This is a genomic window from Streptosporangium sp. NPDC005286 (assembly GCF_040607515.1).
Lineage (GTDB): Bacteria > Actinomycetota > Actinomycetes > Streptosporangiales > Streptosporangiaceae > Streptosporangium.
In genome coordinates this window covers 1-55,950 of sequence record NZ_JBEXGU010000043.1, presented here as the reverse complement: position 1 = coordinate 55,950, position 55,950 = coordinate 1, and the positions used below count along the sequence as shown (strand labels likewise).

Here is a 55,950-nt window from a genome sequence, read left to right as displayed (position 1 = left end):
CGTTATCCAGCGGCTTCTTCACCGTGAACAGATGCCGACCCCGCTCCGTACACAGCCGGGCGAACGGCATCCCGATCTTGCTGTGCTCGTAGGTCCAACCCTCTCTGGCGTACGCCTGGCCATCCTGGTGCGTCGGGGATGACAGGAACATCCCACGCCGAGCCAGCGCCTCTTCCAGAACCGTCAGGTCGGCTACGCGATACTTGACCTCTATCTCCTGCGCCCCCATGCCAACCCCCGGATGTCTGTTTCGACTCGGGGAGCGTACCGACGCCACCTCTGGCGTGTCATGGAGAGGAAGAACCTCGACTCAGCCCTGCTCGGCGATGACCTTCCGGTGGTAGGCCAGGTGCTCCGGGTTGATGTCATGGTTCGGGGCGAGCCGCAGGGGGCCAAGTGAGGCGCCGGAGGTCATGTTCATCACCGCGAGGTCGGCCTGGATGGCGATCGCGCCCCGGTCGAACAGGACATGGTCGTTGGGGCAGAGACAGAGCAGGTTGTCGGGCTCGTCAGGGCCGTTGTGCGGCTTTCCGATCGGGCGGATGTGGGCTCCCTCGGCGTAGAAGCCCTGCTGGAGAGCGAGACGGTTACCGCAGATCTGGCAGTGGTAGTCGTGCGCGCGCTTGATCTGCTCGGCGAGCAGGGAGTCGCGGATGACGCGCTCCATAATGGACTCGCTACGGCCAGGCGTGAAGGACCCACTGCGAATAACTGTCGGGTTCAACCCGACCCTGGCGAGAAGTGCGTTGTGGTCCACATCTCGGAAATACACGCTGAGAAGCCGCACGGCGATCTGGGCTCGGATCTCCTCCTGGCCGGTGACGATCTCATGCACCCACGGCAGCAGGCCGCTGTTCGGCCGGTGCTCTTTCATCCACTGCTGCGCGGGCCGGCCACTGGCGGGCGGCACCTTGGCATGGCCGGGCAGGTCCCACAGGCCGTGGTGGTAAAGCCACAGCACGGGGAACTCCGGGTTGGGCCGGTCCTCCTCAAGGCCGAACTCCTCGATGAGCTGCCCGAGTTCGCCGTAGGTGATCTCCCACGGTGTGAGGCGCGGCTCGCCCTGGGCCGCACGGCCGATCGCCCACAGCAGGGTCAACGGCTGGTGCCGTTTCTGCGCGCCGGTCGTGGGAGACACCGCAGGCTTGAGCGAACCGACTTTCCGCAGCAGGTCTTCGATGGAGTGCTTTCTGATGACCTCACCCGGTGCGGTCACATCAAAGCCGAGACGGATGAGCACTCCGGCTGCGTGATCTTTCCCTCCGGAGAGCCTGTCGTTAGTCATCGGCTTACCCTCCACTCCCCTATGGGCGACACCGGCGATCGCCTTGGAGTCGTACCTCTTACCATCGTGAAGAAGGAAGTAGTCGCGAGCGCGGCCGTAGTCGTACAGCTTGAGAAAGGCGTCACGGCCCAACTGGTCGAATTCGGCGATGGCGGCGAGCACCATCTCACGTCGAAGGTCGGAAAGCGCCACCCCACGAGCCTATACGCGGGTGTCGCTTGAATTCCTGTCGATTTCCGGCGGAATCGGACTTCATGGCAAGCGGTGAGATCTCTGGGGCACCGACCGAAACCCTTACTTGGGCTGCCCCTTCCTTGACTGCTGTTGTCGCTCGTCGGATGCTGAGGCTTGCCCTGATGCCGTGGCTTGGAGGGAATGTCTCGTGCGGAGCGATGTCACGCGGGCTCACTACGACCGCCTGGCGGACAGGTACGACGAGAACTGGGCCTACAGTCCGGAGTTCATCCGGTGGATGACCGACGACATCCTCGACCGCCTGCGCCTCGGCCCCGGTGATCTGGCGATGGATCTCGGGTGCGGGACCGGCCTCTACTCCCGCGGTCTGGCCAGGCACGCGAGCACGGTGGTCTGCGCCGACCCCTCCCCCGCGATGCTGGAGCAGCTCCCCGCCGACGAGCGGCTGATCCCGCTGCACTCGGGAGCCGAAGACCTCGCCGAAGGGCGGATCGCGCCGCCGCACGATGGCTACGACGCCATCCTGCTCAAGGAGGTGCTCCACCACGTCACCGATCCGCCACGGGTCCTGGCCGGTCTGGCTCGCTTGCTGCGGCCCGGTGGGCGGATGCTCGTGGTCATGCTGCCGACGAGCATCGACTACCCGCTGTTCAGCGCGGCACTGAGGCTCTTTGAGGAGAGGCAGCCCGATCCCACCGGCATCGTCACCGCGATGGGCCGCAGTGGCCTGGCCGCCGAGCTGAGCTACGACGAGTTCCCGCTCGCGTTCACCGTTGAGCACTACACCCAGATGGTCCGCAATCGGTATATGTCGCTGCTGTCCAGCTTTGATGACGCCGAGTTGGAAGCGGGAATCTCCGAGATCCGCCGCGAGCACTCCGGCCCCGAGGTACGGTTCCCGGACCGGTTCGCCTTCGTACTCGGGGTGAAAGCGTGAGCATCGAGCTCGACACTCGCCTGTTCCAGCTCAGGAACGAGCTGGACGACCACTCCCGGGTCGCCCGCCATCTCGGCCTGGATTTCGAGCGGCCGATCAAGTCGCTCGGCGACGGCTATCCGGAGAACGCGATCGCCCTGGTCGGGAAGATCACCGAGCGGATCCTCAAGCAGCTCTGGCGGCACCACAACGTCCCCGGTGACCCCGGAGGGAAGACGCTAAGCGAGCTGATCAAGGGCGCGCAGCCTCACATCCGCAGCAGCGGCGTCCTTGACTCCCTGCGCGACATCCAGCGGCTGCGCAACCGATCCGCCCACGATGGCTACGAGATCGCCGAGGAGGACGGGCTCACCGCGGTGCGCCGTCTGCTGGACGTGCTGGCCTGGTTCAGCAGCACCGGCAGCGGCATCCTGAGCGGAGACGTGCCCAAGCTCGCCCCCGAGGTGGCGGTCAAGGCCGAGTTTCTGGCAGGGCTGTATCTGACGCTCGGTTTCCAGCCGGTCAAGCGTTTCGAGCTGTCCCGCAACACCGTCTACCAGCTTTTCTTCCGCGAACGGGGCCTGCGCAGCGAGTACGTCGAGCTGCTGCTGAGCAGGAACGTCGACGACGTGGCCCAGGTCCTGGCGGCCACCGACGGCGAGCTGTTGCAGACCCGGCTGCCGAAGCTCACCCGGTTCCTGATCCTGGAGGAGAACGGGATCGCTCAGGCGCCGAGCCCGCTGGGCGGCGACTACCGGGTTCTCACCTACGACCGCTTCATGGACGCGTTCGTCGATCTGGACCGGCACCTGGCCGATGTCGTCGGCACCTACCCTCAGCTGCTGGACGCCGGGCGGCTGACGGTCTCCGGTGACCTGCTTACCACCGACGAGCGTACGGGCGAGCAGCGGGTCTCTCAGGTCGGCGCGGCCGATCAGCTGCTGGACGAGGTGGCGGCCTCGGGAGGGAACTTGCTCATCGTCGGCCGGTCGGGCAGCGGCAAGACGACGTTGCTCAAGCAGTTGGTCGCCCGGTCGGCTACGGCGAGCCTGCGCCGGTACCGCTTCTACTTCGACATGAGCCTCAAACGGCCGGGTGAGGAGTTTCGCGCGTTCGTCACGCGCGTGCTGACCCCGTACATGGCCGTGGAGAGCACGTACGTCTTTGAGGTGTTCCACTATTTCGCTCGCTCCGGCTCGGTGCTCTGCGCGCTGGACGGCATCGATGAGGCGGTACCGTCAGCGACCCAGGCGGGCTTCCTGGAGCTGTTCACCGAGATCGCCCAGGTTCTGTCGGCCGAATCAGCGGTCGTCACCACCTCCCGTGTCTCCTTCCTGGAGGACTCCCCGCAGGTGCGGCGGCTGCTGGACGGCACCGCTCTGGTGTCGGAGAAGCTGGTCCAGCAGCTCCACGCCCAGGGGGTGAACCCGCTGCTCGTGCCGCGTTTCTCGGCACTGCGCCTGCATGACGTCACCGCCTCCGCCTCGCCCCTGGAGGTGCGCCTGGCCGATGACCTGGATCTCGATCGGGCCCAGGGCCTCCCCCACCTGGCCGAGCTGACCTGGCAGCACATCACCCGGGTCACGGACCCTGCGGACCTGCCATCGATCGTGGCTTACTTCGGGTCGGCCTTTCTGCGTGGCCGTACGGTCTTCACCTTCGTCGACCTGGTCAACGACCTGGGCATCGAGCTGTTCGACGGCGGCCGGCTCACCTACGACGCCTTTCGGCTCCGAGCGTTGTTCAGGCTCGCGGGACCGTCCGCGGTGACTTTCGTCCACGGCGCCTACCAGGAGTTGCTGGCCGCCGAGTTTCTCCGAAAGCCCGCCAACCGGGAATCCGCCCTCGACGTGAACCCGCGCCTGACCGAGCAGGTTCGCGAGTTTCTTCACCGGCGCTCCACCCTCGCCTTCACCGACGATCGCATCCTCCCGGCAGGCGCCTATCTGGTCGGGCCGAGCCACCACCTGATGCTGCGGCGCATCGAGCGTCCGATCCGCTTCGATCGGTTTCCTGTCACCGTCGGCCGCTACAACCGCTTCCTGGAAGCGGTCCGCCTGCATGGCTCCCAGCAGTGGGATCACCCTGACAAGCCGCCGGAGTTCTCCCACGAACCGTGGCAGGAACGGCTCAAGGTCCAGACGTACTTCACCGACCCGGCGTACGAGAAGCACCCGGCGGTCTGCGTCAACTACTGGAGCGCCTATGCCTTCGCCCGCTTCGAGGACAAGCGTCTGCCCACCTCCCTGGAGTGGGAGACCGCCGCTCGGGGAGCCGACGGCCGGTTGTTCCCCTGGGGTGATGACATCGACCTGGACGTGGTCAGCAGTGCGGACTCCTGGAGCGGCCGTCCGCTGATCACCTACGAGGCGTGGCGGGAGGAGCTCGATCGCGGCCGGCTGAGCCAGGCCATGCCCGGCCCGGTCGACGCGCACCCCGGCAACGTCTCCCCCTTCGGGATCCGGGAGATGGCCGGAAACGTCTGGGAGATCACCGGCACCGTACTGGAGAACCTGAACGAGGTGGTCATCTGCGGCGGCTCCTACGACAATCCCTACCGTGCGCTGCAGACCTCCTCCAAGGGGTTGTCCCGGCGGCGGGGATGCAGCAACGCCGTCGGTTTCCGATGCGTCGAGGAGCTGTGATGAGCAGCGACCAGCGGTTCGGTTACATCGTCGACCGCATGCCGCACGGCAGTGGGGACGGCGGGCGTCAGGGCACCTACATCGTCCGCGACGCCGACACCGAGGCCCACCACTCCTTCATGTACGCCGACATCGTGACCGAGGGATTCCGTACCATCCGGACCGGCGAACGGGTGCGGTTCCTGGTGGACCCGGAGGACGCCGAACGCGCGCGCTACGTCATCCGACTGGACCTGCCGGACGTCGAGGACTATTACCGGTGACCCGATTGGCGCGGCAGGTCATTGTCGTCGTCTACGAGGCCCGTTTCCCCACCGCGCCCACCTGGGAACCGGGGCCGCTGGTCCTGCGGCACGGCCAGGTCCACTCCACCGCCGAGGTGCGCGGCGAGTACTACAGCGCGAAGACCGCCCGCGTGCTGTACGGCGATGCGACGCATCCGAGACGCTGGCACACCCCCTCTCATCGCATCGTCGGCGACGCCGAGATCACCGGTGTCGAAGCGCTCCGGGTGACCGGTGAGCCGGATGCCTACGGGCTGGTAGCGATCCACCTGCGGCCTCGGCGAGGAACGCCCGTCGCATTGCTGCGTACGCTGGCCGGCCGTAAGAATGCCCCGCCCGCTGATTTCGACCCGCAGGAACTCGTCGGCGACCAGGCCGTCATCGAACCGGGCAGCCGTCCCTTCACCGTCTCCTTCGTCACCCCGGCCAGGCAGGGCCTGCCACGCCTGTACCGGCAGCCTCGTTACTGGCGATGGACGCCTGCCCTCCAGTGGCTGTGGGCTCTGGCCTCCCGGACCAGCCTGGCCGACTATCCCCCCGATCCCAAGAATCTCGAACCGGCGAACGACGAGATCATCCGGCTCTCCAGCGACTGGCACGCCGTCGTCTTACGCGACGGGATGGGCGTCATCGGTCTGCGCACCGATCAGGGACGGGACGACCCGTTCTTCGGCTACGCGGAGCTGTACCTGCGCTCGATCTATCTGGACGCGGTCCTGCTGGGCATGCTGCAGAAGCAGGAGCTCACCCGTCTGGAGGAGTGCATAGTCGGCGCGCTGGACTCCTCGCTGGCCGCGACGATGGCCGAGCTCGAACGCGAGGTCAGCTCCTTCCGGCATCGGCTGTGGGCACAGCACCTGACCCCGCACGGAATCCCGAACCGCCTCCTGAGCGCCTACCAGCGCCAGCACGCACTCCGCGAACGCTTCGAGCAGCTTCTCACCGAGATAGGCGACTTCAACCGGCTCACCCGCGACGACGAGAACCGGCACGTCAATAGTGCCGTGGTCGTGTTCACCCTCATCACCGTGCCAGCCGGAATCGCTCTCGCCCTCCTCCAAGTCCTGGAGACCGATGAGCCCTGGCTGCTCACCGCCGTGGCTGTCACCTGCGTCGCCCTCACCGCACTCCTGCTACGCACCCGCTCCGCCCGAACGGCCCTCCGGGCACTGCGCCGCCGCTTCACCCCTTGAAAATCTGATGTTCCGATCAACTCCACAGAGGCTGCGGCGGACACCTGGCTCCGACGCGGCGACGGCACTAGGAGCACGATGAACTCATATGGCCAGTTCAACGGTTACCGTCATTCCACCTCGTCCAGATGGGCCGGCAAGTTCAAGGACGTCGGAGTTCACCGCGTTCGATGCCGCCGGTGAAGGCGTCGTACTCGGCGTCGGTGAACAGGTGTGGAGCCTTCTCTGGGTTCTTGGAGTCGCGCAGGGCCACGATGCCCTGGTCCAGGAAGGCGATCTGGACGCAGTTGGTGCCGCCGCTGCTGAGGCTGCTGGTGTGCCAGCGGGCGTCATGGAGCTGGGTTTCGATCCAGTCGGGGTCGAGGGTGCTCTTGTTCATGAGGGGTCCTTGGCGATCGTGGTGAGAAGCGGTAGCGATGCCTTCGGTGACAGATCAGGCTGTGAGGCCACATCGGGTCTGTCCAGTCAGGAGAGCCGCAAGTCGATCCAGGGGATGGTGTCTCCGGGCAGCAGGTATCGCTCGATCTCGACGAAGCCGTGCTTCAGCGCGAACCGCAGTCCGTCCTCGTTGGAGGACAGGACGACGGTCTCGATCACCTTGGCCCCCAGTTCCCGGGCCTGGTTGAGCCCGCGCACATACAGTTCCTCGCCGAACCCCCGCCTGCGGTGAGCGGCGAGCACGCGGGCGATGACTGTGGCCGTCAGCGTTTCATCCGTCGGCGGGCGCACCGTACTGCAGCCCACGAGATCGTCATCGAGGTACGCGATCTCCAGGTGGTTGCGCTGGGCGCGTTCCCGTACCTCGTCCAGGGAGAGGGAGTGGGTAGGAATGATCACGTTGTGGGCGTACTGCCAGTCTTTGAGCGTGGCGTCGCCGTCCGGCTGCTGGATGCGAAGATCAGACATTGCAGCAGGAGACCCCAGGATGCCTCGGACGTCAACTCTGTTGGGTGTGGCGATATCTTCAGGGAAGTCCGTGATCAAGCCGTGAGGTCGTAGTCCTGCTGTTCGGGGGTGGAGTAGAAGCGCTGGTGAATTCCTGTTAATTTCCGGCGGAATCGGGCTTCATGACGAGCTGTGCGATCTCCGAAGCACCGGCCGAAACTTCTGTAGGTCAACCAGGCGGCAGCGCTCCGCGCCGCCGCCCAGGACGCGGACGGGTGGTCCCGGCCCTTTGTGTTTCCGGCGTGGCTGCCGGTCAGGCCAGGGTGTCCTTAACTTTGATCATGCCGGCGTCGATCACGAACTTCTGGTTGGTGTGGTTCAGACATTGCCACAAGTGCACCTGGGTGCCGTTGGTGCGGTCGTTGGTGGCGTCCAGACACGCGGCCGACCCCGTCAGCGGCCGAAGATGTTGTACGCCGACCGCGGCTATGACCATGACAAGTACCGCCGCATGGTCTGGGCCAAAGGAGTGAAACCCCTCATCGCGCGCCGGGGCACCCCGCACGGCTCCGGCCTGGGCACGCATCGATGGGTGATCGAGCAGACGATCGCACTGCTGCACTGGTTCCGCCGCCTGCGCATCCGCTGGGAGATCCGCGACGACATGCATGAGGCCTTCATGACATTGGCTGCATCCAGCATCTGCTGGCGACGCCTCGTCCGCTGATCATTGCGTTTGGAGTTCTTTGAGCTCGTGAAGCATTGAACGGAGGGGCTGCGCCAGCAGATCAGAACACGGGAAGGGCGCGGTGGTCATCGGCGAGGATGAATGGAGGCGATCGTCACCTATTGTCAGCGAAGGCTGGCATGATCTTCCTTCATGACCATGAATCCACAGATGGAGATTGTCACGCACGACCCGACGGACGGGATATACGCCAGCACCAGCGACTATGTGCACGCGGTGGAAGTCCGCAACGTGCAGCGGCTGTTGTTCGTCTCCGGAACGATGGGACTGGACTCTACGGGCGCAGCCGGGGCTACGCTCGACGAACAGCTCGACCTCATCTGGGCCAACCTGCGTGTGATCTTGGCGGCGGCCAGCATGACGGTGGACAACATTGTCCGGCTTACCAGCTACCTGCGTGATGCTTCCTATGCCGAAGCGAACGCGGCGGCCCGGGTGAAGGCGTTGGTCGGCCGTACCGTTCCCACTACGGCGATCGTCGCACAGACGATTGTCAGCGACTGGCTGGTGGAGATCGAAGTGGTGGCCGCTGGCTGATGCACGCTGGGAGACTCGGGCTGTTCAGGAGGCTGCAGAGGTGCTAACTAGGCCACCTCGCCTCTCGCGCCGCCGTCACCGCGAGAGATCAACGACACAGAGATCATTCTGTTAGGACCTGTAATTGTCAGTGCCTCCTGGTTGTGTGAGCGGCACAGATCGCAGGGTTGGGCACGAGAGGGGCGACGAGCATGAAGGACGAGGAAGGTTTCTGGGGCCTGGTGGAGGCGGCCTGGGCGCCACTGAAGGTGGACGTCAATCAGGCGCGTCGGGAGCTGGCACAGCGGACGCCTGCCCCCGACGAGGACCCTTACGGCAAACCGCCGTTTGCCGTGGTCGAAGCCGCCCTGAAGGAGTTCCTGAGCAACCTCGGCTCCATCAGCGAGGGGTTGTCTGCGGACGAGTTGACGGACCTCGACCGGGTGGTCGAGGCCAAGCTCCATGACATCGACCGCGCGGACATCCACGCGGTCACCGACGGTTCCGATGACGGTTTCCTCTATGCGCGCGGCTTCATCGTCGCGCTGGGCCGCGACTTCTACGCCGCGGTGGCCAAGGATCCGAAGAAGGCGGTGCTGGATGCCGAGTGCGAGGAGATGTGTTACTTCTTCGCCCACCTGCACCGCGAGCGCCATGGAGCTTTCCCGGACACCGGATCGAAAATCTCACGCGAGTCGTTTTCGAACCCGGCCGGCTGGCCTGGCTGACCCACTCAGGCGGGGCCGACTCCGGAGATCTGGTGGCGGGCCACCTCGGCGTCGCGAATCATCACCGTCTGGTCGTCGCTCGGCCCGGAGCCTCGGAAGGCGTCGAGACTCTCCTCGGACTCCCAGCGCTCGTAGACGTTGATCCGATCGGCTTCGACGAGGTCGGCGCCGAGCGCGAAGTCGAGGCAGCCGGCCGAGGCACGCGCCTGCTCGACCACGCTGACACAGCCCCGCAGATAGGCGTCACGAGCACCGGGATCAACCCTGATCCAACCCGAAATGATGATCACGCCGCCACCGTACGACTCGCCACCGACATAATCGCCACCGCACAAGATCAAGCCTTGTCCTCGGTCACCGGACCACTGATCCTGCCGAGTAGAGCCCCCTGGCCGGATGCCGGTCAGGAGCCGGGGCCGGACCGGATCGTGCACTGATTTCCGCCTGGGCAGGTCAACGCGGTGTCGTGACGAACCTCCTCGGAACCGCTACCTGGCTCGGTGACCGATGGCCATCGACCCGAGGAACCGCGTAATCGGCTTGACTCTCCAGCGACTGGAGGGTTGATGCTGCTGTGGTGAACGACCGCGACCAACTGCTCACCATCGGACAGCTCGCTGACCGCACGGGCCTGTCGGTACGTACGATCCGCTTCTGGTCCGACATCGATGTCATCCCGCCGACGCGCCGGTCGGTGGGCGGCTTCCGCCTGTACGACATGGCGGCGGTAGCCCGGCTTGACCTGGTGCGAACGCTACGCGAACTGGGGCTGGACCTCGACACCGTCCAGAAGGTCCTTACCAGGCAGTGCACGGTGGCCGATGTCGCGCGGGCACATGTGCGGGCGCTGGACACCCAGATCCGCTCCCTCCACCTGCGCCGGGCAGTGCTGCGGTCGATCGCCCAACAGGAAAGCACGACCGAGGAGATGATGTTCATGCACAAGTTGATCCGCCTGTCCGCTCAGGAACGGCAGCGAATGATCGACGACTTCGTCGACCGTACGTTCGACGGCATCGACCCACAGGCGCCAGGGGCCCACATCGCGGCCTCGATGCGCCAGATCCCGGCAGAGCTGCCGGACGAACCCACCCCGGAACAGGTGGAGGCCTGGCTGGAGCTCGCCGAACTCGTGGGTGACGTCGGCTTCCAGGAACGCGTACGCCAGATGGCGGTGGCCGGCGCCACACCCGGCGACGAATCCGGGCCGCAGCCGTACGACCCCACTCTGGTCCTCGAGCACGCCGGGAGAGCGGTGGCTGCCGGCATCAGCCCCGAGTCGGCCGAGGGCAGGGCGATCCTGGATCGGATCGTGGATCCGGGACTGCCCGCCGGAGACCGTATCCGGGTGGCCGACCAGGTGGAGACGTTCACCGACCGCCGGGTGGAGCGGTACTGGCAGCTCGTGGGCGTGCTCAACGGCAGGCCGCCGTTTCCGCCCGGTGTCCCTGCCTTCGAATGGTTCATCGCCGCGCTGCGCGTAGCCCTGATCTGATCACGGGCCGCCCCAAGAGGGAAGGGCTCCGCCCTACCCCCGATCGGTCGGCACCGGCCTGCTCCTCGGCGCGCTCATCCGCGGTCCTGACTGTTACCGGACCGCACAGCGCGTCGTAATTCCCAGTCGGGGCCGAGGGGGGCATCCAGCATGGCCAGTGCTCCGTGATGAGCCTTCAGAACGGGGATCTCGGGTAACTTCGCGGCAACCTCGTACACGGCCATTCCGCATACATCAGAACTCAGTTGATTACCGTCATCGGGTCGATACGGTTCAGCTCTGCCCGGAAGTGCTCGCCGCAGCGGTGTGCCTGGCTTGGTGACAGGTGGTCAATGTCGTCTGGTCAGCCAGCGCCAGCGGGGGAGCTCGGTGATCACGCAGGCCGCCCCCAGCGCAGTGATCACGATCGCCGCCGGGGTGGCCCAGGCCATCCAGGAGGAGGTCACGGCGGCGACCAGTTGGAGGACGACCAGCGCGATCGTCACCAGGCCGGGTACGGGGACCACTCCGTGGGCCTTGTCGCCGGGAGTGGTGAACACCGTCGGCAGGCCGATGAGCACTACGACCGACAGGATCGCCAAGGGGATGGAGACCGACCACAGGGCCCAGGGCGTTGCGATCCAGGCGACAAGTTCAGAGGAGGCTCGTAGTACGGAGGCGAGCCGGCTGTCGGGTGACTCGCCACCGGGACCGGTTCGTGGATTCGGCACGGATCGCACGATATGGGACTCCAGCATATTTCGTGGTCTTCGTGCCGACGGCCTGTTAACAAGGACCGTTCACCTCGTCGGTGGGTTCACCAGGTGATGCGGTCCGAGGGCGACGGCCGGTGGAAGGGGGGCGGGCGGGTCGGCCGGGTGGGCGTGGAGGGACTGGAGCAACAGGGCTACCAGCCGGCGCGACGCGGCCAGTGTCACCTCGGGGGACTCCGCGCTGATGCCTCCGTTGGCCATGATCAGGAGCTTGAGATCGTCGTACACGAAGTCGGCGCGTAGCTGCCCGCTCTCCTTCGCCCGCCGCGTCAGTTCGGCGAAACCGCGTACGTTGTGGTCGAGTTCCCGCTCGAAGCTGATCGCGCCGGGGAGCGCCGAGAGGAACGCCGCGGTGAATCCCCTGTCGACGGCCTGCATGGTGCACGCCTTCTCGATGACCATGCAGAATCCGTGCCACGGGTCGGGGTCCGCGAGGGCGTCGTCGACGGCCGACACGCACTCCGCTATCTGCTCGGCGAACACCTCGACGATCAGCGATTCCTTCGTGGGAAAGCGACGGTAGAGCGTCGCGACCCCGACGTCGGCGCGCCGGGCGATCTCGCGCATCGTCACGTCGAGTCCGAGTGCGGCGAAGGTCTCGCGGGCGGCCTCGACGATCCGGTTGCGATTGTGCAGCGCATCGGTGCGCAGCCCCTGCGATTCGGCGGTGTCGCTCGGCATCCGAGAGGCATTGGCGATCATGTCTCTCACTTTAGCGCAAGTGGACGGGGTGTTCCGATTTCATGTTAGGGTCCGAGGCAAACGGAACACCGCGTCCACTTTTTGGTTCCATTCCGGAGAGGCACCGACATGTTCGCCCTTCAGTTCTCCCAGTACGGCCCTCCTGACGTGCTCACCGTCGCCGATGCCGAGGAGCCGCACGCCGGTCCCGACGAGATCCGCATCACCGTCCGGGCCGCCGGTGTCACCCCCTCCGACGGGAAACTGCGCTCTGGCGTGTTCCACCGGTTCCTGCCCCTCGACCTGCCGCACATCCCCGGTGTGGACGCCGCGGGCATCGTCGACGAAATCGGGGACGGCGTCACCGGTGTCGCGATCGGCGACGCCGTCTTCGGAGTGGTCGACGTCGCCGACCTCGGCGGCGCGGCGGCCGAGTTCGCCGTGCTCACCGCGTGGGCCGCCAAGCCGGACGCGCTGAGCTGGGAACAGGCCGGCGGCGCGGCGGCCAACGTCGAGACGGCCACCCGCGTCCTGAACGCACTGGGCGTCACGACGGGCACGACACTGCTGATCGAGGGCGCGGCCGGAGGCGTCGGCACGGTAACCGTGCAGCTCGCGATCGCCCGAGGGGCCACCGTGATCGGCACGACCGGCCGGCACAACCACGAGTTCCTCGCCGGCCTCGGTGCGACGCCCACCACCTACGGCCCCGGCCTCATCGAGCGGGTCACCGCCCTGGCACCCGACGGTGTCGACGCGGTGCTCGACGCCGCGGGCTCCGGCTCACTTCCCGACCTCGTCGCCATCGCCGGTGACGCGAACCGGGTCGTGTCCGTCGCCGACCTGAACGCGCACGAACACGGCGTACGGCTCTCCCACAGCGGCCCCGGCAACACCGACGAGCCCGGCTACGCCGGCCTGGCCGTGGCGGCCGCCCTGGCCACCGAGGGCCGGTTCACCGTGCCACTGCACGCGGTCCTCCCGCTCGGCGACGGAGCGAAGGCCCACGAACTGAGCGCCACCGGTCACGCCCGCGGAAAGATCGTCCTGTCCGTACCGTGACCTCTGCGACACGCCCCTGCGCGGCGAACTCCCGTTCGTAGACCAGGTGGTCGAGGGAGCGGGATCTGTGCACATCACACCGGCGGGAACCTCGCCCGCTGAGCCCCACGCCTACTCACCCACCGCGCCACTCCACGGACGCGCGGTCCGGCAGACCAGCACATTCGCCGGCAGCGTCCCTGCCGGGGGGCTCACAACGCCCTGGCCTTCTTTCGGTCCGCAGCGGACAATCCACACGAGAGGATCTTTCTACATCGTGGAGGATGGAGCATGGCCGCGATCAAATGTGGCCTGCCGGCCATCGGCGCACTCGTCATGCTGGCGGCGGGATGCTCGGCGAGCGGTCCGGCACCCAGAGCCGAAGACGCCCGGCCGTCGGCCGGCGCGTGCGTTTCCACCGTCACCCGGGACGCGCTGCCCACCTGGGCGAGGACAGGGTTCAGCGATGACGGCTCGGGCGTGCCCCACGTGTTCAGCGAGCACGGCGACATCATCGCCGTGCTGTTCGGCTACCCACTGACGGCCTCCACCGATCCTGAGGTCACGAACAAGATTCTCTGGGTCTCGCGGCTGCCGCAGCAGCCGATGCGGCCGCTGACCATCAAAGCGATGCTGGACGGGACGACGACGTCGGTGGTCCGCGAGATCGACGGAGGCCCCGGGCCTTCGTCGGTCAACCTGCCCAAGGCGGGATGCTGGCGTCTGACGTTGAACTGGTCCGGACACAGCGACGCCATCACGCTCAGGTTCACCTGACCGGCGAAGGATGGCAACTTTCCGAAATCAATCACCCACCGTACGTGACACGGTTTCGCCTCTACTTGTGATGGCTACCGCAAAGGTTATGGAGCACGGCAAGAGGACGCGTGCCAGGCGTACGGGGCCGGCACGCATCTCCAGCAAGAACCAGGTGGCCCTGCCGGCATCGGTGCCGCGCACGCTCGGCCTTCACCCGGGAGACCTGGTTGACATCGCCGAAGAGGGTGGCCAGATCGTCATCCGGCGACACCGCAGCCGCCTCGACGGGGTGATCGGCACCATCCCCGGCTTCACCGAGGCCGTGGACGTCGAGACGAGTCGCGAGAGCTGGAGCTGACCGGTGCCGCCACGGCGACGTCGGCGGCACCGGAGAGGACCGCCACCCGCCCTGGCCAGAGGTGACCACGGCCGCTACCCGTCAGCCCCAAAACTCGGTATTCCGAAATTTCGAATTTATGGTTAAATCGAGGAATGCAACCCATCCTCAGCATGCTCCTGACCACAGTGCTGGCGGTCCCGATGACCGGCGCCGGCGCCGACCCCGCCGCCCCCGCCGAACTCAAGGACGTTGAGGCCGTACTCGCCTACATCCAGGCCCACCCCGACGACGTCGCGCTGGTGACCCGGGGCATCAGCCACAACGCCGATCGCCTCACCCCTGTGGCGTCGACCACCAAGATCATCCATCTCGCCGCCTACGCCGACGCCGTCCGCAAGGGAAGGGTCAAGCCGGGCGAACGCGTCTCCATGGCCCTGTGGAACGCCTACCACCTGCCCGGCACCGACGGTGGTGCCCACGAAGCGGCGCTCGAACGGCTCAAGCCCGGTGCGAGCGTCACGCTCGACCAGGTCGTCTCCGCCATGATCGAGGAGAGTGACAACGCCGCCGCCGACCTGCTGCGCGACCGCCTCGGCCCCGGCGCGCTGCGCAAGATCGCGCAGACCGGCGTCGGTACCATCAACGGCGAGATACTACGCGCCTTCGGCGGCTGCACGCTGCCCGCCGACGTCTGTCTGAAGAACTACGTCAAGGCCGGTACGCAGGTGCGGCCCACACTCCCCGGCTTCGCCCAGCAGGCTGCCTGGGCCGAAACCGTGACCCGCGTCGAACCTGGCGTGCTGCGCGAAGTGCTCGCCGGACTCAGGAAGGACAAGACGGCGAGCAAGCACCTGGAGTGGCCGATGCGCCAGCCCGGCGCCGACCCCCGCACGCTCCTCATCGGCACCAAGGGGGGCGCGCTGCCCGGCGTCATCAGCGAGGCCATGTACATCGTCCGGCCAGGTGAGAAGCCGCGCGAGACCGTCCTCGCACTGCGGCGACTGCCTGAGGCGACCTGGTTCTCCGGGATGCGCAGCTATGCTCATCAGCAGTTCATCGTGCGGATGGCGACCGATCCCGTCTTCTTCGCGAAAGTCCGCGCAGCATTGAAGTGAGGCAACCCTGACCAGTGTCGACGACCGGCTCCAGGACCTCGAGGCGCGGGTCGCCGCCCTCGAGGCCGCGCTCACCGTTCCCAAGCCACCGGCGGACGGCGACGACACCGGCCTGATCACCTACGGCGGCCAGGCCAGGCTCGGCGGCTACCAGTGGCTGTGGGAAGTGGCCCGCAGCCCCGGCTGGTTGCTTCAGCAGCCGACCGGGCCGTTGGCCGCGGTGCTGGCCGCCGCCGGGCATCCGGCGCGCTTCGAGATCCTGCAGCTGCTGGTCGTCGGGCCCAAGCCGGTCGCCGACCTGCAGGCCGAGCTGGCCCTCGCCTCCCCCGGCCAGCTGTACCACCACCTCAAGACGCTGGCCTCGGCCGGGCTGGTCGAGCAGCCCGAGCGGGGGGTCTACCGGGTACCGTCACATGCGATCTTCCCCGTGCTGGCCCTGGCCGCCGCCGCGATCGACGTGGCCGAGCGCTCCGGCGCTCCGGTGAAACCTCACGATCTTCCTGGCTGAGGTTCAGCGGGTGCGCGAGGACCCGCGTCAAGCCGGTGGAATCGGCGCCGGGAATCGAGGTTCCGCTGGCAGACTCGACCTCATGCAGGTAACGCTGGTCCAGGGGGACATCACCGCGCAGCAGGTCGACGCCGTCGTCAACGCCGCCAACTCCTCGCTGCTGGGAGGCGGCGGGGTCGACGGGGCCATCCACCGGCGTGGCGGCCCCGCGATCCTGGCCGCCTGCCGCGAGCTGCGCGCCTCGCACTACGGCAAGGGGCTGCCGACCGGCCAGGCCGTGGCCACCGTCGCGGGCGACCTGCCGGCCCGCTGGGTCATCCACACCGTCGGCCCCGTCTTCTCCGCCACCGAGGACCGCTCGCACCTGCTGGCCTCCTGCTACCGGGAGTCGCTCCGGGTCGCCGACGAGCTGGGTGCGACCAGCGTCGCGTTCCCCGCGATATCCACCGGGATCTACCGCTGGCCCATCGACGACGCCGCCCGCATCGCGCTCGGCACCGTACGCAGCGCACCGACACAGGTCACGGATCTGCGGTTCGTACTGTTCACCCCGGACGCCTACGCCGTCTTCGAAAGGGCACTCGACGCCGGGTGAGGGGTGGCGAACCACTGACACAAAGGCTGCCGTGCCTGCCTCTCCAACACACCGGTCGCCTGAGCTCGCCGGCGAAGCCTCCCAGCCCTAACGAACCCTCAGGTGCCGTGAGGGCCCCGGGGCCGGGCGTCGAGCACGCGGGCCATGAGCCGTTCGTGGACGCCGGGGTCGTTGGTGTGCGGCTCGGACTCGCCGGTGGCCTCGAAGCCCAGGCGCCGGTACAGCCGGGCCGCCCCGTCGTTGCCGTCCACGACCCACAGCTCGACCCTCCGATGCCCGTGCTCGGCGGCCCACGCGACGACTTCCTCGACGAGCAGGGCACCGACCCCGGCGCCCCGCGCGGCCGGATCGACCCACATGCCGTACACCTCGACCGCCCCACCCCGGTCTTCGGGCACCCAGCCTCCGGCGACCCCGGCCACCCGGCCCTCAACGACCGCGACCGCCTTCACCCCGCGCTCCGGCAGCATCCCGGCACGCCACCGTGCCTCGTCGTACGCCTGTTCCCGCCCGAGTGAGGAGGAGAAGGCCTCCGGTGCGTCCGCCAGTGCCGCGAGCCGGACATCACGGAACGTCTTCCAGTCCTCGGTCGTCAGACGGCGGACCTCGGCCGGGCCCATCTGGAATGCATCTCGGTGCCCGGTCAGGGCCAGCTCGCCGACGACCTGATCGCCGCTCTTCTCGCCGGTCGGGCGAAAGCCGAGCCGGAGGTAGAAGCGCTCGGGCCCGTGCTCTCCCGGAGCCCAGGTAACCGTCGCGCGGGTCTGTCCACGTCTGCGGACCTCCGCGCACACGGACTCCACCGCGAAGCGGCCATATCCCCGCCCCTGCTGATCGGCGGCGATGTTCAGCCGCCAGATTCCACAGCGGGGCGTGTCATCCGGGTCGTCCGGGTTGAAACGGACCATGAAGAAGCCCATGACGAAGCCCACCAGCTGCTCGCCGTCGAAGATCAGTCGAGGCCAGGCGATCTCAGGCTGCGCGTACGCCTCGGCAAGTGACCACGCGACCGGGTCCACGAACTCCTCCTGGTCGGGTCGCACCTGCAGCCGGCACGCGGCCTCGACGTTGTCCGCGGTGACCTTCTCCAGGCGAAGCGACGAAGACATGCTGACAACCTACAGATCGTCTCCGAGAACTCAACGGGATAAATGCCGCCCGCCCGGTTAGACTCCTGGGCGCGGATGGTTCATCCAGGTCCCCGGGATCTGGATGTCGTAAGAGGGAACCCGGTGGGAATCCGGGACTGCCCCGCAGCGGTGAGTGGGAACGACCGCCGTCACCACGCACTGGGCCTTTGGGCCTGGGAAGCGACGGCCAGTAGGACATGCCTGTCCCAGGTGTGGCGCCCGCGAGTCCGAAGACCTGCCTCCGCCCGTGCGCCGTTCGGCGCGCGGTGGTCCGCGGCCTCGTGGGAGGGCCAGGGACGCGCGCCGCGCGCTCCTTCCCTCCTGCCCGGCCGCCCGTGGCTCAGCGAGGGAAGCTGCCATGCAAACGACGATCCTCGGATACCCCCGTATCGGGACACACCGGGAACTGAAGTTCGCCACCGAGGACTACTGGGCCGGGCGCTCCGACGCCACCGCCCTGGCGAAGACGGCCGAGGTCCTGCGCCAGGAGGTCTGGACGGGCCTGCGCGACGCGGGCCTCGACACGATCCCGTCGAACACGTTCTCCCTCTACGACCAGGTACTCGACACCAGCGTCATGGTCGACGCGGTGCCCGGCCGTTACCGGCACCTGACCGGCCTGGACCGGTACTTCGCCATGGCCCGCGGCGTCCAGGACGTCCCGGCGCTGGAGATGACCAAGTGGTTCGACACCAACTATCACTACATCGTGCCCGAGGTGGGGCCGGACACCCGGTTCCGGCTGGCCGACGGGGCACGGTCCAAGCCGCTGGCCGAATACGCGGAGGCCAGGGCCCTGGGGGTGGAGACCCGCCCGGTGCTGGTCGGTCCCCTCACCTATCTGCTGCTCGCCAAGGCCTCGCCCGGCGCGCCCGCCGAATTCCGGCCTCTCGACCTGCTCGACGAGCTCGTCGAGGTCTACGCCGACCTGCTGGAACGGCTCGCCGGGGCGGGCGCGCGGTGGGTACAGCTCGACGAGCCCGCCCTGGCCTCCGACCGGAACGCCGAGGAGATCGCCGCGCTCGCCCGCGTCTACGAACGCCTCGGCGAGCTGCCCAACAGGCCCCGGATCCTGGTGGCGACCTACTTCGGTACGGTCGACGCGGACGCGCTGCGCATGCTGGCCGCAACCCGTGTCGAGGCGGTCGGTCTGGACTTCGTCGCCGGGCCGGGAAATCTCGGCGTGCTCGCCTCCGTCGGCGGACTACCCCGCAAGACCGTCGTCGCCGGGGTGGTGGACGGCCGCAACGTGTGGCGTACCGACGTTCAGCGGGCGAAGGCGACCTGCGCGGTCCTGCTCGGCCTGGCCGACCAGGTCGAGGTGAGCACCTCCTGCTCGCTGCTGCACGTCCCGCTCGACCTGGACGCCGAGACCGCGCTGGCCCCGGCCGTCCGGGGTCGTCTGGCCTTCGCCCGGCAGAAGGTCGCCGAAGTCGTCGCCCTCGGCCGGGCCTCGCGTTCCGACGCCCCCGGCCCGCTCCCCGCCGCCGAGACCGAGGCCGAGGCCGCCACGGTCGACCACCGGGTCCGGGCCCGTCTCGACATGCTCGGCGACGGCGTCCGCCGTGGCGACCGGGCCGCGAGGTTCGCCGCCCAACGGGCCGCGCTACGCCTGCCGGATCTGGCGACCACGACCATCGGCTCGTTCCCGCAGACCCCCGAGATCCGCAAGGCCCGCGCCGCCCACAAGGCCGGGCAGCTCACCCACGCGGCCTACCAGCAGGCCATGAGGGAGGAGGTCGAACGGGTGATCGCCCTGCAGGAGGAACTCGGCCTGGACGTCCTCGTCCACGGCGAGCCCGAACGCAACGACATGGTGCAGTACTTCGCCGAACGGCTCGACGGATACGCCGCCACCGATCACGGCTGGGTCCAGTCCTACGGGTCGCGCTGCGTCCGTCCGCCGATCCTGCACAGCGATGTCTTCCGGCCGGAGCCGATGACGATCGGCTGGGCCACCTACGCGCAGTCCCTCACCGACAAGCCCGTCAAGGGCATGCTCACCGGCCCGGTCACCATGCTCGCCTGGTCGTTCGTCCGCGACGACCAGCCCCTGGCCGACACCGCCCGCCAGGTCGCCCTCGCCCTCCGCGACGAGATCCACGATCTGGAGGCCGCAGGAATCCGCATCATCCAGGTCGACGAGCCCGCCCTGCGCGAGCTCCTGCCGCTCCGCGGGGACGAGCACGCCGCCTATCTGGCCTGGGCCGTCGGCGCGTTCCGGCTGGCCACCTGCGGAGTCGCCGACTCCACCCAGATCCACACCCACATGTGCTACTCCGAGTTCGGGGAGATCATCGGTGCGATCGGCGACCTCGACGCCGACGTCACCAGCGTCGAGGCCGCCCGCTCCGACATGGAACTCGTCGCCGACCTGCGCGATGCCGGCTACCAGAGCGGCATCGGCCCAGGCGTCTACGACATCCACTCGCCCCGCGTCCCGTCCTCCGAGGAGATCGAGCAGAACCTGCGGCGCGCCCTTCAGGCCGTCGACCCGGCCCGCCTGTGGGTCAACCCCGACTGCGGCCTGAAGACCCGCGGCTACCCCGAGACCAGGGCCTCCCTGCGCAACATGGTCACCGCCGCCAGGGCTCTCCGCGTGCCGCAGAACTGATACCGGGTCGCTCGCCCCGTCGCCGGTGCCCGGCGGTGGGGCGAGTCTCCGGGATCGGAAACCGGCCGGCAGCGCGGCCTTCAGCTCCGGCGCCATCGTCCTGGACCACCGCCCGGCCGCCTGACAACCGCTGAAGCCGCCACGAGACAACCTCCTCTGGACGCAAACGATCAAAAGATGGCAGTGTTTGGGCAAAGGGGGCGATGTGCGGGTTGAGGACTTGTCCGATGCTGAGCGCCGGGTGTGGGAGGCGTTTCCAGTTGGGGAGGAGGTCGACTTCACCACCGGGAAGCCGGAGGAGGACGACCCGGCGGCAGGGGCGGCCTGGGACGAGGGGCGGACGGTCCGGGCCAGGGTGATCGCCGCCCTGCTGATGAGCGAGGAGCCGCCCCGGTCGCACCGGATCCCGGCGCTCCGGATCAAGGGTGCCCGGATCACCGAGTGGGTGAACCTGGCCTACTCCACCCTCCGCCACTCCGCCCGGTTCCTGTCCTGCTTCTTCGCGGAGAAACCCAGCCTGCACTGGGCGCGCTGCCCGCAGCTGAGCTTCAACGGCTCCCACCTGCCGGGCCTGTACGCCTCCAACGCGCAGGTCGACGGGCATCTGCTGCTGGAGGGATGCGTGTTCACCGGCCCGGTGGAACTGCGCGGAGCCCAGCTCGCCGGAAGCCTCACGCTGAGCCACGCGCGGAGCCTGGACATCGACTGCGACCGGCTCCAGGCGGGGCGGGGCATCGCCGCGATCGGGCTCGGCACCACGGACCAGGTCAGCTTCTCCAACGTCAAGGTGAGCGGCACCGTGACTCTGGATCATGCCCGTCTGGCGGCCTCCGGCCGGAGCGCGCTGAACATGGACGGGCTGATCGCCGACGGGAGCGTCTTCTGCCGGTGGATGACGGTCACCGGGATGGTCAGCCTGCGCAACGCCCGGGTGACCGGGCCGTTCGGCTTCACCGGGACCACGATCGACCATCCCGGTCAGATGGTCTTCCGGGGTTCCAGGATCACCGCCGAGGGCGGGCTGTACCTGGGCGCCGGGTTCACCGCGACGGGCACCGTACGACTGGCCAACTCGCGGATCGACCGGGAGCTCAGCCTGAGCGGCGCCCACCTGACCTGTCCCGGCGGTGACGCACTCCAGGCCGCGGAGCTGCAGGTCGAGGGGAGCTTCGACGCGGACGGGCTCAGCGCCGAGGGGCGGGTGGATCTCTCCCAGGCGCGCGTCTCGGGGTCGCTGAACCTGACCGGCACGAGCCTGTCCGCGCCCGGCGGGGTCGTGCTCGATGCCGACGGGGTGAGTGTCGGCGGCGGGCTGTCGTGCACCAAGGGGTTCCGGGCCGAAGGCGCGGTCCGTCTCGCCGACGCGCGCATCGGGACGTTCGCCGACTTCAACGGTGCCCGGCTGAGCAACCCCGACGGCCAGGCGCTCGACCTCGCCGGGGCGAGCGTCGGCGCCGGCCTGGAGTGCGGGCGCGGCTTCGTCGCCGAAGGGGAGCTCACCTTGATCGGGGCCCGAATCGGCCGGCATCTGTATCTCAACGACGCGACCCTGTCCGCACCGGGCGGCCGGGCCCTGGCAGCCTGGCAGTTGCAGGCCCGCGAGCTGTATCTGCGCCCCAAGCGGGCGCCCGAGGGCACCGTCGACCTGCGGCACGCCCAGATCGGGGTCATCCGCGACGACCCCGCCACCTGGTCACCGCGCCGCCAGGACGGTCTCACCTACGAGGCCCTGGACCCGACGCTGCCCGCCGCCCGGCGCCTGGCCTGGCTGCGGGACGACCCCGACGGATACGTGCCGCAGCCGTACGAGCAGCTCGCCGCCGTCTACCGGCGACTGGGTCAGGACGTCGACGCCCGTACCGTGCTGCTGGTCAAGCAGCGGCGGCAGCGCGCCGCGCTCCCGCGGTACGCGCGGGTCTGGGGATGGCTGCAGGACGTCACGGTCGGGTACGGCTACCGTCCGGTCCGTGCCGCCCTGTGGTTTCTGGCCCTGCTCGTCACCGGTGCCGTCGTGTTCGCCGTGCACAACCCGCCCCGCGCCGAACCCGGCAAGGGTCCCGCTTTCAACGCGCTGTTCTACGCGCTGGATCTACTGCTCCCGGTGATCGACTTCGGGCAGGAGAAGGCGTACCAGCCCGTCGGCGCCGGCCAGTGGGTCGCCTACGGGCTGGTGATCGCGGGCTGGGTGCTGGTCACCACCATCGCCACCGGCATCACCCGCACCCTGTCCCGCCACTGACCGCTCAGGCCGAGGTCTCTCGCCCGCCACGGTGGCGATACCGCACGAGGACGAAGACGCAGGCCAGCCCGATGACCATCTCCAGTGCGGCCGCGAGCACCAGCCCGCTCGCCGGTATCCCGTCCAGCGCGATGCTCAGCAGGCGGGACAGACCGTAAGCGAGGTAGGTCGCGGCACCGACGACCGTGGCGGTGAAGGCCAGCCGTGCGACGAACGCGCCGAGCATGATCAGCACACCGGCCGCCAGCAGTGCGCCGCCCGCGGCCCGGGTCTCGCTGAGCAGGCCGGCGTCGCTCCCGAGTTCGATGCCGTTGGTGCCGTGGAAGGCCGCGGGCGCGAACAGTGTCGCCGCGCCGATCCCGATCGCCACCACACCGGACACGAGCAGGACGAGTCTCAGCGGTCTCGCGTTCCGCATCTTCACCGCTCCCTCCGGCAGGTACGGCGGGCTCGTCATCTCCACACCCCGGAGGCGGCGGCCGTACGGCAGAAGTCGGTGAAGTCGCGGGGCTCGCGGCCGAGTGCCTCGCGCACGCCGTGGGCCGGCGAGGCGTTGCGTCCGTCGAACACCTCTTTGCACAGGTCCGTGAGCAGGTCGGCATAGCCGAGCCCGACGCTCTGCTCCAGGGCGGCGTGAAACACCTCCGGGGAGACGGCGACGTACTCGACCTGCCGGTCCGCGGCCTTCGCGATCTCGGCCGCGGCCTCGTGGAAGGTCAGCAGGCGCGGCCCGGTGAGCTCGTAGAGCCGGCCGGAGTGACGGTCGTCGGTGAGGGCGGCGACCGCGACGTCGGCGATGTCGTCGACGTCGACGAACGGTTCCGCGACCTCGCCGGCCGGCAGCGCGATCACACCGCCGAGCACCGAATCCCGCAGGTGGCCCTCGCTGAAGTTCTGCGAGAACCAGCTCGTCCGGATGAGCGTGTGGCTCAGGCCGGACTCGCTGACGATCCGCTCGCAGCGCTGCGCGTTGAGCTCGCCCCGGCCGGAGAGCAGCACCAGCCGCTGGACGCCCGCGTCGGCCGCGCACGCGGTCAACTCCTCGATCGCGGCCGGGGCGCCGGGCGCCGCGAGGTCGGGGAAGTAGGAGATGTAGACGGATTCGGCGCCGCGCAGCGCCTGGGGCCAGGTGTCGGGCCGTTCCCAGTCGAAGGGCGGGTCGAGGTGGCGCGAGCCGCCCCTGACCGGGTGGCCGCGCTCGGCGAGCCGTTGCACGATTCGCCGGCCGGTCTTGCCGGTCGAGCCGATGACGAGGGTATGGGGTCGCCGCATGCTCCGGATGCTCCTTTGGTTGCTGGTGAGTCCAGTCTTGTGCGGCACTTCTGGACTAACAATAGAAAAAAGTCCGTCCTTCTTTGCTGTTCGTCCAGCCTTGTGGACGGTTGGTCGAGAGCGGTGACACCATGACGGCTATGCCGAGTGCCCCTCGCCCGTTCCCGGCTCCCGCCGACCCGCTGGGTGAGACCCTGCACCTGCTCCGGCTGACCGGCACCCTCTACTGCCGTGCCGAACTCACCGCGCCGTGGGGCGTCGACGTACCGGCGCTCGACGGGTCGATGACGTTGCTGGTCGTCACCGCGGGCCACTGCCGGCTGGAGGTCGACGGAGCCGAGCCACGCCTGCTCCGGCAGGGCAGCCTCACCCTGATCCCGCACGGCACCCCGCACCGGCTGCGGAGCGGTCCCGACGCCGACACCGAACCGCTCTTCGACATACCGGTCGAGCAGGTCAGCGAGTGTTACGAGATCATGCGCCACGGTGGCGGCGGGGATTGCACGCACGCCACCTACGGTGTCGTGCGCTTCGACCATGTGGCGGCCCAGCGCCTCGTCTCGCAGCTTCCCGAGGTGCTGCACATCGACGCCTGGGACGACGACGCCAACTGGCTCAACAGCACGCTCCAGTTCATCTCCCGCGAGGCTCTCGCCCTGCGACCGGGCGGGGAGACCGTCATCACCCGGCTCGCCGACATCCTCGTCATCCAGGCGATCCGCTCCTGGCTCGACTCGGCGCCCGAGGCGAATCAGGGCTGGCTGGCCGCCCTGCGCGACGAGCAGGTGGGGCGGGCGCTCGCGTTGATCCACCGCGCGCCCGAACGGCAGTGGAGCGTCGCCTCGCTCGCGCAGGAGGTCGGCATGTCGCGCTCGGCCTTCTCGGCGCGCTTCACCGACCTGGTCGGCGAGCCCGCCATGCGCTATCTCGCCCACTGGCGCATGCAGTTGGCCCGCATGCACCTTCGGCAGACATCGGAGCCGCTCTCGGTGGTCGCCCGCCGCTTCGGCTACCGGTCCGAGGCGGCGTTCTGCCGCGCGTTCAAACGGACCTTCGGCGTGCCGCCGGGGAACGCCCGCCAGGCGGCGGACGACGTGAGCCCGGCGGCGCGAGGATGGGACGGCGCCTCAACACGCTGATCCGCCGATCGCCACCCGGACGACGGGCCGGCGCGAGCCGCGTGCGCGGCAACGGCGCCAGGAGTTCTAAGCTGTCCGGTCATGCGCTTCCTCCCGCCCCGCGCCGGTTCCCGGCGGTCTCTCCGACGTTGGGTCCCGCTGGTCGCCGTGTGTCTTGCCGTCCTGCCCGCCGGAGTCGCGCAGGCCTCCGCCCCCAAGCCCTCGTTGCTGAAGTCCGGCAGGCTGGCGGCCACCTCGTGCCCGGAGCCGCCGCTCGTCGACAGAGGCGTTCCGCAGCCGGGCGAGTACCTCACCGCGGTCATGAAATGTCTGAACACCTCGTGGTCCGCCCACTTCGCTCGGGCCGGGCTGCGGTTCCGCACGCCCACGGTCCGCCTCTACTCCGAGCCCGCGCGGCGCGTCTGCGGAATACCCTGGCCCCAGGGCGCGGACGCCTTCTACTGCACGAAATGGGCCACGCTGGTGTTCCCGCTCACCGGTGCCTGGATCGAGGATCGGACCGATCTGTACCCCTTCAAGGTGGCGGCCCACGAGTACGGCCACCACCTGCAGAGCCTCACCGGCGTCAGGGACCACTACGAGAGGCGCGTCCGCGCCGACCACACCCGCCAGGCCGAACTCGGCCGCCGCTACGAACTCCAGGCCGACTGCCTGTCGGGAGTGTTCCTGGGCAGCGTGCGGGACTCCCTGCCGCGTACCGAGCAGGACTGGAAGGCACTGTCCGAGACGCTCCGCGCCAGCGGTGACGAGGGTGAGCGCCACACCCACGGCAGCGGCGCCAACCGGGTCCGCTGGTTCGAACGCGGCTACCGCGCGCTCTCCCCCGCCGCCTGCGACACCTGGACCGCCGCCCCGCCCCGGGTGTCCTGACCCGCGGGGGCCGGCGCGGACCGACGGCCGCTACGGTTTCAGTTCCAGGACCAGGTTGAACGGGGTGGCGGTCGCCTGGCAGGGCCGGGTGAAACCCGCCTGCCGGGCCACCTCGAAGAGTCGTTCCCGCCCGGCCTGCGCGCCCAGGGCCTCGGTGCCGCCCTGGGCGAGCGCGTTGGGTACGCAGATGGTGGCCGAGGCGTTGAAGAAGAGCCGGCCCACCGGGTTGAGGTCGTCCGGCAACCGCCCGTGCGCGAACGGCTCGACCAGCAGCACGGTGCCGTCGGGTGCCAGGGTGGAGTGCACGTGCCGTAGCGCGGCAACGGGGTCGCCCATGTCGTGCAGGCAGTCGAACAGGCAGACCAGGTCGTAGCCGGCCCCCGGATAGTCGTCGGCGTAGGCCGTCTCGAAACTCACCCGGTCCGTGACCCCGGCCTGCAGTGCCAGCTCGCGGGCCCGCACGATCGAGGGCACGTGCGCGTCGAAGCCGGTGAAGCGCGAGTTCGGGTACGCCTCCGCCAGCACGATGGTCGAGGCGCCGTGCCCGCAGCCGACGTCTGCCACCAGGGCCCCGGCGGTCAGTTTCCCCTCGACGCCCGAGAGTGCGGGAATCCAGCTGTCTCGCAGGTGGGCGGCGTATCCGGGGCGGAAGAACCGCTCGGTGCCGTTGAACAGCGCCCGGTCGTGGTCGGGCCAGGCCAGGTTCCTGGCACCCCGGTAGGCCTCCGCGATCCCGGCCTCGTCGCGGTAGACGGAGGAGATCAGTTCGGCGAGCCCGGTCATGAACACCGGGCTGGTCTCGTCGGCGAACACCGTCGCCTGCTCGTCGGTCAGCGTGTAGGCGCCGTCCTGGTAGCGGACGTATCCGGCACACGCCTGGGCCGCGAGCCATTCGGCGACGAGCCGCTCATTGGTGCCGGTGCGCCAGGCCAGGTCACCGGGGCTGAGCGGGCCCGCCCCCACCATCGCCTTCCACAGGCCCAGCCGGTCTCCGAGCACGACCGTCGCCGCTCCGAAGGCACCCCCCAGGTCGAGCACGACCTGGTCCACGAGCCTCTGCAGCCCGGCCTCGTCCATCGGAGCCTTCCCCATCGGTCCGTGTGATCGCCCGCGGGACTCAGGGCGAACTCCGTACGGGCTCTTCGAGTCCGCCCACCACGCGGGAGAGGTCGGCGAATCCCCGCGCGACCACCGTTCCCATCGTAGTTCCGGCCTTTCGCACCTCCCGGAAACGGATGTTCAACGTCGCGCAACGGCTCCTTCGGCCTCGGATCAAAACGTCCGGGATCAAAACGGGATCAAAAGCGTCCGCTGTGGTGGCCGTTGTCCGATGTCTGCGGGAGATCGGCCCGGAAAGGACGGAAGTAATGTGGCTCAGCGGGCAGATTCCCCGCCGGCTGACCGTGCTGGAGGGAAGGGCCGGCCCGGTGCCTGCCCGCGGGGGCGGCCGGACGGCGACCGTACCGGCCCTCGGGGTCGGAATCGTTCCGGCCCAGGCGCTCGATCAGCGGCGACACCAGCCGCAGCGCCGGCGGCGTGAGCGCGAGCAGCACCGCCACCACCACGCCTGCGGCGAGGATCACACCGGCGAGCACGTCGTGCGGGTAGTGGACCCCCACCATCACCCGGAGCAGCGCCGCCACCGCGGCCAGCGGCAGGGTCACCGCGGCCAGGCGGGGACGGAGCAGGGCCAGGCCGACCGCGAGTCCGGCGGCCAGGGTGGCGTGGTTGCTGGGAAACGACCAGTCCCCCACCTCCGGGCACTCCGCGATCGCCGCCGCGGCTCCCGGTACCACCCGGCAGGGGCGTTCCTCGATCACCATCAGCTTCACCGTCTCGCTGATCGCGTAGGCGGCGACGGTGCCCACGCCGATCATAACGGTTCCGGCGACACCGCGTACGTCCCCTCGGCGCAGGGCGATCCACCACACCAGGACGAGGATCAGCCCGAGGAGCACGAGGGTGCCTTCGGTGGCCATCTCCATCGCCGTGCTCGCCCACGAGGGTGCGTTCGCCACCGCCTCGGTCACCGATCGGTACCCGGAGGCCGAGGCGCCTTCCACGACCTTCGCCGGACCGGCCCCGCCCGTGCCCTCCGGCGAAAGCCAGGCAACGACTCCGGCACCCACGCCCAGCGACACGGTCGCGCCCAGCAGCCGGTTGCGGAGATTGTTCCCAGCGTCAGTCTTCATAGCGGTTGATCATAAGAAGGACCGTGGGATAACACCTAAATGAACAGTGATCAAACCTGAGATGAACCTCAGTCCGACCGGTACCATCGCCGTCACCTCACCGGATCGGCGATCACCGCGAGCAGCGGCACCGGCTCCTCGGCCTCGGCCGGGCCTCGGCGACTCACCGAGCGGCGGACCCCCCTGGGCGGCGCCGGCAACAGAGATACTTCCAAGCGGACTCCACGCGGGACGCGGCCTGCCGCTGACACCCGCACAACGCTTCCGCACGGCTCCGTCGTGTTCGAGCCGGCGTGACACGTCCGGTGAGTCCCGTCTGCCAGGCCGGCTCGAATGCCCATCCCGCGCACACGCCGTCCGCCACGCGGCGGAGCGCGGGTCCGCCACACGGCGGACGGCCGGTCACCCGCGTCTCGTACGGGGAGGGTGGCCGACGCGCGGCCGACCTCTTGTAGCCTGCTGTGCATGCCTGGTAGGACAAACGATCTCGCGCGGATCAGGCTGGTCATCGCGGACGACCAGGCCATGATCCGCACCGGGCTGCGGTTCGTCGCAGAGACCGCCGCGGACATCGAGGTCGTCGGGGAGGCAGCAGACGGATTGGAAGCCCTCTCCGTGACCCGGCGACTGCGACCGGACGTGCTGCTGATGGACATCGCGATGCCCAGGCTGGACGGTCTGGGCGCCGCCCGGCGGCTGCTCGCGGACCCGCATCCGCCCAAGATCGTCATACTGACCACCTTCGGCACCGACGAGAACCTGCACGCCTCGCTCCGTGCCGGAGTCAACGGTTTCCTGCTCAAGACCTCGCCCCCCGAGCAGCTCATCGAGGCGGTACGGGTGGTGGCGGCCGGCGACGCGCTCATCGACCCGGCGGCCACCACGCGGGTGATCGCATCGTTCGCCGCACGCCACGAGCCGGTCGCTCCGCCCGAGCTGGCCACCCTCACCCCGCGTGAGCTGGAGGTGCTGCGCCTGCTCGCCCGAGGGCTGTCCAACCTCGAAATCGCGCGGGAGTTCCAGATAGGCGACGCGACCATCAGGACCCACGTCGCCCGGCTGCTGCACAAGCTCGGCCTGCGCGACCGGACCCAGGCCGTCGTGTTCGCCTACGAGGCCGGGGTCGTGCGACCCGGGCAGCAGGGCCTGCCGTGCTGAGGAGACTGCTCGGCGACTGGCGGCCGACCCGGATGGATCTCCTTCTCTCCCTCGCCGTGGGGATCACCGGCCTCGTCGAGTCCTTCGGCCGCCAGGGCTCCCAGCCCGGCCAGATCAGCGATCCGGTGCCGATGGCGGTGGGGGTGGTCGTCACCGGGACGCTGCTGCTGCTCCGGCGCAGGTTCCCCACGACCCTGCTCCTCGCGCTGATCTCGATCGGCCTGGCCGTGCGGGCGGTGGCGGGCAACGACTACTACGCCGCCTGGCACTTCTACTCGACGCTCATCCTGGTCCACACCGTGGCCAGCGCCGCGGAACTGCGGAGCCGCCGCGGGCTCGCGGGGCTGGCGTGCGTGCTGGCGGCGTACGCCGGCCTGCAGATGCAGGTGTTCCAGAGCAACGACATCGCCGAAGTCATGATCACCGCCGTCTTCATGGGCGTGGCGTACGGGAGCGGCATCCTGCTGCGTCGCCAGATCGACCGGACGTTGCGGCTGGCGGAACGCGCCATCCGCCTGGAGATGGAGCGCGAGGAGCGGGCCCGGCTGGCGGTGGCGGAGGAAAGGACCCGGATCGCCAGGGAGCTCCACGACATCGTCTCGCACAACGTGAGCGTGATGACCCTGCACACCGGCGGGGTGCGGATGCGGCTCGGCGAGGACCACAAGCTGGAGCGCGACATGCTGCTCGGGGTCGAGCGGGCCGGCCGCGAGGCGGTCGAGGAGCTCCAGCTCATGCTGGGCGTGCTCCGCGGGACCGGGGACCTGGACCCCGGCGCGTCCCAGCCGGGCCTGGAGCGGCTGGACGAGCTGGTCACGCAGGTCAGGGAGGCCGGGTTGGACGTCCGCCTCCGGATCACCGGCGAACCGCGCCCCCTGCCGCCGGGACTCGCGCTCTCCGCCTACCGGGTGATCCAGGAGGCTCTGACGAACGTGCTGAAGCACTCCCCCGCCGCCGGTGCCGACGTCGTCATCGCCCACAGCCTGACCGGGCTGGATGTGGAGATCACCAACGACGGCACCGGGGGCGGGCGCGGCTCGGACGGACAGCGCTCGGACGGACAGCGCTCGGACGGGCAGCGCCCGGGTGGGCACGGTCTGGTCGGGATGCGCGAGCGGACCGCGATGCACGGTGGCGAACTGTCCACCGGTCCCGTCCCGGGCGGCGGTTACCGGGTGGTCGCCCGATTCCCGCTGGACGCCCCGGCGGCGACCGGCTGAGCCGCCTCCCGCCCGGCCCACTCCGCGTCGCTCATCCGCAGCATCCGCAGCCCGATCACCCCGGAACCGGCCAGGTAGAGCAGGCCGCCAACGACCGTGCCGATCGGGAAGATCAGGGTTCCGAAGATGCCCGCGATGATCGCGAAGGGTGCCCACCACGGCCCGTGGCCGGCGTAGGCCAGGGCCAGGCCGAGCAGGAACAGGCCGAGCAGCCCGAGGAAGCCCGGGATCTGGAACCCGAAGGTGGCGCCGGGATCGGCGAACGCCTGCTCGGCGAGCATCTCGCCCTGGGCGGGCGGCAGGGCGCGTTCGAGCCGGGAGTAGAAGAAATCCCCGAGCATCAGTCCGGAGAAGTTCACCACGCCGAGCAGCGCGAGACCGCCGGCGAGGTGGCCGAAAACGACTCCCCTGTGCCGGATCAGGTGGATCATCCCGATGATTCCCGGGATCATCAGCACCCAGCTCCAGTGCAGGAGCGAGGCGCTGACCGAGACCTGCTCCGGATACCTGCCGTAGACGCCGGTGGTGTCACCGCCCTGCCGCAGGGCCGGGTCGACGATGGCGCCCGCGATGTAGAGGAGTGGCGCGACGATGAGGCACACCCCCGCCGCCCATCTGCGGAAACCGAGTGGATTGGAGAGCGATGGCATGAGATCTTCCCTTGCGTTCCGGCCCGCACCCGGACGGGCGGGGATGAGGCCGGGAACGCTAGGCGACGACGCGGCGCGTGTCGTCCTCCTCATGGCCTATCGTCGCTCCGCCATCCGGCGGACCGCCTACCCCGCCGATCGCGACACGAGCCCGGCCCCCAGCGCGGGGCTCACCGCGCTGGGCGCGATGCGCGGATCCGGACCGTGAAAGCGAATCGGCGGATCGGGCGATAGAGAGGGACCGCCGTTCGCGTTCGAAGGATTGCACATGACGGGAAGACCATCGTGACCGCGATGTCCTGGGCCGCCCATCCGGCGGAGGACGCCCAGGTCGTCCGGCTCTCCCTCGACGAGTCCGAGCGGTTCAGCGCGATCTTCGACACCTACTTCGGCGAGATCCACCGCTACGTCGCCCAGCGGCTCGGCGCCGACGCCGCGGAGGACATCGTCGCGGAGACGTTCCTCACCGCGTTCCGCAAGCGGGCGCAGTACGACCCGTCGCGGGCCGGCGTGCGGGCCTGGCTGTACGGCATCGCCACCAACCTCATCGGCAGGCACCGCCGCGTCGAGGTGCGAACGTTGCGCGCACTCGGGCGCCACGGCCCCGACCCGGACACCCCGGGGCACGAGGAGCACGTCACCGTGCGGGTCAGCGCGGAAAGCCTGCGGCCGAGTCTCGCGGCGGCCCTGGCCGGGCTCCACCAGCGAGATCGCGACGTCCTGCTCCTCGTCGCCCTGGCCGGGCTGAGCCACGAGGAGATCGCCACCGCCCTGGGCATCCCGTACGGGACGGTCGGGTCACGGCTGAACCGGGCCAGGAAGAAGCTGCGCGCCACGCTGGGCGAGACCAACCCGATGCTGGAGTCCGAGGAGGCCGATCGTGGATGAGCTGAAGACGGTCCGCGAGCTGTACGGCGAGCCGCGGCTCGATCCGCTCCTCAAGGCCAGGGTGCGCGGGTTGCTGACCGACGAGCCCAGGAGGCGACGGTGGCGGCTGTCATGGACCGCGGCCGTGGCCGGCCTCGCGGCCGCCGCCGTGGCGGTGGCGATCGTGGTTCCCGGCATGACCGGGGAGGCGGAGGCGCCGAACCGGGTCGCGACGATCTCCGGGCGATCGGTCCTGCTCGCGGCGGCGACCACCGCCGAGTCGGACCCCGCGTCGGCGAACGCCTACTGGCGCGTCAGGAAACTGCACCGGCAGACGTACCCGGAGCAGCTGGGCAGGGGGGCGAACCGTTACTGGGTGGTGGAGTCACGGCTCACCGAGCAGTGGGTCGCCAGGGACGGCCGGGTCTGGTCCGCCTCCCGGGCGCTGGGGGCGCGCCCGGGAAGCGTGGCCGACGAGGAGGCCTGGCGTCGCGACGGCTCCCCCGCCGAGTGGTCGAGCCAGGGGGAGGTACTCTCCACCTCGCCGGAGAAGGGCGAGCTCAGGGCCATCACCGGCAGGGTGCCCTTCAGCATGGCCGGTCATGAGATGACCTTCGAGCAGCTCCAGAGGCTCCCGGTCACCCCCGCCGCGTTGCGGGACTGGGTCACCGAGGCGGTGAGCGACGTTCCGGCCGGCACCATCGACGGTGTCGTCGCGGACGCGCTCAGCGGCCTGCTGTGGAGCAAGCCGTCGCCGCCGGACGTGCGCGCGGCCGCCTACCGTGCGCTGGCCGAGCTGCCGAACATCCGGTATCTGGGCAGCGCCACGGACGAGCGGGGCCGGGCGGGAGCCGGGTTCGCCTTCACCGTTCAGCCTCCCGGGGCGCGGAACGGCGCGGCCGTGCAGCGGACACTGATCATCGATCCGGACAGCTCCCAGGTGCTCTCCTCCACGGTCGCCGGCCGGCCGGGAGTCAGGGGTGAGCAGGTCGAGCTGGTCCTGGAGGCGGGCTGGACCGATGAGCGGCCCGCCGTTCCCGAACTTCCCTAGCCCGCCCGGGTTGCCGGGGGGAACCACGCCTTCACGCTGACGACCCGTTCGCCCTCGTAGTGCCTTCACGAGTGCGCGCGTGGGCCGTCCGAGACATCCTTTGGAGCAATCGCTTGTTTTGGCATGCCCGTACGGCGCTCGACCTGATCAGGAATCGTCCCGGAGCGCCCTCCCTGGCGACGAGCGAAGGACCGGTCATCTGCCCCGCCGACCGGTTTCCCGCGATCAAGGTGTCCGAGGTCATGGCGGGCCGGGTCAGGCTCGTCGGCCTGCCCCCCGTCGACCTGGGCACCGACATCGACTGGCGGATCGACCCGCACCGGAACCGCTCCTGGACGCTGAACCTGCACGCGCTGCGGTGGATGGGAGGGCTGATCGCCGAGTACGAGCGCTCCGGCGAGGCGGAGTACCTCGACCGCGCCACCCGGATCGCCGAGGACTGGGCACGCGCCAATCCCCGTGGCGCGACCGGTATCAGTCCCTGGGCCTGGGCCGAGCACCCGGTCGCGCTACGCGCCCCGGTCCTGGTCTGCCTCAGCGCGCACGTGCGCGACGACTGGCTGTCGAAGAGCCTGGTCGAGCACGCCGAGATCCTGTCCGACCCCGCGCTCTACCGGCGGGGTCACAACCACGGCCTGGACCAGGACATCGCGCTGCTGACGGTCGGCTGCCGTCTCGGCCAGGAGCGGTGGAAGGACCTGGCCGTCCGGCGGATGACCGACTCGGCGGAACTCGCCATCGACGCGCAGGGCGTGCTGCACGAGCAGGCTCCGAGGTACGGGATATACGTCCACCGGCGGCTGGGCACCGCGATCGAGGCGATCAGGGCGTCCGGGGCCGAGGTCCCCGCGGGGCTCGTCGCGCGGCGCGACTCGCTGGAGACCTACATCAGCCATGCCACTCAGCCCGACGGCCGCCTGGTGCCGATCGGCGACAGCCCGGCCGACACGCGCCCGAGCGGTTTCCGGCACGGGAAGGACACCGTGCAGGTGTTCGACGACGGTTACGTCTTCGGCAGGACGGCATGGGACGACCCGGAGTCGGCCTTCTACTCGATCAGGTTCGGTACCGGCCGCCGGCTGCACGGTCACGAGGACCATCTGGGCGTCACCTACCACGCCCACGGCCGGGACATCCTGGTGGAGGCGGGTTTCCACTCCTACGAGCGGACCGGCTACCGGAGGTGGACCATCTCCCCCGAGGCGCACAACGTGCCCGTCGTGGTGGACGCGGACCTCCGCGAGGGGACGGCGACGCGCCTGGTGAGCTCGTCCGTCGCCCCGGCGCGGCAGTGCTACCGGTTCACCGACACCGCGTACGGCGTCAGCCGTACGCGGTCGGTCCTGGTCGGCCACGGCGCCGACCTGATGGCCGTGCTGGACTCGGTCCCGGCGGGGTCGGCGCTGCGCAACCTGTGGCACTTCGCCCCCTCGCTCACGGTGGTCTCCAACCGTGACGGCCAGGTGGTCCTGGCCGACGGGGAGTGGCGGGTGACGCTGCTCCAACTCGCGATGCCCTCGGGCCGGCCGCTCTGCGGGCAGGCCGTGCGGACCGAGACGATCGCCCTCGGCTACCTCAGGCAGGCCGAGGCGACGACGGTCCTGTCCCCGCCCGCCGAGTCGGTGCTCACCCTGATCGTGCCCGGCACCGGCGACCCCGAGGTCGCCCGGTCCGGCGGACGGCTGAGCGTCCGCACTCCCGGCGGCCACGTCTCCCTACGCTGGGACCCCGACCTGGGTTTCGCCGACCGGGTTCCGGTGCGAACCGACGATCGCCCCAGCGACCGCTTCGGCGCCGATCAGGTGAACACGACGGTACGGTGACCGCTGAGAAGGACGCGCCGCCGAACATACCACTGGACGGCCCTGGCCAACGTGCGGGACTCGACGCCCCTGTCCGGCGCCACCAGGTCCTCCGCCGATGCCGATGGGATCGCCCCGGCCAGCGACTGCCGGCCGGGGCGCCGTCGTCACGGGGCCGTGCGTCCCAGTGCCGGGGTGAGCGAGATCGGTCCGGCGGGCAGGTGCCGGCCGCGGGGGACGGGGTCGGCCAGGATGCCGTCGTGGACCACGACCCGGCCGCCGACCAGGACGGTCCGCGGCCTGCCGGTCAGGGTCATGCCCTCATACGGCGTGTAGTCCGTCGCCATGTGCAGGTCGCCGGCGCTCACCCGCCACCGGGCGGCCGGATCCCAGATCGCGATGTCGGCGTCCGAGCCCGGCATCAGCGTGCCCTTGCGCGGATACAGGCCGTTGGTCCTGGCCGGGTTGGCGGCGGTCAGCTCGACGAACCGGGTGGCGGGCAGCCCTGCCCCGGCGACGTACTCGGAGAAGATCACCGGTAGCCGGGTCTCCACCCCGGGCAGGCCGTTGGGCATGGCCCGCACGTCGGTGCGCCGCGACTCCTTCTGCGCCACGTCGTAGCAGCAGTGGTCGCTGCCGATCGTGGTGATCTCCCCGGTGAACAGGTGGCGTCCCAGCGCGTCGACGGCCTGGCGGGAGCGGAGCGGCGGGCAGCAGACGAACCGCTCCGGAGTGGGGCCGTCATAGTTGCCGTCGTCCAGCACCAGGTGGTGGGCGACCGACTCGGTGAACGCCGGCACGCCGCGCCGCCTGGCCGCCGCCACCAGCTCGACCGCCTCGGCGGTGGACTGGTGCACGAAGTAGACCGGCGCCCGCAGCGACTCGGCGATGGCCAGCACCTCGGCCACCGAGGCGGTCTCGGCCAGTTCGGGACGGGTCGCGGCCATGTGCCCGGCGCCGATCCTGCCGCTCGCCGCGCACCGTTCCTGGGTGTCCTCGATGATGTGGTTGGCCTCGCAGTGGATCACCACCATGCCGCCCAGGTCGCGCAGCGTCCTCATGGTCCGCAGGATGGTGTCCTCGCCCGCCATGGTCTCGCCGCGGTAGGTGGTGAACATCTTCACCGTGGGCATGCCGTCCGCGACCAGCGCGCCGAGCTGGTCGGGAACGGTCTCGTCCCACTCCACGACGCAGGCGTGCAGGGCACTGTCACACAGTCCCCGATCAGCCTTGGCCCGCTGGGCGTACGCCGCGTCGGCGGGTGCCTGGCCGGGCCGTGGGATGGCGAAGTCCACGATCGTGGTGGTGCCGCCGAACACCGCGGCCGTCGTGCACCTGGTGTAGTCGTCGAGCGAGGTGAAGTCGCCGGAGGTGAAGCCGACGTGGCAGTGCGGGTCCACCCCGCCCGGCATGACCAGCCGCCCGGTCGCGTCGACCTCGGTCGCGGTGCCCGGCGCGGGCGTGCCCGGCTCGGCCAGGGCGACGACGACACCACCGGCCACGAACACGTCGGCGGGGGCGGACCAGCCCGCCTCGACCACCGTGCCGCCCCGCACCACCAGCTCGGCGTCTCTCATCCGATCGCGCCCTGCGTCCGGCCGGACGCGAGGTAGGCCCGCCAGCCGCCGGCCGTGCTGATGTCGGTGACCCCCGGCAGGGTCAGCGACCCGTCGCGCATCCGCATGGACAGCGATCCGCTGCCGTCGGCGAGCTCGATCACGCTCAGCTCCAGCTCCTCGGGCTCGTTCGGCAGCAGGTGCTCGCGCAGGATCTGGTAGCTCACCTCGTACAGCTCGCCGGGCACGGCGTGCCCGTCGGAGGTCACCGGGTACAGGCCGGGGAACTCGTCGCGCACCGAGTAGAACCGGTAGCGGGGGGCGGTCTCGACGGGTCCGACGAACACCGCGCCGCTCAGCGCGGTGTTCAGGCTGCCGCCCGACATCGCCTGGCCGTTGACGAACATCCGCAGATTCTCCACGGGTCCTCCTTCAGTACTGGGGTTCGGCCGCGCGGCGGGCACGCTCTGCGGCGGGGTCGGGGATCGGGACGGCCGCCAGCAGCGACCGGGTGTAGGGGTGCTCCGGCGCCCCGTACACCTGCTCCCGGGTGCCGATCTCAGCGAGCCGTCCCTGTTCCATGACCGCGATCCGGTCGCAGAGGTAGTAGACGACCGCCAGATCGTGCGCGATGAACAGGATCGACAGGTTCAGCCGCAGCCGCAGGTCCCGGAGCAGGTTGAGCACCTGGGCCTGGACCGAGACGTCCAGGGAGGAGATCGGCTCGTCGCAGATGAGCAGCCGGGGCTCGACCGCCAGGGCCCGGGCGATGGCGATGCGCTGGCGCTGCCCGCCGGAGAACGACCTGGGGTAGCGGTCCAGGTGCTCGGCGGACATGCTCACCGTCTCCAGCAGGGCCGCCGCGCGCTCCCTGCGCCGGCGCCGGTCCGGCTCAAGGCCGTGCACGACGAGCGGCTCCTCAAGCAGCTCGGCCACGGTCATCCGGGGGTTCAGCGACGAGTACGGGTCCTGGAACACCATCTGCATCTCGCGACGGAGGGAGCGCAGCTCCCCGCGGCCGGCCGCCAGCACGTCGCGCCCGCCGAGTTCCACCCGGCCGGAGTCCGGTTCGGTCAGCCGCGCCACACACCGCGCGGTGGTGGACTTGCCGGAGCCCGACTCCCCGACCAGGCCGAGCACCTCGCCCGGCATCATGTCGAAGGAGACGTCGTCCAGCACGCGCCTGCCCTCGAACGTCTTGACCAGGTTCCGCACCCGCAGCAGGGGCTCGCTCATGACGGGCTCACCGTTCCTTCCTCGGCCGTCTCCACCGCGGAGCCGATGGTGGCCAGCGGCCGGGACAGGTCTCCCCCGATCCGGGGCACGGCCGCGAGCAGCGCCCTGGTGTAGGGGTGGCGGGGCCGGGCGTAGATCTCCTCGACCGGGCCGCTCTCCACCGCCAGGCCGTGGCGCATCACCACCACCCGTTCGGCGAACCCGGCCACGATGCCCAGGTCGTGGGTGATCAGCAGGACCGCCATGTCCCGCTCGTCGGCCAGTTCGTGCAGCAGCCGCAGCACCTGCGCCTGGACCCGCACGTCGAGTGCGGTGGTCGGCTCGTCGGCGATGAGCAGCGCGGGTTCCGCGATGATCGCGATGGCGATCACCACCCGCTGCCGCATCCCGCCGGAGAACTGGTGGGGGTAGTCGTCGAAGCGCTGCTCGGCGTCGCGCACGCCCAGCCGGGAGAGCAGCTCGACGCCGCGCCGCCTGGCGACCTTCTTGGACACCCCTCGGATGACCAGCGGCTGCGTGATCTGCCAGCCGATCGTCATCACCGGGTTGAGCGAGGCAAGCGGGTCCTGGAAGACCAGGCCGACCCCCGAACCGCGGACCTCGCGCATCCGGCGCGGCGGCAGCGTCAGCAGGTCGGTGCCGTCCAGCTCGATCCGCCCGGTCAGCGTGGCGCCGGCGTCCAGTCGCAGTACGGCTCGCGCGGTGACCGACTTGCCGGAGCCGGACTCGCCGACCAGCGCGACCTTCTCGCCGCGTGCCAGCTCCAGGTCGACGCCGTGCACGACCTCGACCGGCCCCTCGGGCCCGGGGAAGCTCGCCCGCAGATCCCGTACGGCGAGCAGTGGTGTGTCCGTCATCGGCCGGCCCCCTCGCGGATCGTCGGGTCGTTGCGCACCCGCAGCCAGTCGCCCAGCAGGTTGAAGGAGATCGCGGTCAGCATGATGGCCAGGCCGGGGAAGGCCACCGCCCACCAGCCGTTGGTGAGGTTGTTGGCCGCCGAGGCGATCATCGCCCCCCATTCGGCGGACGGCACCTGCGCGCCGACGCCGACGAAGGACAGGCCGGAGATGACCAGCATCACCGCGGCGACGTCCAGCGTGGTCTGCACGTACAGGGTGTTCAGCGCGTTGGGCAGGATGTGCCGGAAGACCAGACGGGTCCTGGAGACCCCGAGCATCCTGGCCGCGTCGACGTACTCGGCGTCCTTGACGTCGCGGACCAGCGTGCGCACCAGCCGCGCGTAGCCGGGCCACCAGGTGAGGGAGAGGGCGATCACCGCGGACTGCAGGCCGGAGCCGAGCGCGGCGGCCAGGCCGAGGGCCAGGATGATCGACGGGAGCGAGAGGCCGATGTCGGTGATCCGCATCAGCACCTCGTCGACGACCTTCCCGCCGAGGGCCGCGACCGTGCCGACCACGGTCCCGATCAGCGCCGCGGCGGCGATCACGATCATCGTGGCGGGCAGGGTGACCCGCGCGCCGGACAGCACCCGGCTGAGCACGTCACGGCCGCTGGCGTCGGTGCCGAACCAGTGGTCGCCCGAGGGGGACAGCAGGGCCTTGGACAGGTCGACCGCGTAGGGGTCGTGCGGCGCGATCAGCGGCCCGACGGCGGCGAGGAGCACCATCGCCACGGCCACCGTCACCGCGGCGCGCTCGACGATCGGGACGCGGGGCAGGATACGGCGGCGCGCGCCGGCGACCGCCGTGGCGCCGGCGCTCACGCGTTCACCTCCGCGAGAGCGGGTACGGCCGGCTCGCCCGTGCGGCGCTTCGTCCTGCGCAGCCGCGGGTTGAGCCAGAGCTGGATCAGGTCCACGGCGATGTTCGCCACCACGAAGACCACTCCGATCACGAGAACCGTGCCGATCACGGTGTAGAGGTCGCTCTGCAGGACGGCGGCGACCGCGTGGGCGCCGATTCCCGTCCTGCCGAAGATGGATTCCACCAGGACCGTGGAGCCGAGCATCCAGCCGAGCTGCATGCCGAGAATCGTGCTGGCCGGGACCATGGCGTTGCGCAGGCCGTGCCGTACCACCACGCGGAACTCCGAGGCGCCGGTCGCCCGGGCCAGCGTGATGTAGTCGGAGTCCAGCGCGGTGATCATTGAGGAGCGCACCGTGCGGGCCACCACCGCGACGAACGAGGCGGCCAGCGTGAGGGCGGGAAGTATCAGGTGTTGCAGGGCGTCGCCGAAGGCGGGCAGGTTCCCGCCGAGCAGCGCGTCCAGCGAGGTCATTCCGGTGATCCTCGGCACGTCCTGGCCGAAGGCGAGCTGGCCGGTCAGCGGCAGCAACCTGAGTTCCGCGGCGAAGACGAGCTGGAGCATGAGGCCCAGCCAGAAGACCGGGACCGCCGCGCCCAGCAGGGCGATGAGCCGGGCCGCGATGTCGGCCGGCCGGCCTCGCCGGTAGGCGGCGTACACGCCCAGCGGTACCGCCACCACGATGTTGATCGCCATCGCGGCGAGCACGAGTTCCACCGAGGAGGGCAGCATGGCCGCGATGTCATCGAGCACCGGCCGCTGGGTGAACACCGAGATGCCCAGGTCGCCGTGGAGCAGCCGGTCCAGATACCCCGTGAACTGCTGCCACAGAGGCCGGTCAAGGCCGAGCTGGATCCGTACCTGTGCCACCTGTTCGGCGGTCGCGTTACGCCCCGCGGCGGTCCTGGCCGGGTCGCCGGGCAGTACCTGGGTCATCAGAAAGGTGACGACGGCCAGGCCTGCCAGAACGACGACACTGGTCACGAGCCGCCGTAGCAGGAAACGAGCCATGGGGTACCTCCCCTCAGTGGTGATCTCCGATGATGGGCGGGCCCGGCGCGGAGGGCCGCGCCGAGCCCGGCGGGTCAGCCGACCTGCACCTGGTAGACGTCCACGGTCTGGTGGTGCGCGGGGTCATAGGCGTAGCCGGTGAGCCCCTTGCGGTGAACCGTCACGTACTGCGGGTTGGACATGTTGATCGAGGGGTGGTCGGCCGCGATGGTCTGCTGGGCCTCCTTGTAGAGGGCGCAGCGGGCCTCCTCGTCCGTCAGCTTCTGAGCGTCCTCGACCAGCTTGTCGACCTTCGGGTTGTGGTAGCCGCCGCTGTTCTGCCCGTTGTTGATGAACTTCGAGTTGAACTGCAGGTGCAGCACGGAGTCCGGGTCCGGGTAGGGCGGGAAGCCGTAGATCATGCCGAGGTCGGGCGTGGTCTCGTTGCTCTTGAGCATCTCGACGTACTGCGGGTAGGTGACCGCCGACAGTTCGACCTTCACGCCGATCTTGGCGAGGTCGGACTGGAGCAGCGTGGCCGCCTGCTCCATCTCGGCGGTGGCCTTGAGGTAGCTCATCGTCAGCGTGACGTTCTTCAGGCCGGCGGCGTCCAGGATGCTCTTGGCCTTGTCCAGGTCGTAGCCCGCCTGCGCGACCGTGGGGTCGGCGCAGGCCATAGTGCTCGCCAGCACTCCGGCGGCCTTCTTGCCCGCGCCCTTGAGGATGGCCGACTGGTGCTGGTCGTAGTCGTAGGCGTAGGTGATGGCCTCGCGCAGCGCCTTGTCGGCCGCCGGCGAGTCCTTCATCTTGAAGAAGACGTAGAGCTGCACGTTGGTGTCGGCCTTGTCCACCACATAGCCGCCGCTTTCGAGACCGGCCCAGTCGTTGGGGTCGATGTCCATCGCGATGTCCACGTCACCGTTGCTCAGCGCGGTCTTCTGGGTCGCCGCCTGCGGCAGGTAGCGGATCACCACGTCCTTGGCCTGGTTGGTGAAACCGCCCCAGTAACCGTCGTGCCGGGTGAACTTGGCCTCCTGGTTGGGGGTGTACCCGGTCAGCTTGTACGGCCCGGACCCCGCGCCGTTGGCCGCCAGCCACTGACGGCCGTCGTCGGAGCCGGCGTTGGCCTGGACGAGCTTGGAGTTGAGCAGGTAGACCCGCGACAGCGCACCCAGGAACGGCGCGTAGGACTGCTTCAGCCTGATCGCCAGGTGGGTGTCGTCGACGACCTCGGCGGAGTCGTAGGCGGTCAGCAGCGACGCGACGCCCATCTGCAGCTTGCCGATCCGGTCCAGCGTGTACTTCACGTCGGTGGCGGTCAGCTTGGTGCCGTCGTGGAAGGTCACGTCGTCGCGGAGCGTCAGGTCGAGGGTCTTGCCGTCCTTGGAGAACGTCCACTCGGTGGCCACCGCGGGGGCGATCACGCCGCCCTTGCCGTACTTGACCAGGGTGTCGTAGGCGGGGATGGACACCTCGTCAACGGTCGAGTTGTCGGCCTGGACCGGGTCGAAGGTGGCCGGCGGCTCGTTCTCCGCGATGATCAGCGTCTGCCTGCGGACGTCGGAGCCGCCGGAGCCGCCCGGAGTGCTCTGGCCGCAGGCCGCGAGGGCCAGCGCGCCGACGAGCAGGACGGAGGTCAGGCCCAGCGTGCCCTTGCGGCCACGTGCCACCGGGGTGGCGGGGGGTCGGTGCACTGTCGTCTACCCTTCACTCTTGAGTCGGGCGGCCCTGGCCGGCGTGGGCCGCCAGCCGTCGCCGTCCACGATCACGCCGTAGGACTGCTCCGCGGCCTCGGCGCTGACGTAGCCGTTTAGCACGTCGGCCACCACCGCGGCCGGGTCGCGGTCGAGGGGATCGCCGTAGCCGCCGCCTCCGGCGGTCCGGTTCACGAACCGGTCGCCGGCCTTCATCGCGGCCCGGTACATGCCGACCCGCTTGGCCTGGTCGGTGTCCGGCCACAGCACCATCTCGCTGGGCTCGGGCTCCTGGCCGCCGTCCAGCGCCCAGGGCCGGGTCTTGCTCTTCTTCTTCATCGACAGCACCTCGCCGTCGGCGAGGTAGCGGACCTGCCTGAGCACGCCGACGCCGCCGCGGAACCGGCCGGCGCCGCCGGAGTCGGGAATCAGCTCCAGCCGCTCGTGGAACACGGTGGACTTGTGCTCCAGCACCTCGACCGGGGTGTTGCGGACCACGCTCTGGGAGGGGTGCTGCTGGGCGTTCGCGCCGTCGCGGTCCTTGCGCGCGCCCCAGCCGATGCCCTCGTTGTTGCTGATCACGAAGTCCGCGCCGGTGCGCGGGTCGTGGCCGAGCGCCATGAAGCCCGGCTCGTCACCACCGGAGGAGGCCGGGATCGAGTCCATCACCTGGGCCAGCGCCTTGTGGATCAGCTCGAACGCGACGATGGCGCTCCACTGGGTGAAGGTCGCGGCCGGGTAGACGGCGTGGAAGAAGTTGCCGGGATCGGCCTTGACCTCCAGCGCCCGGTAGTGCCCGGCGTTGGAGGGCTCCCTGGGCGTGGTCAGCTCCTTGAAGATGGCCTTGCCCAGGCTCTCGGTGGAGCCGATCGGCAGGTTGACCGGGCCGGCCACCGCGCCGTCGGAGCCGTTGAAGTCGACCTCCATCCGGTCGCCGTCGATGGTGACCTTGACCTCCATCCGGATCAGGTCCTCGGTGATGCCGTCGTCGTCGCAGTAGTCGAAGGCCGTCCAGGTGCCGTTGGGCAGCGCGGCCAGGGCCTTTCTGGCGACCCGCTCGCCGTGCTCGATGACCTGCCTGATGGCCTGGTCGACGGTCTCGCCGCCGAACTTCTCCCAGACCTGCGCCAGCCGGTTCTCGCCGGTGCGCAGGGCGGCGAGCTGGGCGTGGAAGTCGCCGATGGTCAGGTCGGGCAGCCGGGAGTTGAACCGGATGAGCTCGACGATGTCGCGGACCACCTCGCCACGGCTCACGATCCTGGTGCCCGGGAAGATGAGACCTTCCTGGTGCATGTCCGTGGAGTCCAGGACGTAGCCGGGGGACTTGGCACCGAGGTCCATCCAGTGCGCGCGCACCGCGAGGTAGGCCGCGGGGCCCTCGTGCCCGTCACGGAAGACCGGCGCGAAGAGCATCGCGTCGTAGGAGTGCGCGCCGCTCCAGTACGGATAGTTCAGCAGGTAGACGTCGCCCGGCGCGAAGTTCTCCCGGCCGACGTACTCCACGCCCTTGACGATGGCGTGGTCGTTGGCACCGAGGAACGAGGTGATCCCCGCGGCCTCGGCGGTCAGCTCCAGGTCGGCGTTGTAGATCGAGATACCGAAGTCGAGCACCTCGTAGATCACCGGGTTGAAGGCCGCCCGCACCAGGGTGCGGCGCATCTGCTCGCCCACCGAGACCAGGTAGTTGCGGATCACCTCGACGGTCGCGCCGTCCAGACGCTCAGGGCTGTTCACAGGGTTCCTCCGGTACCGGTCACCAGCAGCTGTCCATAGGTGTCGACGGTGAGCCGCTGATCACCGAAGATCACCGTCGTCGAGGTGCCCTCCTCGACGATCGCCGGGCCGCTCACCTCGTGACCGGGCGCCAGGGTGGTCCGGTCGTAGACCGGGAACACGGCGATCTCGCCGACCGCGACGTCGAAGGCGGGCCGCTCGCCGACCGCCTCGGGCCCGCCGGGCCCGGCGGGTGCCAGCTCGCGCAGCGCCGGCTTGGCCAGCCGTCCCACCGCCCGCACCCGCAGGGTGAGGATCTGCCCGGTGTCGGCCATCGCGTGGCCGTAGCGCGCCTCGTGCTGGGCGTTGAACCGGGCCAGCACGCTCGCGGCGGTGTCGCCGGGCTGCAGGTCGATGCCGAGGCTGTGCTCCTGGCCGTGGTAGCGGATGTCCAGCCTGCGGATCAGGGTGCGGTCCTCCGGCTTGATGCCCTGCGCGGACAGCACCTCGTCGCCCTGCGCCTCCAGGTCGGCGAACTCGCTCTCCAGGGCGGCCAGGCTGTCGTCGCTGAGGGAGCGCAGCACGGTGGCGGCGAACTCGTACTCCAGGTCGGACATCAGCATGCCGAAGGCGGAGAACGCGGCGGGCACCTGCGGGACGATCGTGGTGGCGATGCCCATCTCCCTGGCGAGCATCGGGCCGAGCAGCGGTCCGGCGCCGCCGATGGCCAGCAGCGCGAACTCGCGCGGATCCAGCGCCCGCTCCACGGTGATCTCGCGCAGCGCGCCGACCATGCGGGCCAGCAGCACCCGGAAGACGCTCGCGGCGGCCTGGGGCACGCTCACCCCGAGGGGAACGGCCAGCTTGGCCTCGATCGCGGCGCGGGCCGCGTCCGCGTCGATGGACATGTCGCCGCCGAGGAACGCGGCGGGGTCCAGGTAGCCGAGCACCAGCGCGGCGTCGGTGACGGTCGGCTCGGTGCCGCCCGCGCCGTACGCCACCGGCCCCGGCACGGCGCCGGCGCTGTGCGGGCCGACCTTGAGCAGCCCCTCGTCGATCCAGGCGATCGAGCCGCCGCCCGCGCCCACGGTACGGATGTCGAAGATCGGGATGAGCAGCGGGAAGCCGTCGATGCCCGCCTCGTGCACCTCGCCGGGCTCGCCGTCCTCGATGACGCAGCAGTCCACGCTGGTGCCGCCGACGTCGAAGGAGATCAGCTTGGGCAGCCGCTGCTCGCGGGCCAGGAAGGAGGCGCCCACCACTCCCCCGGCGGGGCCGGACAGCACGGTCATCAGCGGGGCGCGGCGGGCCAGTTCCGCGGTCATCGCACCGCCGCCCGAGCGCATGATGTGCAGCGGGTGGGTGAGCCCCGCCTCGGTCAGCCTGGCCTCCAGGGTGCCGATGTAGTCGCTCAGCACCGGCCGGATGTAGGCGTCCAGGGTGACGGTGCTGGTCCGCTCGTACTCGCGGTACTCACGGGTGATGTCGGTGGAGACCGAGATCGACACGTCCGGGTAGAGCTCGCGCAGGATGCGCGCGGCCCGCCGCTCGTGCTCGGGGTTGGCGTAGGAGTGCAGGAAGCAGATGGCCAGTGAGGCCAGTCCCTGCTCCTCGACCAGGATCCGGCCGGCCTCGCGCACGGCGTCCTCGTCCAGGTCCTGCACCACGTCGCCCTGCGCGTCGATCCGGCAGGGTACGCCGATCCGCCGGCGGCGCGGCACCAGCGGCGGCGGCGGGGCGTAGGAGAAGTCGTACATGTGCTGGCCGGGGACGTTGGCGCGGGCGATCTCCAGCAGGTCCCTGAAGCCCTCGTTGGTGATGATGCCGAGGTTCGCGCCGCGGCGCTGCAGGATCGCGTTCAGGCCGAGCGTGGTGCCGTGGACGAACGCCTCCACCCCGTCCAGCCGGGTGGCGAGGCCGCCCACCGCGTCCAGGACGCCCCGCTCGGGGGCACCGGGGGTGGTCGAGGCCTTGTGCAGCCGGATCTGCCCGGTCTCCTCGTCGTAGGCGATCGCGTCGACGAACGTGCCGCCGATGTCCACGGCGAACCGGGTACGTCCGGCCGGAGTGTCGGGGGAGTTCACAGGGCACCTCCAGGGACCTGCTGCGGGGCGGGGACGACCGGCAGATCGTCACGGACGATCCGGCCGGCCTGCATGACGAAGGGGATCCGGCGCAGCGCGGAGACGTCGCTCAGCGGGTCGCGCTCGGTGACGATCAGGTCGGCGAGGTAGCCCTCCTCGACGGCACCGGCCTGGCCGGCCAGCCCGACCAGGCGCGCGGCCTCGGACGTGCCGGCCCGTACCGCCTGGATGGGGCTGAGTCCCGCGTCGGTGAGGAACTCCATCTCGCGGACCGCCACGACGGTGTCCTCGATGGGCTCGCCCGGCGGGTAGTCGGTGCCGGCGAGCATGGTGATGCCCGGCGCGCCGGGGTCGTCCGGGTCGGCGATGCCGGCCGCGACCGCCCGCCGGATGCTGGCCAGGTGGCCGGGGCCGACCTCCACCGCCCGCTCGATCTGCCAGGGCGTGAAGCTGTGCTCGGCCATCCAGTCGGGGCAGCGGGTGACGCACAGGGTCGGGGTGAGGAACACCCGCCGCTCCGCCATCTGCCTGGCCGTGTCGTCGTCCAGGTCGTAGGCGTGCTCGTAGCCGCGGACTCCGGCGGCGAGCGCCTCGCGGATCGCCGAGCCGGCGCCGGCGTGCGCGGTCACGTAACTGCCGTGCTCCTCGGCGGCGCGGACCACGGCCCGCATCTCCTCGGCGGTCATCTGCGCGCCGGTGAACGACTCGCCCTGGTGGGCGATGCCGCCGGTGATGAAGATCTTGAGCAGGTCGGCGCCCGCGTCCAGCTCCTGCCTGGCCGCGCGCAGGAAGCCGTCGTGCCCGTCGGCGTAGGAGCAGTCGGCGCCCTTGCCGTGGCCGCCGGTGGTGGAGATGGCCCGGCCCGCTCCGACGATCCGCGGCGCGGCCACCCAGCCCTGGTCCGCGGCGGTGCGCACCAGCAGGTCGGCGCGGTTCTGCTCGTGCACGCAGCGGATCGTGGTGACCCCCGCGACGAGGGCGTCCTGCGCCCGGGACAGCGCGCGCAGCGCGGTCAGCCCGGGGTTCTCCGACTCGTCGGTGGCGGAGAAGGGGTAGAGCACCGACAGGTGGGTGTGCACCGAGATCAGGCCGGGCATCAGGTACCTGCCGCCCAGCTCGACGGTCCGCGCTCCCGGGGGCGGGGCGTCCGCCGTGATCTTCTCGATCCGGCCGGCCGCGACGAGCACGTTGGCGTTCCTGCGGATCCGTCCTGATCGGACGTCCACGACGTGCCCACCGGTCAACCAGAGGGTCTCGGGCTCCGACGTGGGCCGCAGCCGAGGTGATGTCAGCACCGCTTACTCCTTCTGTCCTGGTGGTTTTCCTGCTCTGGGCCGTTGTCTTCCTGGCTCCACCGCTCCATCAGCCGGCCGGGGCCGAGGTCGGAGACGTCGACCGGCGGCGGCTTCCCCTCGATCAGGCAGCGCAGCGTCTCCCCCCACAGCGGGGCGAAGGTGAAGGCGTAGGTGCCTCCGGCCACGTAGAACCCGGGGGCGCCGGGCACCTCGCCGATCACCGGCATCTCGTCGGGCGTGGCCGCGAGCGGCCCGGCCCACATCCGCAGCAGCCGCAGGTCCCGGATGAACGGCAGCACCCGGACCGCCAGCGCGACGTTGCCCACCAGGCTGTCCAGGCTGGCGTCGCTCCGGCCGGCCAGGTCCATGCTCAGGGCCGGCCAGCCGCCGCCGATCAGCAGGTTGCCCGCGGCGACCTGCTTCACCGACAGTCCCTCGCCGATGTGCTGGACCAGGTGGGACATGGTGGCCGAGGAGCGCACGGTGGCGTGCATCTGGATCGCCACCGGTGTCATCCGCAGCGTGATCCCGGCCATGGCCGCGATCTCCCCCAGCCAGGGCCCCGCGACGTCGACCACCACGGGGGTGTCCACCACCCGCTCGGCGGCGCCGCGCCCGGCGACCACCCGCCAGCCGTCGCCGTTGCGGGTGATCCGCCGGACCGGCGCGAACGCCACGGTCCGGCCGCCGTGCCTGGTCGCCGAGTCCAGGTAGGCGGGGGTGACCTTCAGCGGGTTGGCGTAGCCGTCCAGGTCACACCAGGTGGCGGCGGCCACCGTCGGTCCGAGCAGGGGCAGCGCGGCCCGCGCGGCGTCTCCGTCGAGGATCTCGGTGTGGATCCCGGCTGCGGCCTCCCAGCCGTGCTTGTCGCGCAGCTCCTGGCACTGCTCCTCGGTCTCGGCGATGGTGAAGCCACCGGTGCGGCGGACCTCCACCGAGGTTTCCAGCTCCTCCTCCAGCGTCTCCCACCGGTCGCTCGCGGCGCGCTGCAGCGGCAGGAACCGCGCGCTGTCCAGCGGCACCGCCTGGCCGGGGCGCTTGGTGTGCACGGCCTGCATGTGCAGGTTGCCGGCGGTGGTGCCGGAGCCCTCCCTGCCGGGGGCGCCGCGTTCCAGTACGAGCACCCGATGGCCGCTGCGGGCCAGGTGGCTGGCCACCGAGGCGCCGAGCACCCCGGCTCCCACGATCACCGCGTCCGCGGTCCGCGTGCTCATGCGTCGCCTTTCTGCGATTCCGGTCCGGCCAGCTCCAGCAGCGTGGCGAGGGGGACGGGGCGCACCGGCAGCCGGGAGGGGAAGACCTCCACCCGGGACTCGCCGTCGCCCGCGCCCCGGTGGGGCATGACGGACCGGACCAGTCCGGCGACCGCGAACCCGCACTCCCGGCCCTGGCAGGGGCCCATTCCCGCGCGGGTCCAGGCTTTGGTCGCGTTGAGGTCGCCGTCGGCGCTTCCCGCGGCGGTGGTGCGGATCTCCTCCGCGCGGACCGCCTCGCACCGGCAGACCATGGTGTCGGCGGGCAGCGCGGGCGCCAGCGTGGCGAGCAGTGCCGCCGGGCCGGGATAGAGGGAGTCGGTCAGCGCGGTGAAACGTGCCAGACGGCGCCTGGCCGACACCACCCGCCGGGTCTCGGACACCGGTACGGCCGCGCGGCCCTCACGGGTCAGGATGTCGTGCGCGGCGGCGAGCCCTCTGGCCTTCGCCGCGTGCACCCCGCCGATTCCCGCCGCCTCGCCCACCACGTACACATCGGCCCGGGAGGCGCGTCCCGCCGCGTCGGTCACCGGCACCGCGTCCCCGCTCGCCACGTCGACCCGCACCTGGCAGCCCAGCATGCGGGCCAGGTCGGTCTGGGGCCGGAAGCCGTACCCGACGCAGAGCGCGTCCACCTCGACGGTGCGGACCGGGCGCGCGGGCCTGGCCGCGGCGGCGAGGGTCACCGAGGAGACCCGGTCGCGGCCGTCGGCGCGGAGCACGACGGTCTCCTGCCAGATCGGCACCCGGGCGCGGGCCAGCCGCGCGGCGTAGGTGGCCAGCTCGCGCAGTCGCGCGGGGTGGCCGAGCGTGCCCAGCGCCCGCGGGCTCGGCCGGTACGGCCTGCCCGCCTCGGCGATTCCCGCCACGCTCACGCCGAGTTCGATCAGCGAGCAGGCGACCGGCAGCAGGAACGGCCCTGAACCGGCCAGGACCACCCGGTCTCCGATGGTGGTGTGGTCGCTCGCGGCCAGGTGCTGGGCGAAGCCCGGGGTGGTCACTCCGGGAAGCTGCCAGCCGGGGAAGGGGAACACCCGCTCGAAGGCGCCGGTCGCCAGCACGAGGTAGCGGGCGCGCAACCGCACCGGATGCTCGGCGGCGTCGGAGGCGAGCAGCGTGCACCCGTCGTCCTCCACACCCCAGACCAGATGGCCGGTGCGGCACTCGGCGCCGGCCGCGCGCACCTGGGCGATCAGCCGGCCGCCCTCGGGCCGGTGGTCGCCCCAGTGCCTCGCCACCGCGGGCGCGGGCCGCCGGTAGTACTGCCCGCCCAGTTCCGGCTGCTCGTCGAGGATCGTCACGGCCAGACCGGCGGAGGCAAGCCGGGCCGCGGCGCTGAGCCCCGCGGGACCGCCGCCGACGATCACGACATCCCGTTCGACGACCTCGCCGTACGTGGCCGCACTGCGCTCAGCGGTCATGCGGAACCTCTCCCTCTGTGGCCGTCTCGACCCGCATGCCGGCATAGATCTTGGTGATGCAGGCGCGGACCCCCGGACGACCGTCCACCGTCACCTCGCACTCGAAGCACACGCCCATCCCGCAGAACGGGCCGCGAAGGTCGCCGCCCACCGGATTGCGCCGCAGGCTCCACCGCCGCTCACCGACGAGGACCGCGGCGAGGCTGATGCCGTCGACGGCCTGCACGGAGTCGCCGTCGACGACGATCTCCGTTTGCGGAGCCCGGCTCGGCCCGGCACGCCGGCCGGTGCGGCCCTGCGCCGTCGTCATCGCCCGGCCTGCCCCGAGACGGTGTCCGCGCTGCCCCCGGAAAGGGCTTCGACCAGGCCGGACTCCTTCAGCGCGGCGCCGATCGCGTCGAGCCTCTCCGGGTCCGTGATCGGCAGGAGCGGCGGGCGGACGTGCCCGCCCGGCTGGCCGAGCATCGCCATGGCGGCCTTGAGCTGGGCGATGGGCGTGCCGTACACACCGCTGTAGTCGGGGTTGATCAGCCGGGAGGAGAGCCCCGCGTACCGGTCGACCCAGCCGCGCGCCGCCTCGCGATCGGATACCGCGACCGCCTCGTAGCAGGGGACGGCGAACGGGGCGCCCATGCCACCGCCGTCGATGTTCCCGTCTCCGCCCAGCTCCAGCAGGACGGCGAGGCCCCGCCGGTGCAGGAAGCTGCCGAACACCCGAACCCGGTCGCCGACCTCCTCAACCGTGCCGAGCATCCGCAGCCAGTCACCGGTGCTGTCCTTGATGGCCACCACGTTGTCCAGGTCGGCCAGTCTCGACATCAGCCCGGGGTGGGCGGAGATGTCGACGGCCACCCCGCGCGGCCAGTTGTAGACCATGAACGGCAGCTCCGTCGCGGAGCTGACCTGCCGGTAGAAGGCGAGGATGTCCTCAGGCCCCGGGTGCACGTACGGCGGGGGCGTGGCGAGCACGCCGTCCGCGCCCGCCTCGGCGGCGTGCCGCGCGAACTCGATCGCCTCTGCGGCGGTGTAGGCCGTGACGCCGACGACCACCGGGACCCTGCCGGAGAGCTCGGACACCGCGATCTCGGCGACCCGGCGGCGCTCGGCCGCGCTCTGGCTGAACCACTCACCGGTGCTCCCGTTGACCAGGACTCCGTGCACGCCCTGGGCGGCGTAGAGCCGGAGCAGCGCGCGCCACGCGTCCTCGTCCAGCCCGCCTTCGCTGGTGAAAGGGGTGGGCGCGGCCGGCCAGTAACCGTGCCAGGTGACGTCGTCGCGGTCCATGGAACCCCCGAGGATCAATGTTGTAGTCATTTTTTGGGATCGCTTGCATTAGGTTGCAGTACTCGGGAGATTCAGGTCAAGGCCGAAATATGTTTTTAACCTGGGTAAATTTCCTCGCGCCTCACCAAGTGTTCATGATCTTGTGGCAAAATTTCCCCCCGGATGGGATCGATCCCAGGAAGAAGGATGATGGCGATCACGCTGAAGGACGTCGCCGCCGCGGCCGGGGTATCACGCAGCACGGCTTCCCGCGCACTGAGCGGCTCACCGCTGATCGCCCCGGAGACCCGGGTGGCGGTGAAGGAGGTCGCGGACCGGATGGGCTACCGCCCCAACCGCGCGGCCAGCGCGCTGCGTTCCAAGCAGTCCCATGTCGTGGGACTGGTGCTGAACAACCTCATCAACGCGTCCTTCCACACCATCGCCGAGGTCGTGCAGCGTCGCGCCGCGGCCGAGGGTTACCAGGTGATGCTCTGCATCACCGACGCGGACCCGCGGCGGGAGGAGTCCTTCCTGCGGACCCTCGCCGCGCACGGGGTGGACGGGCTGATCATGATAGGTACGGGCAAGAACACGGCCATGGCCAACGCGCTGCTCGCCGAGGGCATCGGGGTCGTCAACGTCATCCGCGCCGCCGCCGAGAGCGCCGCGCCGTCGGTGCTCGCCTCCGACCGCGAGGGCGCCCACGCGGCCACCTCACACCTGCTCGACCTGGGTCACGAGCGGATCGGCTTCATCGGCGGCCTGCTGAGCGCCAACTCCGGCCTGGAGCGGTTCGCCGGCTACGAGCAGGCACTGAGGGAACGCGGCCGCCAGGTCGACGAGTCACTCGTCGAACGCGGGCCGTTCGACTCCGCCTTCGGCGCCGAGGCGACGGAGCGGCTGCTGCGCCGCAACCCGGAGATGACGGCGCTGTTCGCCGCGAACCACGAGGCCGTGTTCGGCATGCTGCCCACACTCGTCGGTGCCGGCGTCGTCATTCCCGAGCAGCTCTCGCTGATCTGCTACGAGGACATCCCCTGGCTGCGCTGGTGGCAGCCCCCCATCACCGTCGTCGACAACGGGGCCCACGAGCTCGGGGACCTCGCCATGAACCTCCTGCTCCAGCAGATCGAACGGACCGACCGGTCGACGGCTCCGGCACGGACCGGCCGGGCAGGCCGGGCCTACCGGGTGGGCGCCCAGCTCGTCCTGCGCTCCTCCTGCGCGAAACCGGCCGCCCCCCGCTGAGGTGAACCGCCACGGCCCGCGATCCTCGAACCCGCGGAGGCCCGCCCGGGACCGCCGCCGTTCTCCTGCTCTCCCGGCCGATGAACCGGCGGATCGGGATCGGCTGGAAAGGCTCCTGATCCCGGAGGGGGTCTCGTACGGGGCGGGGCCGAACATCGCGGCGTTGGTCGCGGTGGCACTCGACGCCCAGGTACTGCTGCGCCGGGACTCCCCACGCGCCCGATGCCGCGCGGGGAGGTCCTCGCGTTTCCCGGAGAGCTGGAACTGCGCGCGCCAGCCGGACAGGGGGTGTATTTCGTCGCCGGCACCTACGTGGGAGATCCGCCGCTGGACCGGCGCGACCTGCTGTCGGCGGGACCGGAGTTCGTGCGCCGTATCGAGCGCGAGATCAAACCCGGCCTGAGCGATCGGGAGATCGACGAGCTGCTCCGCGAGCATCCAGGGGGCGAAGCCGGGTGCTCTGACCAGGCCGAGCAGCCGGAACGCCGACTGCTCCTCCGCGCTCAGGGCCGCATGGCTCAGGGAGAACGAGGCGCGCACGCTGAGATCACCCGCGATCCCAGCACGATCCACCACTGCGCAAATCGCCCTTGGGCTACAGCTTGGCGGCGATGTCGGCACCGAGATCCGTGTCCACGTTGGTCCAGTACTGCACGAACCGATCGCGGATGTCGTCGTCACGAATCTGGAGTCCTTGACCGACGAGCGTGGCGATCATGCGTTCGCGGCCGGTGTCGGTGAAGACGTCGCGGTACAGGCGTCCAGCCTGGCCGAAGTCGTCGTCGTCCGTGCGCAGGGTGGCAGCGGACCGCAGCAACTCCCCGTCTGACTCCCAACCACCGTTGCCTGCGGCGGCGGCGTCGCCCACTGGCCCGCCAAAGGAGTTCGGAGCGTAGACAGGGGCGGATGCGGGCTTGAAGTGGTGTCGACCGAGGCCGTCCTGGCTGTACGAGCGGACGGGTGCCACGGGCGCATTGACCGGAATCTCGGCATAGTTAGTGCCGACGCGGTATCGCTGGGCGTCCGGGTAGGAGAAGACCCGCGCCATGAGCATCTTGTCGGGGCTGATATCGATGCCCGGCACCGTGTTCGCCGGGGAGAAGGCCGCCTGTTCAATCTGGGCGAAGAAGTTCTGCGGGTTCTCGTTCAGGGTGTATGTGCCGACCTTGATCAACGGGTAGTCCGCGTGCGGCCAGACCTTGGTGACGTCGAAGGGATTGAACCGGTACGTCTTCGCGTCCTCATACGGCATCACCTGCACGTTGACCTCCCAGGAAGGGAGATCACCGCGCTCGATCGCCTCGTAGAGGTCGCGTCGGTAGTAGTCGGCGTCGGCACCGGCGATCGCCTCGGCCTCGGCCTCGGTCATATCGGCGTTTCCCTGCAGCGGCTTGAAGTGGTACTTCACCCAGTGCCGCTCTCCTGCGGCGTTGATCCACTGGAACGTGTGCGATCCGTAGCCGGACATGGTGCGCCACGATCGTGGAAGTCCGCGGTCACCCATGAGGTACGTGACCTGGTGAGCCGACTCGGGCGACAGGGTGAGGAAGTCCCACTGCATGTCGGCGCCGCGTAGACCGGATCCCGGCAGTCGCTTCTGCGAGTGAATGAAGTCGGGGAACTTGATGCCGTCGCGGATGAAGAAGACGGGGGTGTTGTTGCCGACGATGTCGTAGTTTCCCTCGCTTGTGTAGAACTTCAGGCTCCAGCCGCGTACGTCGCGCCAGGTGTCGGGCGATCCCTGCTCGCCCGCGACCGAGGAGAAGCGCTGGAGAAGGCGGGTCCGCGTCCCGGGCTGGAAGAGTGCGGCTCGTGTGTAGCGGCTGACGTCCTCGGTGATGACGAGTTCGCCGAATGCGCCGCCACCCTTGGCGTGCACGATTCGCTCCGGGATCCGCTCGCGGCTGAACTGGGCCAGCTTCTCGACCAGGTAGCGGTCGTGCAACACGGTGGCACCGTCGGCGCCAACCGTGAGTGAGTGAGCGTCGCCGGCGACCGGCGTGCCGGTCTGGGTGGTCGTCACGTTCTCTGTCATCACTTCTCCTCGTGGGTGTTGTTGAACTGGCGGCTGGCATGGCGGAGGCTGCCGTCCCTAGGCTGGCCGTACTCACTGCGGAGGTAGGCAGAACGGTCCGCATCGAGGGCGTGGCGGCGCGGGCCGCTCACCGGCACGCGGAAGACGAGCCCGCATGTTTCGAGGTCGTGGAGGATGGTGTAGATGCTTTGTTTCGACAGCCCCGGAGCCGCTCCCTGGAGGTGCGATCGCAACTGGGTCACGTCAGCGACCCTGACCTCGGCCAGACCCTCAAGCACTGCCACGCGTGCGCGCGTCGCGCGTAGACCGTGGTTCGCGAGACGCCCCCGCCATTCAATGCGCGGGTCGAGCCGCTGGTAGGCATGTGCCGCGGTTGCGGGAAGCTGCACCATCGGGATCCTCTTCTCCTCCTCCCTGACCCGGTCCAGTCTTTGTGCTGGGGCAGAGGGAGTGTGGTGCCGAGGCCGGCCAAAGATCGCACAGTTCTGGACATTGGACCGGGCCGACCGGACCGGCTGAAGGAGGCGACGTCATGCCTAGGACGCGGCACATCGTGTTCCTGGTGTTCGACGGCATGAAGATGCTCGACATCTGTGGTCCCGCCGAGGTCTTCTCCGAGGCGAACCATTTCGGAGCGCACTACCAACTCACGTATGCGTCGACTTCCGGGCGGGCTGTGGCAACGTCGATCGGAACGACATTCGCTGTCGATCAGGCGGTCAGCCAGGTCGAACGGGCCGACACCGTCGTGGTCTCAGGCGGCGACGACCTCCCCACGAAACCGATCCCGCCTGACCTGGTCGCTGCCGCGGCCGCACTACAGGCTCGCTGTACTCGGATGGTGTCCATCTGCACCGGGTCGTTCGTGCTGGCATCCTCGGGGCTGCTCGACGGGCGGCGGGCCACCACGCACTGGAGGTATGCCGGTTTGCTCGCTCGAGCGTTCCCAAAGGTCTCGGTGTCACCGGATGCGCTCTTCGTTCATGACCGCGGCATCTACACCTCTGCCGGTGTCTCCGCCGGCATCGACCTGGCACTGTCTCTCGTCGAGCAGGATCACGGACCCGACCTGGCCCGTGACGTGGCGCGCAGCCTCGTGATGTTCATGCAGCGGCCTGGAGGACAGTCACAGTTCGCAGTTCCACTCCAGATTCGGGCACCACGGACGCCCACACTGCGCGCCGTGGTGGACTTGGTCTCTGCGCAGCCGGCGCTCGCGCACAGCACAAGCTCGCTGGCCGCGCACGCCGGGGTCAGTCCGCGCCATCTCGCGCGCCTCTTCGCCAACGAGCTCGACATCTCGCCGGCCAAGTTCGTCGAACGCACACGGCTCGACCACGCTCAGGCGCTCCTGGACTCCGGACACGGCGTCGCGGAAACGGCGAGACTGGTTGGATTCGGCAGCGCCGAGACCCTGCGCCGGCTATTCGTGACCCGATTCGGAATCTCGCCCAGCCAGTACCGGGCCCGTTTCAAGACGACCACCCAGGCCGGGCCGGGCTCAGGGCCC

At 70.0% G+C, this 55,950-nt stretch carries 56 protein-coding genes, 1 pseudogene and 1 riboswitch (1 of these 58 only partly in view); of the genes and pseudogenes, 27 read left to right on the top strand and 30 right to left on the bottom strand.

The features are described 5' to 3' along the window. Both ABZU75_RS18225 and ABZU75_RS18220 read right to left on the bottom strand, forming a co-directional pair. Positions 1-229, bottom strand: the 5' portion of a protein-coding gene (locus tag ABZU75_RS18225; protein ID WP_355555319.1) for a CYTH domain-containing protein. 320 nt of this gene lie to the left of the window's left edge; 229 of the gene's 549 nt are visible here — the first part of the coding sequence; the start codon lies at positions 227-229; its stop codon lies beyond the left edge, outside the window. An 81-nt stretch (positions 230-310) separates the two neighbouring features. Further along, entirely contained in the window at positions 311-1,477 is a 1,167-nt protein-coding gene (locus tag ABZU75_RS18220) for an HNH endonuclease (RefSeq protein WP_355555317.1), read from the bottom strand. 190 nt (positions 1,478-1,667) lie between these two features. On the opposite strand from ABZU75_RS18220, the gene ABZU75_RS18215 reads away from it, so the two are divergent. Genes ABZU75_RS18215 through ABZU75_RS18200 form a run of 4 tightly spaced genes read left to right on the top strand, consistent with a single transcriptional unit; the run spans position 1,668 to position 6,518 of the window. After that, positions 1,668-2,417 (top strand): class I SAM-dependent methyltransferase, encoded by a 750-nt coding sequence (locus ABZU75_RS18215; protein ID WP_355555315.1) that lies wholly within the window; start codon positions 1,668-1,670, stop codon positions 2,415-2,417. Beyond that, entirely contained in the window at positions 2,414-5,041 is a 2,628-nt protein-coding gene (locus tag ABZU75_RS18210) for an SUMF1/EgtB/PvdO family nonheme iron enzyme (RefSeq protein ID WP_355555313.1), read from the top strand. The genes ABZU75_RS18215 and ABZU75_RS18210 overlap by 4 nt, the downstream gene beginning before the upstream one ends. Continuing rightward, positions 5,041-5,304 (top strand): hypothetical protein, encoded by a 264-nt coding sequence (locus ABZU75_RS18205; RefSeq protein WP_355555311.1) that lies wholly within the window; start codon positions 5,041-5,043, stop codon positions 5,302-5,304. Before ABZU75_RS18210 ends, ABZU75_RS18205 begins: the two co-directional genes overlap by 1 nt. Continuing rightward, positions 5,301-6,518, top strand: coding sequence for a hypothetical protein (locus ABZU75_RS18200; RefSeq protein ID WP_355555309.1), 1,218 nt, complete (start codon positions 5,301-5,303; stop codon positions 6,516-6,518). Before ABZU75_RS18205 ends, ABZU75_RS18200 begins: the two co-directional genes overlap by 4 nt. A 142-nt stretch (positions 6,519-6,660) precedes the next feature. Here ABZU75_RS18200 and ABZU75_RS18195 read toward each other — a convergent pair whose 3' ends face one another. Together ABZU75_RS18195 and ABZU75_RS18190 are read right to left on the bottom strand one after the other, a co-directional pair. Further along, entirely contained in the window at positions 6,661-6,897 is a 237-nt protein-coding gene (locus ABZU75_RS18195; protein WP_355555307.1) for a DUF397 domain-containing protein, read from the bottom strand. Between the two features lie 86 nt (positions 6,898-6,983). Then, positions 6,984-7,424 carry a GNAT family N-acetyltransferase gene (locus ABZU75_RS18190; protein WP_355555305.1) on the bottom strand — a complete coding sequence of 147 codons (441 nt, stop codon included), beginning with the start codon at positions 7,422-7,424 and terminating at the stop codon, positions 6,984-6,986. 418 nt (positions 7,425-7,842) lie between these two features. Here ABZU75_RS18190 and ABZU75_RS18185 point away from each other — a divergent pair. From ABZU75_RS18185 to ABZU75_RS18175, 3 genes and pseudogenes are all read left to right on the top strand, one after another. Next, positions 7,843-8,130: pseudogene (locus ABZU75_RS18185) on the top strand (transposase); the annotation flags it as partial. 153 nt (positions 8,131-8,283) lie between these two features. Continuing rightward, positions 8,284-8,688 (top strand): RidA family protein, encoded by a 405-nt coding sequence (locus ABZU75_RS18180; protein WP_355555303.1) that lies wholly within the window; start codon positions 8,284-8,286, stop codon positions 8,686-8,688. A 191-nt stretch (positions 8,689-8,879) separates the two neighbouring features. Continuing rightward, on the top strand, positions 8,880-9,395 hold the full coding sequence (locus ABZU75_RS18175; protein WP_355555301.1) for a DUF4240 domain-containing protein: 516 nt from the start codon (positions 8,880-8,882) through the stop codon (positions 9,393-9,395). A 5-nt stretch (positions 9,396-9,400) separates the two neighbouring features. On the opposite strand, the gene ABZU75_RS18170 is transcribed toward ABZU75_RS18175, so the two are convergent. Then, positions 9,401-9,685, bottom strand: coding sequence for an antibiotic biosynthesis monooxygenase family protein (locus tag ABZU75_RS18170; RefSeq protein ID WP_355555299.1), 285 nt, complete (start codon positions 9,683-9,685; stop codon positions 9,401-9,403). A 287-nt stretch (positions 9,686-9,972) separates the two neighbouring features. Between ABZU75_RS18170 and ABZU75_RS18165 the strand changes: the two genes are divergently transcribed. Beyond that, complete coding sequence (locus ABZU75_RS18165; RefSeq protein ID WP_355555297.1) at positions 9,973-10,890, top strand: MerR family transcriptional regulator; 918 nt, start codon at positions 9,973-9,975, stop codon at positions 10,888-10,890. Positions 10,891-11,219: 329 nt separating this feature from the next. Here ABZU75_RS18165 and ABZU75_RS18160 read toward each other — a convergent pair whose 3' ends face one another. Continuing rightward, on the bottom strand, positions 11,220-11,600 hold the full coding sequence (locus tag ABZU75_RS18160; protein ID WP_355555295.1) for a hypothetical protein: 381 nt from the start codon (positions 11,598-11,600) through the stop codon (positions 11,220-11,222). A 69-nt stretch (positions 11,601-11,669) separates the two neighbouring features. Beyond that, the gene (locus tag ABZU75_RS18155) at positions 11,670-12,344 is read right to left on the bottom strand and encodes a helix-turn-helix domain-containing protein (protein WP_355555293.1); all 675 of its coding nucleotides are present in this window, start codon (positions 12,342-12,344) and stop codon (positions 11,670-11,672) included. Positions 12,345-12,452: 108 nt separating this feature from the next. Between ABZU75_RS18155 and ABZU75_RS18150 the strand changes: the two genes are divergently transcribed. The 6 genes from ABZU75_RS18150 (at position 12,453) to ABZU75_RS18125 (ending at position 16,681) form a co-directional block, all read left to right on the top strand. Further along, complete coding sequence (locus ABZU75_RS18150; protein WP_355555291.1) at positions 12,453-13,385, top strand: NADP-dependent oxidoreductase; 933 nt, start codon at positions 12,453-12,455, stop codon at positions 13,383-13,385. A gap of 270 nt (positions 13,386-13,655) precedes the next feature. Continuing rightward, the gene (locus ABZU75_RS18145) at positions 13,656-14,141 is read left to right on the top strand and encodes a hypothetical protein (RefSeq protein ID WP_355555289.1); all 486 of its coding nucleotides are present in this window, start codon (positions 13,656-13,658) and stop codon (positions 14,139-14,141) included. 88 nt (positions 14,142-14,229) lie between these two features. Further along, entirely contained in the window at positions 14,230-14,481 is a 252-nt protein-coding gene (locus tag ABZU75_RS18140) for an AbrB/MazE/SpoVT family DNA-binding domain-containing protein (RefSeq protein ID WP_355555287.1), read from the top strand. A 152-nt stretch (positions 14,482-14,633) separates the two neighbouring features. Next, positions 14,634-15,578: a serine hydrolase gene (locus ABZU75_RS18135; protein WP_355555285.1), complete on the top strand. Its 945-nt coding sequence runs from the start codon at positions 14,634-14,636 to the stop codon at positions 15,576-15,578. 187 nt (positions 15,579-15,765) lie between these two features. Further along, a complete protein-coding gene (locus ABZU75_RS18130) occupies positions 15,766-16,086 on the top strand; it encodes a helix-turn-helix domain-containing protein (protein ID WP_355555283.1) in 321 nt (106 codons plus the stop codon). Between the two features lie 82 nt (positions 16,087-16,168). Then, the gene (locus ABZU75_RS18125) at positions 16,169-16,681 is read left to right on the top strand and encodes an O-acetyl-ADP-ribose deacetylase (RefSeq protein ID WP_355555281.1); all 513 of its coding nucleotides are present in this window, start codon (positions 16,169-16,171) and stop codon (positions 16,679-16,681) included. Positions 16,682-16,779: 98 nt separating this feature from the next. Here the strand turns inward: ABZU75_RS18125 and ABZU75_RS18120 are convergent, their stop codons facing one another. Continuing rightward, the gene (locus ABZU75_RS18120) at positions 16,780-17,790 is read right to left on the bottom strand and encodes a GNAT family N-acetyltransferase (protein WP_355555279.1); all 1,011 of its coding nucleotides are present in this window, start codon (positions 17,788-17,790) and stop codon (positions 16,780-16,782) included. A gap of 59 nt (positions 17,791-17,849) precedes the next feature. Next, positions 17,850-18,069, top strand: a riboswitch (cobalamin riboswitch). 100 nt (positions 18,070-18,169) lie between these two features. Between ABZU75_RS18120 and metE the strand changes: the two genes are divergently transcribed. Together metE and ABZU75_RS18110 are read left to right on the top strand one after the other, a co-directional pair. Next, the gene (gene metE, locus ABZU75_RS18115) at positions 18,170-20,425 is read left to right on the top strand and encodes a 5-methyltetrahydropteroyltriglutamate--homocysteine S-methyltransferase (protein WP_355555277.1); all 2,256 of its coding nucleotides are present in this window, start codon (positions 18,170-18,172) and stop codon (positions 20,423-20,425) included. Positions 20,426-20,630: 205 nt separating this feature from the next. Further along, positions 20,631-22,664 (top strand): hypothetical protein, encoded by a 2,034-nt coding sequence (locus ABZU75_RS18110; protein ID WP_355555275.1) that lies wholly within the window; start codon positions 20,631-20,633, stop codon positions 22,662-22,664. Positions 22,665-22,668: 4 nt separating this feature from the next. Here ABZU75_RS18110 and ABZU75_RS18105 read toward each other — a convergent pair whose 3' ends face one another. Together ABZU75_RS18105 and ABZU75_RS18100 are read right to left on the bottom strand one after the other, a co-directional pair. Beyond that, positions 22,669-23,121 (bottom strand): DUF4345 domain-containing protein, encoded by a 453-nt coding sequence (locus tag ABZU75_RS18105; protein WP_355555273.1) that lies wholly within the window; start codon positions 23,119-23,121, stop codon positions 22,669-22,671. Next, positions 23,118-23,936: an NAD(P)H-binding protein gene (locus tag ABZU75_RS18100; RefSeq protein ID WP_355555271.1), complete on the bottom strand. Its 819-nt coding sequence runs from the start codon at positions 23,934-23,936 to the stop codon at positions 23,118-23,120. Before ABZU75_RS18100 ends, ABZU75_RS18105 begins: the two co-directional genes overlap by 4 nt. A 140-nt stretch (positions 23,937-24,076) precedes the next feature. On the opposite strand from ABZU75_RS18100, the gene ABZU75_RS18095 reads away from it, so the two are divergent. Both ABZU75_RS18095 and ABZU75_RS18090 read left to right on the top strand, forming a co-directional pair. Continuing rightward, the gene (locus ABZU75_RS18095) at positions 24,077-25,075 is read left to right on the top strand and encodes an AraC family transcriptional regulator (protein ID WP_355555269.1); all 999 of its coding nucleotides are present in this window, start codon (positions 24,077-24,079) and stop codon (positions 25,073-25,075) included. Between the two features lie 147 nt (positions 25,076-25,222). Continuing rightward, positions 25,223-25,945 (top strand): neutral zinc metallopeptidase, encoded by a 723-nt coding sequence (locus ABZU75_RS18090; RefSeq protein WP_355555267.1) that lies wholly within the window; start codon positions 25,223-25,225, stop codon positions 25,943-25,945. A 30-nt stretch (positions 25,946-25,975) separates the two neighbouring features. Here ABZU75_RS18090 and ABZU75_RS18085 read toward each other — a convergent pair whose 3' ends face one another. The 3 genes from ABZU75_RS18085 to ABZU75_RS18075 form a co-directional block, all read right to left on the bottom strand. Beyond that, positions 25,976-27,037: a class I SAM-dependent methyltransferase gene (locus ABZU75_RS18085; protein ID WP_355555265.1), complete on the bottom strand. Its 1,062-nt coding sequence runs from the start codon at positions 27,035-27,037 to the stop codon at positions 25,976-25,978. A 206-nt stretch (positions 27,038-27,243) separates the two neighbouring features. Further along, complete coding sequence (locus ABZU75_RS18080) at positions 27,244-28,137, bottom strand: phosphatase PAP2 family protein (protein ID WP_355555263.1); 894 nt, start codon at positions 28,135-28,137, stop codon at positions 27,244-27,246. A gap of 92 nt (positions 28,138-28,229) precedes the next feature. After that, positions 28,230-28,352, bottom strand: a complete 123-nt coding sequence (locus ABZU75_RS18075; RefSeq protein WP_355555261.1) for a hypothetical protein — start codon at positions 28,350-28,352, stop codon at positions 28,230-28,232. A 250-nt stretch (positions 28,353-28,602) separates the two neighbouring features. On the opposite strand from ABZU75_RS18075, the gene ABZU75_RS18070 reads away from it, so the two are divergent. Both ABZU75_RS18070 and ABZU75_RS18065 read left to right on the top strand, forming a co-directional pair. Continuing rightward, on the top strand, positions 28,603-29,295 hold the full coding sequence (locus ABZU75_RS18070; RefSeq protein ID WP_355555259.1) for a response regulator transcription factor: 693 nt from the start codon (positions 28,603-28,605) through the stop codon (positions 29,293-29,295). Continuing rightward, positions 29,289-30,515 carry a histidine kinase gene (locus tag ABZU75_RS18065; protein ID WP_355555257.1) on the top strand — a complete coding sequence of 409 codons (1,227 nt, stop codon included), beginning with the start codon at positions 29,289-29,291 and terminating at the stop codon, positions 30,513-30,515. Before ABZU75_RS18070 ends, ABZU75_RS18065 begins: the two co-directional genes overlap by 7 nt. Here the strand turns inward: ABZU75_RS18065 and ABZU75_RS18060 are convergent. Continuing rightward, the gene (locus ABZU75_RS18060) at positions 30,464-31,165 is read right to left on the bottom strand and encodes a hypothetical protein (RefSeq protein ID WP_355555255.1); all 702 of its coding nucleotides are present in this window, start codon (positions 31,163-31,165) and stop codon (positions 30,464-30,466) included. The two genes, ABZU75_RS18065 and ABZU75_RS18060, sit on opposite strands and share 52 nt — an antisense overlap. Here ABZU75_RS18060 and ABZU75_RS18055 point away from each other — a divergent pair. The 4 genes from ABZU75_RS18055 (at position 31,164) to ABZU75_RS18040 (ending at position 34,906) form a co-directional block, all read left to right on the top strand. Then, positions 31,164-31,373 (top strand): hypothetical protein, encoded by a 210-nt coding sequence (locus ABZU75_RS18055; RefSeq protein WP_355555253.1) that lies wholly within the window; start codon positions 31,164-31,166, stop codon positions 31,371-31,373. The two genes, ABZU75_RS18060 and ABZU75_RS18055, sit on opposite strands and share 2 nt — an antisense overlap. Before the next feature lie 86 nt (positions 31,374-31,459). Further along, entirely contained in the window at positions 31,460-32,053 is a 594-nt protein-coding gene (locus ABZU75_RS18050; RefSeq protein ID WP_355555337.1) for an RNA polymerase sigma factor, read from the top strand. Continuing rightward, positions 32,046-33,083, top strand: coding sequence for a CU044_5270 family protein (locus ABZU75_RS18045; RefSeq protein ID WP_355555251.1), 1,038 nt, complete (start codon positions 32,046-32,048; stop codon positions 33,081-33,083). Before ABZU75_RS18050 ends, ABZU75_RS18045 begins: the two co-directional genes overlap by 8 nt. A gap of 113 nt (positions 33,084-33,196) precedes the next feature. Further along, on the top strand, positions 33,197-34,906 hold the full coding sequence (locus ABZU75_RS18040; protein WP_355555249.1) for a heparinase II/III family protein: 1,710 nt from the start codon (positions 33,197-33,199) through the stop codon (positions 34,904-34,906). Positions 34,907-35,052: 146 nt separating this feature from the next. Here the strand turns inward: ABZU75_RS18040 and hydA are convergent, their stop codons facing one another. From hydA to ABZU75_RS17970, 14 genes are all read right to left on the bottom strand, one after another. Continuing rightward, on the bottom strand, positions 35,053-36,462 hold the full coding sequence (gene hydA, locus ABZU75_RS18035; RefSeq protein WP_355555247.1) for a dihydropyrimidinase: 1,410 nt from the start codon (positions 36,460-36,462) through the stop codon (positions 35,053-35,055). Continuing rightward, positions 36,459-36,863, bottom strand: coding sequence for a gamma-glutamylcyclotransferase (locus ABZU75_RS18030; protein WP_350915395.1), 405 nt, complete (start codon positions 36,861-36,863; stop codon positions 36,459-36,461). The genes hydA and ABZU75_RS18030 overlap by 4 nt, the downstream gene beginning before the upstream one ends. A gap of 10 nt (positions 36,864-36,873) precedes the next feature. Continuing rightward, on the bottom strand, positions 36,874-37,677 hold the full coding sequence (locus tag ABZU75_RS18025; protein WP_326637650.1) for an ATP-binding cassette domain-containing protein: 804 nt from the start codon (positions 37,675-37,677) through the stop codon (positions 36,874-36,876). Further along, positions 37,674-38,534 (bottom strand): ABC transporter ATP-binding protein, encoded by an 861-nt coding sequence (locus tag ABZU75_RS18020; protein WP_350956642.1) that lies wholly within the window; start codon positions 38,532-38,534, stop codon positions 37,674-37,676. Before ABZU75_RS18020 ends, ABZU75_RS18025 begins: the two co-directional genes overlap by 4 nt. Next, positions 38,531-39,400 (bottom strand): ABC transporter permease, encoded by an 870-nt coding sequence (locus tag ABZU75_RS18015; RefSeq protein ID WP_355555243.1) that lies wholly within the window; start codon positions 39,398-39,400, stop codon positions 38,531-38,533. The genes ABZU75_RS18020 and ABZU75_RS18015 overlap by 4 nt, the downstream gene beginning before the upstream one ends. After that, complete coding sequence (locus ABZU75_RS18010) at positions 39,397-40,452, bottom strand: ABC transporter permease (RefSeq protein ID WP_355555241.1); 1,056 nt, start codon at positions 40,450-40,452, stop codon at positions 39,397-39,399. Before ABZU75_RS18010 ends, ABZU75_RS18015 begins: the two co-directional genes overlap by 4 nt. Positions 40,453-40,526: 74 nt before the next feature. Further along, positions 40,527-42,125, bottom strand: a complete 1,599-nt coding sequence (locus ABZU75_RS18005) for an ABC transporter substrate-binding protein (RefSeq protein ID WP_355555239.1) — start codon at positions 42,123-42,125, stop codon at positions 40,527-40,529. Between the two features lie 6 nt (positions 42,126-42,131). Further along, positions 42,132-43,859, bottom strand: a complete 1,728-nt coding sequence (locus ABZU75_RS18000; protein ID WP_355555237.1) for a hydantoinase B/oxoprolinase family protein — start codon at positions 43,857-43,859, stop codon at positions 42,132-42,134. Further along, positions 43,856-45,922, bottom strand: coding sequence for a hydantoinase/oxoprolinase family protein (locus ABZU75_RS17995; protein ID WP_355555235.1), 2,067 nt, complete (start codon positions 45,920-45,922; stop codon positions 43,856-43,858). Before ABZU75_RS17995 ends, ABZU75_RS18000 begins: the two co-directional genes overlap by 4 nt. Continuing rightward, positions 45,919-47,217, bottom strand: coding sequence for an amidohydrolase family protein (locus tag ABZU75_RS17990; RefSeq protein ID WP_355555233.1), 1,299 nt, complete (start codon positions 47,215-47,217; stop codon positions 45,919-45,921). The genes ABZU75_RS17995 and ABZU75_RS17990 overlap by 4 nt, the downstream gene beginning before the upstream one ends. After that, positions 47,211-48,431, bottom strand: coding sequence for an FAD-binding oxidoreductase (locus tag ABZU75_RS17985; RefSeq protein WP_350915411.1), 1,221 nt, complete (start codon positions 48,429-48,431; stop codon positions 47,211-47,213). Before ABZU75_RS17985 ends, ABZU75_RS17990 begins: the two co-directional genes overlap by 7 nt. After that, positions 48,428-49,891, bottom strand: a complete 1,464-nt coding sequence (locus tag ABZU75_RS17980; RefSeq protein WP_355555231.1) for an NAD(P)/FAD-dependent oxidoreductase — start codon at positions 49,889-49,891, stop codon at positions 48,428-48,430. Before ABZU75_RS17980 ends, ABZU75_RS17985 begins: the two co-directional genes overlap by 4 nt. Continuing rightward, complete coding sequence (locus tag ABZU75_RS17975) at positions 49,881-50,201, bottom strand: (2Fe-2S)-binding protein (protein ID WP_355555229.1); 321 nt, start codon at positions 50,199-50,201, stop codon at positions 49,881-49,883. The genes ABZU75_RS17980 and ABZU75_RS17975 overlap by 11 nt, the downstream gene beginning before the upstream one ends. Beyond that, positions 50,198-51,205, bottom strand: coding sequence for a dihydrodipicolinate synthase family protein (locus ABZU75_RS17970; protein ID WP_355555227.1), 1,008 nt, complete (start codon positions 51,203-51,205; stop codon positions 50,198-50,200). Before ABZU75_RS17970 ends, ABZU75_RS17975 begins: the two co-directional genes overlap by 4 nt. Positions 51,206-51,361: 156 nt before the next feature. On the opposite strand from ABZU75_RS17970, the gene ABZU75_RS17965 reads away from it, so the two are divergent. Together ABZU75_RS17965 and ABZU75_RS17960 are read left to right on the top strand one after the other, a co-directional pair. Then, the gene (locus ABZU75_RS17965) at positions 51,362-52,405 is read left to right on the top strand and encodes a LacI family DNA-binding transcriptional regulator (RefSeq protein WP_355555225.1); all 1,044 of its coding nucleotides are present in this window, start codon (positions 51,362-51,364) and stop codon (positions 52,403-52,405) included. A 1-nt stretch (position 52,406) separates the two neighbouring features. Next, positions 52,407-52,808: a DUF6271 family protein gene (locus ABZU75_RS17960; protein ID WP_355555223.1), complete on the top strand. Its 402-nt coding sequence runs from the start codon at positions 52,407-52,409 to the stop codon at positions 52,806-52,808. Positions 52,809-53,000: 192 nt separating this feature from the next. Here the strand turns inward: ABZU75_RS17960 and ABZU75_RS17955 are convergent, their stop codons facing one another. Then, the gene (locus tag ABZU75_RS17955) at positions 53,001-54,440 is read right to left on the bottom strand and encodes a catalase (protein WP_355555221.1); all 1,440 of its coding nucleotides are present in this window, start codon (positions 54,438-54,440) and stop codon (positions 53,001-53,003) included. Continuing rightward, positions 54,440-54,832: a hypothetical protein gene (locus tag ABZU75_RS17950; protein ID WP_355555219.1), complete on the bottom strand. Its 393-nt coding sequence runs from the start codon at positions 54,830-54,832 to the stop codon at positions 54,440-54,442. Before ABZU75_RS17950 ends, ABZU75_RS17955 begins: the two co-directional genes overlap by 1 nt. A 140-nt stretch (positions 54,833-54,972) precedes the next feature. Here ABZU75_RS17950 and ABZU75_RS17945 point away from each other — a divergent pair. After that, the coding region (locus ABZU75_RS17945) for a GlxA family transcriptional regulator (RefSeq protein ID WP_355555217.1) at positions 54,973-55,950 on the top strand (978 nt) is incomplete at its 3' end.

Bases quoted from the DNA above. Each gene is read 5' to 3' on its own strand.
- ABZU75_RS18205 (WP_355555311.1), top strand. From the start codon at position 5,041: ATGAGCAGCGACCAGCGGTTCGGTTACATCGTCGACCGCATGCCGCAC.
- ABZU75_RS18195 (WP_355555307.1), bottom strand. From the start codon at position 6,897: ATGAACAAGAGCACCCTCGACCCCGACTGGATCGAAACCCAGCTCCAT.
- ABZU75_RS18190 (WP_355555305.1), bottom strand. From the start codon at position 7,424: ATGTCTGATCTTCGCATCCAGCAGCCGGACGGCGACGCCACGCTCAAA.
- ABZU75_RS18180 (WP_355555303.1), top strand. From the start codon at position 8,284: ATGACCATGAATCCACAGATGGAGATTGTCACGCACGACCCGACGGAC.
- ABZU75_RS18175 (WP_355555301.1), top strand. From the start codon at position 8,880: ATGAAGGACGAGGAAGGTTTCTGGGGCCTGGTGGAGGCGGCCTGGGCG.
- ABZU75_RS18155 (WP_355555293.1), bottom strand. From the start codon at position 12,344: ATGATCGCCAATGCCTCTCGGATGCCGAGCGACACCGCCGAATCGCAG.
- ABZU75_RS18150 (WP_355555291.1), top strand. From the start codon at position 12,453: ATGTTCGCCCTTCAGTTCTCCCAGTACGGCCCTCCTGACGTGCTCACC.
- ABZU75_RS18145 (WP_355555289.1), top strand. From the start codon at position 13,656: ATGGCCGCGATCAAATGTGGCCTGCCGGCCATCGGCGCACTCGTCATG.
- ABZU75_RS18140 (WP_355555287.1), top strand. From the start codon at position 14,230: ATGGAGCACGGCAAGAGGACGCGTGCCAGGCGTACGGGGCCGGCACGC.
- ABZU75_RS18135 (WP_355555285.1), top strand. From the start codon at position 14,634: ATGCTCCTGACCACAGTGCTGGCGGTCCCGATGACCGGCGCCGGCGCC.
- ABZU75_RS18125 (WP_355555281.1), top strand. From the start codon at position 16,169: ATGCAGGTAACGCTGGTCCAGGGGGACATCACCGCGCAGCAGGTCGAC.
- ABZU75_RS18120 (WP_355555279.1), bottom strand. From the start codon at position 17,790: ATGTCTTCGTCGCTTCGCCTGGAGAAGGTCACCGCGGACAACGTCGAG.
- metE (WP_355555277.1), top strand. From the start codon at position 18,170: ATGCAAACGACGATCCTCGGATACCCCCGTATCGGGACACACCGGGAA.
- ABZU75_RS18105 (WP_355555273.1), bottom strand. From the start codon at position 23,121: ATGACGAGCCCGCCGTACCTGCCGGAGGGAGCGGTGAAGATGCGGAAC.
- ABZU75_RS18100 (WP_355555271.1), bottom strand. From the start codon at position 23,936: ATGCGGCGACCCCATACCCTCGTCATCGGCTCGACCGGCAAGACCGGC.
- ABZU75_RS18095 (WP_355555269.1), top strand. From the start codon at position 24,077: ATGCCGAGTGCCCCTCGCCCGTTCCCGGCTCCCGCCGACCCGCTGGGT.
- ABZU75_RS18085 (WP_355555265.1), bottom strand. From the start codon at position 27,037: ATGGGGAAGGCTCCGATGGACGAGGCCGGGCTGCAGAGGCTCGTGGAC.
- ABZU75_RS18080 (WP_355555263.1), bottom strand. From the start codon at position 28,137: ATGAAGACTGACGCTGGGAACAATCTCCGCAACCGGCTGCTGGGCGCG.
- ABZU75_RS18070 (WP_355555259.1), top strand. From the start codon at position 28,603: ATGCCTGGTAGGACAAACGATCTCGCGCGGATCAGGCTGGTCATCGCG.
- ABZU75_RS18055 (WP_355555253.1), top strand. From the start codon at position 31,164: ATGAGATCTTCCCTTGCGTTCCGGCCCGCACCCGGACGGGCGGGGATG.
- ABZU75_RS18060 (WP_355555255.1), bottom strand. From the start codon at position 31,165: ATGCCATCGCTCTCCAATCCACTCGGTTTCCGCAGATGGGCGGCGGGG.
- ABZU75_RS18050 (WP_355555337.1), top strand. From the start codon at position 31,460: ATGTCCTGGGCCGCCCATCCGGCGGAGGACGCCCAGGTCGTCCGGCTC.
- hydA (WP_355555247.1), bottom strand. From the start codon at position 36,462: ATGAGAGACGCCGAGCTGGTGGTGCGGGGCGGCACGGTGGTCGAGGCG.
- ABZU75_RS18025 (WP_326637650.1), bottom strand. From the start codon at position 37,677: ATGAGCGAGCCCCTGCTGCGGGTGCGGAACCTGGTCAAGACGTTCGAG.
- ABZU75_RS18020 (WP_350956642.1), bottom strand. From the start codon at position 38,534: ATGACGGACACACCACTGCTCGCCGTACGGGATCTGCGGGCGAGCTTC.
- ABZU75_RS18010 (WP_355555241.1), bottom strand. From the start codon at position 40,452: ATGGCTCGTTTCCTGCTACGGCGGCTCGTGACCAGTGTCGTCGTTCTG.
- ABZU75_RS17985 (WP_350915411.1), bottom strand. From the start codon at position 48,431: ATGAGCACGCGGACCGCGGACGCGGTGATCGTGGGAGCCGGGGTGCTC.
- ABZU75_RS17980 (WP_355555231.1), bottom strand. From the start codon at position 49,891: ATGACCGCTGAGCGCAGTGCGGCCACGTACGGCGAGGTCGTCGAACGG.
- ABZU75_RS17975 (WP_355555229.1), bottom strand. From the start codon at position 50,201: ATGACGACGGCGCAGGGCCGCACCGGCCGGCGTGCCGGGCCGAGCCGG.
- ABZU75_RS17970 (WP_355555227.1), bottom strand. From the start codon at position 51,205: ATGACTACAACATTGATCCTCGGGGGTTCCATGGACCGCGACGACGTC.
- ABZU75_RS17965 (WP_355555225.1), top strand. From the start codon at position 51,362: ATGATGGCGATCACGCTGAAGGACGTCGCCGCCGCGGCCGGGGTATCA.
- ABZU75_RS17955 (WP_355555221.1), bottom strand. From the start codon at position 54,440: ATGACAGAGAACGTGACGACCACCCAGACCGGCACGCCGGTCGCCGGC.
- ABZU75_RS17950 (WP_355555219.1), bottom strand. From the start codon at position 54,832: ATGGTGCAGCTTCCCGCAACCGCGGCACATGCCTACCAGCGGCTCGAC.